Below are 57,671 nucleotides of genomic sequence, written 5' to 3' on the forward strand. Positions count from 1 at the left end.
CGGGATTGGCTGGCCGGTCCGCCCCCGAGCACGGGCTTTTGTGGCCCCGTCCGCCCCCCCCGGGTGGTGCTACGGTACAAACAACGGCCGAGGCTTCTCCGCCAGGGCGGCCAGGCGGCGTCAGCGCACCTCCACGAGCCGGTTCATCTCGAAGTGCATCGGGTCGGTGTAGCCCCAGTCGCCTCCCCAGGCGAAGCCCCACTTCTTGAAGATCTCCACGACGTCGCGGTCCATCTCCCCGACGGTGCCGCGCTGGTTGCCGGGCACGTTGAGGTCGAGCGCGATGCCGAAGGAGTGCAGGGACAGCTGCGTGGTGTTGGCGATGAAGCGCGGGTAGAAGCACCCGGCGTACTCGCCCGGGTGGATCTTGTCGGCGAGCCCCTCGGTCTGCACCTCCCGCAGCGCGGCCCGCAGCTGCGGGATCATCACCGTGTGGCAGGTGACGCTGCCCAGGATGGGCACCGGCTCGGTGCGGATGTGCGAGCTGACCCAGGCCGGGTCGGGCGCGATCCGGCCACCGCCGATGACCCGGTAGGAGAAGGTGCCGACGGCCTGCGCCACCGAGCCACCGGTCAGGAACGCGGTCTGCACGGCATCGGGGTCGAGGTCCGGCCCGAGGATCTGCACCGACAAGTCCTTGCCGACGATGTCCTGGATCCGGTCCTGCACGACCTGCGGGGAGTCGAAGCCGGTCGAGATCAGCAGCGCGTTGCCGAGCCGCATGCCGAGGGCCTCGCCCCACTTCTCGTTGACGACGGCGTCCACCCGGGGCACCTGGAAGGTGTAGGCGCCGATGTGCACCTGCTCGGCGTCCTCGTCGTTGCCGAGCTTCAGGTAGCCCTGGTCGTCCTGCAGCTTCTTGCCCAGTGCGGGGTCGATGGCCAGCTCACCGCCGGCCACGCGCTCCCACGCCTCCTGGAGGGTGGCGCTCTCCAGCCGGGTGAAGCGGCGGTACGACGCCGGGTCGACCGCCCCGACGGTGATGACGCGGTTCTCGATGCCGACCTGGGCGAGCGAGAGTCGCTCGGTGTCGGTCACGCCCTTGGCCTTGCGGATCCGCTCGGTCAGCTTGTCGGGGAGCGCCTGCTGGCTGTAGACGAGGATGTCGGGCGGCACCAGCGTCTTCGTCAGCCTGCCCGGCGGCGGCACGGAGTGGTCGGGATCGGCCACGGTCGGCTGCGCGGACCCCTCGGGCGACGGCTGTGCCGAGGAGTCGGAGCTCGAGTCGGACGGCACGGGACCGGAGGTGGATGCGGTCTCGGGCGGTGCGGCGGGGACGGGCTCGCCGCACGCCGCCAGCGCGAGCAGGGCCGCCACCAGCCCCGTCGCGACCCCCACAGCGCGCATCCGCATCACGTCATCCTCCCCACGGCCCTCCCGACGACAGGGTAGGCGCGATGACACGCGAACCCGACACGGTGCGATGACGGTGCGATGACGAATTCGGAGGGCACGCCGGCCCGCGATACCCTCGCGTGGCGAAATCCTCGGACGAGCGGCTGAGCCATCGGCGCCGTCGTGGGGCATCGGGGTGGCAGCTCGCGAAGCCCGCGCACGCCTCTCCAGCACGCAGCCGGCAGCACGCAGATGAAGGAGCCCGTATGACGCAGGTCGACGCCGCCCCCAGTGCCACGAGTCCCGCAGACCGGTCGGTCGCCGGCCAGGTGGTGACCATCACCGGGGGAACGGGGTCGTTCGGGTCGGTCATGGCGCGGCACCTGATCGAGGAGGGCGCCGCGCGGGTCAACATCTTCAGCCGCGACGAGGCCAAGCAGGACCTGATGCGGCGCGCGTTCAACGACGAGCGGATGCGCTTCTTCCTCGGCGACGTGCGGGACGCCGACAGCGTCCGCGCCGCGGTCACCGGCGCCGACTACGTGTTCCACGCCGCCGCGCTCAAGCAGGTGCCCTCGTGCGAGTTCTTCCCGCAGCAGGCCGTGAAGACCAACATCGTCGGCAGCCACAACGTCATCGAGACGGCGGCCGCGGCCGGGGTCCGCTCGGTGGTGTGCCTGAGCACCGACAAGGCCGTCTACCCGGTCAACGCGATGGGCATGTCCAAGGCGCTCATGGAGAAGACCGCGCAGGCCTACGCCCGCAACAACCCCGACTCCGACATGACCGTGTCGGTGACGCGCTACGGCAACGTGATGTACTCCCGCGGCTCGGTCATCCCGGCCTTCATCGGCCAGCTCCGCGCCGGCCAGCCGCTGACGCTCACCGAGCCCCGGATGACCCGGTTCCTGATGTCGCTGGGCGAATCCGTCGACCTGGTCAAGCACGCGTTCTTCCACGCCCAGCCCGGTGACCTCTTCGTCAAGAAGGCTCCCGCCTCGACGGTGGGGGTGCTCGCCCGCGCCGTCTCCGGCCTCTTCTCCGACGCCGAGCCGGACCTGCGCGTCATCGGCATGCGGCACGGCGAGAAGCTGCACGAGACGCTGCTCTCCCGCGAGGAGTTCGCGAAGGCCGAGGACCAGGGCGACTTCTTCCGGGTCCCCCTCGACACCCGCGGCCTCCAGTACGAGAAGTACTTCACCGAGGGCGAGGACGAGATCTCCCACGTCGAGGACTACGCCTCCGACAACACCCACCAGCTCGACGTCGCCAGCACCCAGGACCTGCTGCGCAAGATCCCCGAGGTCCAAGAGGAGCTGGCGCGCCGATGAAGGTGGTCCTCACCGGTGCCGAGGGCTTCCTCGGCTGGCACACCCGCTGCCTGCTGCACGCCACCACCGACCACACCGTGGTCGCGGTCGGGCGGGACACCTGGTCGCGACTGCCCGAGCTGGTCTCCGACGCCGACGCGGTCATCCACGTCGCCGGCATCAACCGGGCCGCCGACACCGACCTGGTCGACGGCAATGTCGCACTCGCGCACGACGTCGCGACCGCCGTGCGCGGTGCCCGCCGGCCGGTCGCCGTCGTCTTCGCCAACTCGATCCAGGTCGGCAACGGGTCGCCGTACGCCGTGGGGAAGGCAGGCGCCGCCGACGTGCTGCGTGCGAGCGCTGCCGAGACCGGCGGCGCCTTCACCGACGTGCTGCTGCCCAACCTGTTCGGCGAGCACGGCCGGCCCGGCTACAACTCCTTCGTAGCGTCGTTCGTCGACGCGGTGATCCGGGGCGAGGAGCCGTCGATCGCAGACCGGCCGATCGGGCTGCTGCACGCGCAGGATGCGGCCCGGGCGCTCGTCGCCGCGCTCGACACCCCAACACCCGAGCTGCGCCCCGACGCCACCGAGACGTCGGTGCTGCACGTGTGGGAGACGCTGCGGCGCTTCCACACGACGTACGCCGTCACGGGTGACGTCCCCGCGCTGGACGGTCCGCTCGTGGTCGACCTCTTCAACACCTACCGGGCGGCGCTCTTCCCGACGGGCTACCCGATCGTCCTGGAGCCACGCGTCGACAACCGTGGCCGGCTCGTCGAGACGGTGCGCAGCCACGGCAACGGTGGTCAGACGTTCGTGTCGACCACGGTGCCGGGGGTGACCCGTGGCGAGCACTACCACCTGAGGAAGATCGAGCGGTTCGTGGTGCTGAGCGGTCAGGCGACCATCTCGCTGCGCAGGATGTTCACCACCGAGGTGCTCGACTTCCCGGTGAACGGCTCGGCGCCGACGCTCATCGACATGCCGACGATGTGGGTGCACAACATCACCAACACCGGCCGCGACGAGCTCACCACGCTGTTCTGGACCCACACCCTCTTCGACCCCGACAACCCCGACACCTTCCCCGTGCCCGTGGCGGGCGCGAAAGAGCTGGAGACGCAGGCATGACCGCGACCGACCGCAAGACGAAGGTCATGACCATCGTTGGCACCCGGCCCGAGATCATCCGGCTCTCGGAGGTCATCAAGCGCCTCGACCGCACCGTCGACCACGTGCTGGTGCACACCGGCCAGAACTACGACTACACCCTCAACGAGATCTTCTTCAGCGAGCTCGGGCTCCGCGCGCCCGACCACTACCTGGGCGTCGACACCTCGAGCCTCGGCCAGGTCCTGGGCGGGGTGCTCATCAAGACCGAGGAGGTGCTGCTGGCCGAGCAGCCGGACGCGCTGCTCGTGCTGGGCGACACCAACAGCTGCATCGCTGCGGTCATCGCGAAGCGGATGCGGATCCCCGTCTACCACATGGAGGCAGGCAACCGCTGCTTCGACGAGAACGTGCCCGAGGAGACCAACCGCCGGCTGGTCGACCACGTCGCCGACTTCAACCTCGTCTACACCGAGCACGCCCGTCGCAACCTCCTCGCTGAGGGCCTGCACCCGCGCCGCATCCTCAAGACCGGCTCGCCGATGAAGGAGGTGCTTACCGCGCACGCCGACCAGATCGCCGAGTCCGACGCGCTCTCCCGCCTCTCGCTCTCCGAGGGTGACTACGTCCTGGTCAGCGCCCACCGCGAGGAGAACGTCGACGACCCGGCCCGCCTCGGCCAGCTGCTCGACTGCCTCGAGGCCGTGCACGCGGCGTACGGCAGGCAGATCCTGGTCTCCACCCACCCCCGCACCCGCAAGCGGCTGGACGCCCTCGGCCGCACGGTGGAGGGCATCACGTTCCACGAGCCGCTGGGCTTCCTCGACTACAACCACCTGCAGTCGAAGTCGTTCTGCGTGCTATCGGACTCCGGCACCATCTCGGAGGAGTCGTCTCTGCTCGGCTTCCCGGCCGTGACGCTGCGGGACTCGATCGAGCGCCCCGAGGCCCTCGACACCGGCGCCATCGTGATGACCGGACTCGACCCCCGCAACGTCGTGGAGGCCGTGGGCGTGGTGACCACGACCGACCGGGGCGACTGGCTGGTGCCCGACGACTACGCGATCGGCAACTGCTCGGAGCGCGCGGTCAACTTCATCGTGTCGACGGTGGGTCGCCATCACCAGTGGGCGGGGATCCGCACCCGCTGACGCGTCACCAGAACCGGGAGCGCGGGTGCGCGTGCCTGCCCTGCGATCTGAGGTAGGGGCGGCCCACTTCGAGGAGCGCGACCAGGACGAACCACCCCAGCGGCGTGCTCGTCAGCGGCTCGGTCAGGCCGAAGATCAGCAGGCCGGTCATGCTGAGCAGGATCACCCGTGACGCGACCAGGCCTTCTCGGGTGTTGACCTCGTTCATCCGGATGCCGATCGCCGGCCACAGGGCCGCGAGGTGCATGGCCACCAGGAACAGCACGCCCAGGATGCCCAGCTGGGGCAGCACGTCGATGAACGAGTTGTGGCCGTGAGACAGCAGGATGCCGGCGCCGGCGTAGATCTTCTGGGCGAGCGTGTTGTCGGGAGCCGGCAGCCACGGGTGCTGCCACACAGCGCCGAAGCCGTAGCCGAACCACAGCTCGGGCTCGCTCTGCTGGATGGTCGCCTCCCACAGCGGCACCCGGCCCGACAGCGTGGTCGAGTCTCGGCCCAGGAAGCCTCCGAGCAGGCTCGGGACGGCCAGGAACAGGAGCGTCAGCACGGCCAGCACCCCGGAGATCACCACCGTGGTCCGGCGGCGGGTACGACGGCTCCGCCGCTCCATGAAGCCGAGCATCGTGGCCCCGGCCAGGATGAACCCGCTCGCCAGGAAGCCGGACACGGACTGGGCGAGGAACACCCCGACGAGCAGCGTCGCGACCGAGAGGAACCACACGACCCGCGCCCACCACCGCGTGGGGAAGTAGGCCGCGGCGAAGCCGATGGCGATCACCATGCAGTAGCTGAGGATGTTGCGGTTGCCGCCCACGCCCGCCAGGTAGCCGTCGAGCCCGGCAGGCGCCATCGCCCCCACCAGGCCCGTCTCCACGGCGTACCACGACGACAGCAGGATCACGATGCCGCCCAGCGTGCAGCCCTGGGCCAGCACCTTCGGAGTCGTGTTGGCAGCCACCATCAGGGCGATGATCGCGATGCTGCCGTAGAGCCACAGGGTCTTCCACGTGTAGTCGGGCTGGATCGACCAGAACGCCGAGTCCGCGGCGTACGCGATAAAAACGAGCAGGGTCCACGGCACGGGGGGCAGCCGCAGCTTGGGCAACTGCACCACGAGCATGATCACCGCGAGGCTCGTCGCCTTCTGGAGCGACGCCTCGAACGGGTAGATGTAGACCAGCGGGTTGGAGAAGAGGTAGAACTCCGTGGCGATGAAGAGGATCCACAAGACGCCCCGGACGGAGTTCTCTCGGGCCGGCTCTCGCGATGCGTGGTAGGTCTTCACCCGCAGCCGGGCCTCCGCCAGGCGGTCGACCATCCCGCGGGCCGGAGCCGGGGCGGGTGCCGCCGCGACGGACGTGTTCACGCGTAGGCTCCCCGGTTCAACGTGAGCCGCACGGTCGCGACTGTGGTCGCTGGATTCTAGGCCAGCCCTGCTGGCAGACCCCGCACCCCACGACGTCAGGACGCGCGGGCCACCGGCGCGCCGGCCGCTGGCTATCATTCGCGACGACCAGCAGCCCGACCGAGCAGGAGGCGCGGTGACCGGCCAGGACGCCTCAGGCGTGACGATCCTGCTCTCCGACGACGCCGACCCGGCGTACGCCGCGGCGTGGGCAGGTCTCGGAACCGTGCGCGACGTCGCGGTGCTCGACTCGCTGCCGGCCGACGAGCTCGTGCTGCGCCCACTGCCCGGCGCGCTGCCCGGTCCGCAGGTGCTGGCCCGGCTGTCGAGGGCTCGGGCCGACGACCGGCCCGTTGCCGCACGCACCGTGCCGATCGAGCCGGGCGAGCCCGCGTGCCTGCTCGGCACCGCGGCCCAGCTCCGCGACGGGGCCGAGCCCCTGCTCGCGCCGACGGCCGTCGTGCACACGGATGTGCGCGTGGCCGCTGCCGGTGACCGGGCCGAGCCGCGGCGCGGCCCGGCACCCGGCGCGCCGGTCGACGACGGGTGCTTCCTCAGTGTCGTGATGCGCACCCAGGGCACCCGGCCCCAGTGCCTGGAGGAGGCGCTGCTGTCACTGGCCGGCCAGACGGTGCGGTCCTTCGAGGTCGTGCTGACCGGGCACCGTCTCACCCCCGCCGCGCGAGCCGTCGTCGAGGAGGTCGTCGCCTCCCAGCCGGAGTGGCTGCGCGATCGGATCCGCCTCGTCCCGGTCGAACACGGCGGGCGCAGCACCCCGCTGAACGCCGGCTTCGAGGAGGCCCGCGGGGAGTACGTCGCCGTCCTCGACGACGACGACGTGGTGCTCGCGCACTGGGTGGAGACGTTCCGAGAGCTGGCCTCGCGCGGACCGGGCACCACCCTGCGGGCCGCGCCGATGCAGCTGCAGGTCCGGGCCGCTGACGCCGACGGCCGGATGTGGCCCGAGCCGGTGGCTCCCCTCTTGCTGCCGTGGCCGCTGCGGTTCGAGCTGGTCGACCACCTGGTCGCCAACCAGACACCGTGCCTGGCCGTGGCGTTCCCGACGGCGGCCGTCGCGGAGCACGGCCTGCGCTTCGACGAGGAGCTGGACACCACCGAGGACTGGGACTTCCTCGTGCGGGCCGCCGCGGTCACCGGCGTCACCGACTCCCCCGAGATCACCTCGGTCTACCGCTGGTGGGTGGATACCGGGTCGTCGCGCCACGAGCACGCCTCGAGCGACTGGGACGCCAACCGCGACCGGGTGGTCGCCGGGTTCGACGCGCTGGAGCTGCGGCTCCCGCCGGGCGGCGTACGACGCCTGCAGGAGCAGGCCCGTGAGCGTGAGCGGGCAGCCTCCGCGCTGGCGGCCGAGCACGACGAGCAGGTGGCCGGGCTGACTCAGCAGGTGACCGCGCTGAGGGAGCAGGTGGCCCGGCTGAGCAACCGGGTGCGGAAGCTGAGGCGGCGGGTGCGGAAGCTCAGGGTCGAGCCCAGCGAGCCACCGACCGCGGGCCGCCGGCGGGGGCCGTCGCTGCGGCGTCGCTCCGACTGAGCCCTTTCCGCCGCTCGGCGTGGCAGTCTGGTCGCATGCCCGGAGCCATGTCGACGTCGCGTCTGGTGGTCGGCCCAGTGATCGGTCTGGTGCTCGCGGTGCTGGCCAGCGTCGCGTGCCAGGCCACCGGTGGTGACGAGCCCGTCGCGCAGGCGGCCCCGGTCTCGCCGGTCGACACCGGGCCCGTGCGCGCACAGGTCCCCGCGACCGAGGCCGGCGGCCCCGGCTGCAAGGCCCGGCGGAAGATCGAGGTGTGCTTCTCCTCCCCGGGCACCCACGGCGGCACCCATCCCGTGGTGATCAACCGGATGCGGCGACTGTTCAAGAAGGCGAGGGCGGGTGACTCGCTGCGGGTCGCGATGTTCCGCTGGGACATCCCCGGTGCCGCCGACGACCTGGTGGCCGCGCAGGCCCGCGGGGTGCACGTCGAGCTGGTCGCCGACGGGGACGTCCTCGCCAACCCGGTCGGGGCGAGCCTCGTCCAGCGCATCGAGGCCGGCGACCCGGCGCCAGGGAACGCGGTCGTGTGCGACGGCGCCTGCCTGCCGTGGACCGGCGCGGGTCCCGCACCGGCGGGGCAGGACATCAACCACCTCAAGCTGATCGTGGCCGACGTCCGCGGCGAGCGCTCGGTCGTGACGAGCTCGAGCAACCTGGCCGGCCTGCAGTACCAGCAGTACAACTCGCTGCTGCGGATCGTCAGCCCGAGGTACTACAAGTTCGCCGACGCCTGGTTCGACGCGCTCGAGGCGCAGAGGTGGGGCGCCACCAGGACGACGCTGGCCTCTCCTCCGGCGATGCTCTACCCGCGCCGGGGCGACATCCTGGCCGACACGCTGCGCCGGGTGCGCTGCACTCCGAAGCTCGACCGGGTCGACGTGCACCTCGCGGTGATCCAGCGCGCCGACATCCGCGCCCGCCTGGTGCAGCTGCACGAGAGCGGGTGCCGGGTGCGCGTCGTCGTCGACCGGCCGCCCGTCGAGAAGTGGCTCGAGCAGCCGGTGCACGGCGGCCGGCTGCCCAAGGCGCTGGTGCGGCAGGTCAGCACGCACGACAAGGAGGTCGTCATCCACGCGCTCGTCGGCGGCCGGCCACAGCACGTCGTGGTGACGGGCACGAGCAACGCGACGTGCGGCGGCCTCCACTACAACGACGAGATCATGCTGCGGCTGAAGGGCAAGTGGATCCACGACCGCTACCTGCGGCACTTCGAGGACGCCTTCAAGCACGGCCGGAACAGTGCGCGCGGAGTGCCCACGCCGGACTACGACGCCTGCAGGTGACTCTCACCGGCCGGGTTGCGGATGGTCAGCCAGCTGAGGACCCCGCCGACGGCCAGCAGCACGGCGCACACGATCGTGGCCCGGTGGTACGCCGAGTCGAAGGCCGACGCGACGGCGTACTCGTCCCCGGAGAGCCCCACCGCCACCGGCAGGGCGGCGACAGCGAGGAGTGAGCCGGCGCGGGCGACGGCGTTGTTCACCCCGCTGGCGATGCCGGCGTGCTCGTCGGGTGCCGCGGCGAGGACGGTGCCGGTCAGCGGGGCGACCATCAGCGCGAGGCCGAGGCCGAACACCGTGATGCCCGGGAAGACGTCGCGCCAGTAGTGCGTGTCGCTGTCGACGGCGAGCAGGAGCAGCGTGCCGACGGCCATCACCAGTGGTCCGACGGTCATCGGGAGGCGCGGTCCGATGCGGGTGCCGAGCGCGCCGGCACGGGACGCGAGGAACAGCATGCAGACGGTGATGGGCAGGGTGGCGACGCCGGCCCTGAGGGCGCCGTACCCGCTGACCGTCTGGAGCTGGATGACCAGGAAGAAGAGCACGGCACCGAGAGCCGCGTAGACGGCGAACGTCATCGCGTTGGCGGCGCTGAACGTGCGGTTCGCGAAGAGGCCGAGAGGCATCATCGGCTCCTTGCCGCGCGCCTCGACCACGAGGAACCCGGCCCCGCAGAGCAGGCCGAAGAGCCCGGCGTACGGCGAGGACGGCTCGCCCCACTCGATGAGCGACCACGTCACGCCACCCAGCGCGACGCAGGCCAGCGCCGCCCCGGGCACGTCGAAGCGGCCGCTGACGTGCGGGTCCCTGCTCTCGGGCACGCAGCGCCGGGCGATGAGGACGGTGATGACCGCGAGCGGCAGGTTGATGAGGAAGATCCAGCGCCACGAGACGTACTGCACGAGCGCGCCGCCCAGGAACGGACCGACGGCGGCCGCGATGCCGCCGAGCCCTGACCAGGCGCCGATGGCCCGGCCCCGGTCGGCCGGCACGAAGACCGACTGGATGATCGCCAGGCTGCCCGGCGTGAGCAGGGCGGCACCCACCCCTTGGAGCAGCCGCGCGAGGATCAGCACCAGAGGAGTCGGCGCGAGACCGCACAGCAGGGACGCGAGGGCGAACCACATCGTGCCGATGACGAAGACCCGGCGCCGGCCGAACCGGTCGCCCAGTGCCCCGCCCAGCAGGATGAGCGACGCCATCGAGAGCAGGTACCCGTTGGTGATCCACTGCACCTGGGCCAGCGAGGCGTCGAGGTCCTCGCCGATCGTCTTGAGGGCCACGTTGACGACGGTGCCGTCGAGCATCGTGAGGCCGGAGCCCAGCGTGGCGGCGGCGACCACCATCCGGCCCGTGGAGGAGTCGAGGGAGATCAGTCCGGGTTCGCTCACCCGCCCACGGTAGGCCAGCGCATGACGCGGTGCGGGGCCGCTGTCTAGGATCCCGGGATGGTGGACCTCGGGAGCATGCGCAGGCACGAGCTGCGCCTGTCGGAGTACGTCGACCGGCTGGGCGCCGACCACCCGCCCATCGACCTCGCGTCGGTGGACTTCACGGTCCGCGACCCCCAGGCGTTGGAGCGGCGGTTCGGCCACGTCCTGGACTACATGGCCCGCGTCGAGCTCGAGGTCGACCGCAACGTCCTGGAGCTCACGGCGATGCTGCCCGACCCGCCCGAGGTGGACCGGCACTTCTACGCCGACGTGTGGCAGCCGCAGGAGATCCGGCACGGCCAGATCCTCGACGAGCTGCAGGTGCGGCTAGGCCGCGAGCACGCGGTCACCGACCTGACGAGCGTGTCGGCCAAGCTCCGCATCCTCGGCCTGCTGGCGCACCTGGAGCCCATGAAGGACGTCGTACGCATGCTCTACTACCTCACCGGGATGTCGACCGAGCGCTCGGCGGTGCTGGCCTACAACCTGCTGCGCGACGGGCTCACCGAGCTGGGCGAGCACGCCATCGCCCAGACGGTGGTGGGCCAGATCAAGCGCCAGGAGCCGGGTCACCACGCGTTCTACACGATGTCGGCGCGTGGCCTGGCCGCACAGCTCTCGCGGTGGCAGCTGTGGCTGGTCCGGCGGATGCGGGCGCTCTCCTACGCGCCCGTGGGCGCCAACAACCCCGAGCAGCGCGCCGACTTCGGCGACGTGATGCACGCCCTGGAGATCGACGACGACCTGGTCGGGTTCACCAGCCAGATCGCCAAGGTCGAGGCCGAGCTGCTCGATGCCGCCGGCGCCGGGCTCGACGTGCCGGCGTACGTCATGAAGGCCTTCCGGGAGGCCGTGGAGCTGTCGCGGGTGCGGGCGAGTGGTGGGTCTCGGGAGTCACCGGATATCCGGTGACTCCCGGGGTTCGAGGCGTTTGCATCGCCCACGAACCCCACGACTCGCCCACAAACCCCTGCGTACGACGCCCCGACGCTGGCTGTCGTTGGGGTCACCGGATATCCGGTGACTCCCGGGGTTCGAGCCCTTTGCATCGCCCACGAACCCCACGACTCGCCCACAAACCCCTGCATGCGACGACGAGAGCGGCCACACGCGGCGAGAGAGCCACGCCGCTGCGCGGCCGTACGTGAAGCTGCCTCAGGACGTGGTCGGCCGTGGGTCAGGCGTTCTCCTTGCGGAAGGTGGACGTGCCCCACCAGACGGCGAGCGCGAACAGGACCACTGCCCACCCGGTGCCCCACATCACCTCGGAGCTCGCCAGGTCGCCCGCGAAGGAGTCGCGCACCGCGTCGACGATCCAGCGGAACGGCATGAAGTCGCTGACCCGCTTGAGCCACTCGGGCCCCAGCGTCATCGGCAGCAGAATGCCGCTGAGCAGCAGCACCGGCATCATCACCATGTTGATGAGCGGGGCCATCACGTCCTCGGACTTGGTGGTCAGGGCGAGCGCGTTGGACGCGGCCGCGCACGCCCCGCCGACGAGCAGGGTGAGCACCACTCCGAAGACGATGCCTCCGGCCCCTCCGCGCATGCCCATCAGCAGACCGAGCCCGATCAGGATGATGGCCTGGACGAGCAGCTGGAGGAGGTCCCGCATCAGGCGGCCGACGAGCAGCGCGGTGCGCGAGGCCGGCGTCACCCGCTCGGCCTCGACCACGCCCTCACGCCACTCGGCGATGAGTCCGAAGCCGGCGAAGAACGCGCCGAACATGCCCAGCTGCACGAGCAGTCCGGGCACCAGGAAGGTGAACTCGTTGTCCGCCGCCCCCGGGAACGTCGACACGATCGGCTTGAGCAGCGGACCGAACAGCAGCAGGTAGAGGACCGGCTGCAGCGCCCCGATGACCACCCACGCAGGGTTGCGCAGGTTCATCCGGATCTGGCGCCTGAAGACGATGAAGCTCTCGCGCATGAACCGGTTCATCGGTCTGCTCCTTCCAGGGCGGTGGTGGACTCGTCGGCGTCGGTCGCGGCCTGGTCGGCCTCCGCCTCGGCGTCGCGCAGCGAGCGGCCGGTGAGGGTGAGGAAGACGTCGTCGAGCGTCGGCCGCATGATCTCGATCGACTCCAGCTGGACGCCGGCGCCCTCGAGCTCGCGGAGCAGCCCGGGTACGGCGCGGCCGGCGCGAGCCACCCGGCCCCGCACGTGCTGGCCCTCGACCGAGACCGAGTCGGAGATGGAGCCGAGTCGGTCGGCCGCGGTCGCGACCTGGTCGGGTCGCACCTCGAGGATCACCAGGTCCCCCGCGACCTGCGACTTGAGGTTGTCACTCGTGTCGGAGGCGACGATGCGGCCCTGGTCGATGATCACGATCCGGTCGGACAGCGCGTCGGCCTCGTCGAGGTAGTGGGTGGTGAGGAAGACGGTCGCTCCGCGGTCGGTGCGCAGCTTGGCGATGTGCTCCCAGAGGTTGGCCCGCGCCTGGGGGTCCAGGCCGGTGGTCGGCTCGTCGAGGAACACCAGCGTGGGGTCGTGGATCAGCCCCATGCAGATGTCGAGGCGGCGCTTCTGGCCTCCGGACATGTTCTTGGGCATCCGCTCCCACAGCCCGTCGAGCTGGAACTGGCTGAACAGCTCGCGTCCCCTCGCCTCGACGTGCTGCCTGGAGAGGCCGTAGAGCATGCCGTGGTCCATGACCTCCTCGCCCGCTCGAGCGCTGGAGAACACCCCGCCCGCCTGGGAGACGTAGCCGATGCTGTTGCGGACCTGCTGGCTCTGCGTCACCACGTCGTAGCCCGCGACCGTGGCGGTGCCCGCCGTCGGCCTGAGCAGCGTGGTGAGCATCCGCAGCGTCGTGGTCTTGCCGGCGCCGTTAGGGCCGAGGAACCCGACCACCTCGCCCTCGGCGACGTCGAGGTCGACGCCCTCGACGGCGTGCACCTCCTTCTTCTTCTTGCCCTGCCCCGTGTGGAACGTCTGCACGAGTCCCCGTGCGGTGATCATCGTCTCTCCCTCATGCCTTCGTCGGTCCGGCCGTGCGGACCCGAGCCGCTATGTTCAACGTTGAACATACGGTTTGTCAACAGGGTTCCCGACGACCTCAGACCCGCATCCCGGCGCGCCAAGCGTCCCAGTCGCCACCGACACCCGCGTGCTCGTCGCTGCGGTTCCACAGGGTCAGGTAGAGCTCCACCGAGCCACCCGCGAGCACGACGTCGTACGCCGGCAGTCCCTCCGACGGGTCCAGCCGCGTGGTCGTCGGCGGCTGCTCGGAGACCTCGACCAGCCAGCCCGGGCCGCGGCTGCCGTCATCGTCGTCGGCCCGAACGACGAGCCGCGTCGCCTCCTCCGCGCGCAGGCGCGACCTCGGCTGGGGCAGGAAGCCGGTCAGCAGCTCGTCGATGCCGTCACGTGCCACCGCCGCGTCGATCCAGGTCTCGGCCGCCGTGGGGAAGCGGCCCAGCGCGGCCGACAGCGCGTCGACGGCGTGGATCGTCGTCTCGTGGCACTGCCGCCGGGCCCAGAACTCGCGCGGGCGACCGGGGTCGGCGCCGGCCAGGAACACCAGCGGCCGGGCTCCCGCCGGCGTCTCGTCACTCACCGCCCGAGCGAACTCCACCGTCCCGTCGCGCAGCCACTGCAGCGGGTCCGGGGCGGACCGGCCGGCCCGCCGCCCGGCCTCGCGGTCGTGCTCGTCCGCGCGCCCGCGCAGGTGCGCGACCGCCCACCGGTGGACGTCGCCCTGGTGAGCGACCAGGTCCCGGACCGACCAGCCCGGGCACGTCGGCACCGGCGCGTCGAGGCCCGCCCGGTCGGCGTACCTCGCGAAGGCCATCGCCGCGGTGCGCAGTCCCTCGAGGTGCTCGGCGGTCTGCATGGGAGCAGCCTGCCGTCAACGGCCCAGCATCGCCCGGTATTTATCGCGGTCGACGTTCATCTGCCAGCCCGGGTCGTCGTCGGGCGGCACCCAGTCCCAGTCCTCGTCGGGTGCGAACCGGAGCTCTCCCGAGGTGATCTGGCGCAGCGTCTCATCGAGCCAGGCAGCCTCCGCGCGGGCCAGGTCCAGCCACAGCGTCCAGCCGCGGCGGGCGTGCGGCGGGCCGTTGGCCGGGTCGTCCTGGCCGGCCACGAACAGCTCGATCTGCGTCGCCAGCGCCGTACGACGACGCTCGAGGGCCGCGACCGCGAGGCCGCGCTCGAGCCGCGGCAGCATGCCGAACGCCGCCTGGAAGGCCACTCGGTCGTGCAGGTCGACCTCCTCCAGCGCCTGCACGAGCTCCCGGTGGAACTCCGCCCGGCCGGCCTCGGTGAGCTCGTAGACCGCGACGGCGCGGCGGCCGTCGACCAGGTCGTGCCTCTGCAGGAGCCCGTGCCGGGTCAGGGTCGCGAGGCCGGCATAGATGGACCCGGGATTGACATGCGCCCATTCGTCGACGCGCCACGAGATGAGCTCCCGGCGGATCTGGTAGCCGTTGACCGGCTCGAACAACGCCACCGCGCCCAGCAGCAGCATGCGAGTGGTCGGGACGGTCATGCGCGTCAGTCTAGGAGCGGCTTGCGGCGGCGGGCCGATCCGGGACAGGGTGCTCGCATGACTCCGGACCACAAGGGTGACGAGACCTCAGGCGGCATGCCCCTCGGCATCGACTTCGGCGGCAGCGGCATCAAGGGCGCCGCCGTCGACCTCACCCGCGGCGACTTCGCCGGCGACCGGGTGAAGATCAAGACGCCGAGCAAGTCGACGCCCGACGCGGTGGCGGCGGTGGTGGCCGAGCTGATCGGCCAGATCATGGAGCGGCACCCCGACGCGACCGGCCCGGTCGGCGTCACCGTGCCTGCCGTCGTACAGCACGGCATCGCTCGCAGCGCCGCCAACATCGACAAGTCGTGGATCGACGTCGACGCCGACGCGGTCTTCACCGCGGCCTCCGACCGCGACGTGCACGTGATGAACGACGCCGACGCGGCCGGCCTGGCCGAGACGAGGTACGGCGCGGCGCGCGACCACACGCGCGGCCTGGTCATCCTGACCACCCTCGGCACCGGCATCGGCTCGGCGCTCATCCACGACGGCGTGCTCGTGCCGAACAGCGAGCTCGGCCACCTCGAGATCGACGGCCACGTCGCCGAGAAGCGAGCGGCCAGCAGCATCCGCGAGGAGGAGGATCTGACGTGGGAGGAGTGGGGTGAGCGGCTCACGGTCTACTACCGGACCGTCGAGCGGCTCTTCACCCCCGACCTCTTCGTGGTCGGTGGCGGGGTCAGCCGCGACGCCGACCGGTTCCTGCACCTCATCGACATCCGCACGCCCATCGTGGCCGCGCAGCTGCAGAACCGCGCCGGCATCATCGGCGCCGCACTGGTCGCTCAGGAGGCGCTGGACTCCTAGGAGCCCGCCTCGGTCCCGCGGATCGCGGCCGCGACCGCCTTGGGCACCTCGGGGTTGAAGACCGACGGGATGATGAAGCTGGGGTTGAGCTCCTCGTCGCTGACCACGGCGGCGATCGCCGTGGCGGCCCGGAGCAGCATCTCCATCGTGATCTCGGAGGCGCGGGCGTCGAGAAGCCCGCGGAACACCCCGGGGAAGGCGAGCACGTTGTTGATCTGGTTGGGGTAGTCGCTGCGGCCGCTCGCCACGACGGCCGCCCGCTTGCCGGCCTCGGTGGGGTCGACCTCGGGGTCGGGGTTGGCGAGCGCGAAGATGACCGGGTCCGCCGCCATGTCGTCGATCCACTCCGGCTGCAGCACGCCCGGCCCGCTCACCCCCACGAAGACGTCGGCCCCGGTGAGCGCGGTGTGCAGGTCACCGCGCACCTTGCGCGGGTTGGTGCGCGAGGCCAGCTCGGCCTTCGCCGGCGGCAGCGAGTCGTCGTCGCGCGACAGGGCACCCTCGCGGTCCCACACGACGACGTCGCCGGCGCCACCGGCCAGCAGCAGGCTGACGATCGCCGAGCCGGCCGCGCCGGCCCCGGCGACCACGATGCGCACGTCGGGCAGCTGCTTGCGGACCACCCGGAGCGCGTTGGTCAGTGCGGCGAGCACCACGATCGCGGTGCCGTGCTGGTCGTCGTGGAAGACCGGGATGTCGAGCGACTCGCGCAGCCGCGCCTCGATCTCGAAGCAGCGGGGGGCCGCGATGTCCTCGAGGTTGATGCCGCCGAAGCCGGGGGCGATCATCTCGACGGCCTTGACGATCTCGTCGGTGTCCTGGGTGGCCAGGCAGATCGGCCAGGCGTCGATGTTGGCGAAGCGCTTGAAGAGCGCGGCCTTGCCCTCCATCACCGGCAGCGCGGCGCCGGGGCCGATGTTGCCGAGACCGAGCACTGCCGAGCCGTCGGTGACGACCGCGACGCTGTTGCCCTTGACCGTCAGCCGTGAGACGTCGGCGGGGTTGTTGTAGATCGCCATGCTCACGCGGCCCACGCCGGGCGTGTAGGCCATCGACAGGTCGTCGCGGGTGCGCAGGGGGACCTTGGAGTTGACCTCGATCTTGCCGCCGATGTGCAGCAGGAAGGTGCGGTCGCTGACCTTGTAGACCACGACCCCGTCGAGCTCGCCGACCGCGGCCACGAGCTCCTCGGAGTGGGTCGAGTCGGAGGCGCTGCAGGTGACGTCGACGACCAGCCGGTCGTGGCGGGACTCCGCCACGTCGATCGCGGTGACGATTCCGCCATGCTCGGCGATGGTGGTGGCGACGGTGCCGACCACCCCGTGGTCGGGGGCGGTGTGCAGCCGCATGGTGATCGAGTACGACGAGGTGGTGGCGGCCATGTCGGCAAGCCTCCACTGCCCGTGCGGTTACCAGCAAGTCGCCCCGGGATCTGCCCCTGGCTCAGTCGGCCAGAGCCTCGGTCGCCAGCGCCTTCTCGATGTCGCCGTCGAGGTCCTCGGGCACGGTGGTGGGTGCGAAGCGGCGGATCACGGCGCCGTCGCGGCCGACGAGGAACTTGGTGAAGTTCCACTTGATCTGGTCGCCGAGCAGGCCGCCCTTCTCCTGCCGCAGCCACGTGTAGAGCGGGTGCGCGCCGTCGCCGTTGACGTCGATCTTGGCGAACATCGGGAAGGTGACCCCGAAGCTGCCCGTGCAGAAGGTGGCGATCTCCTCCTCGGTCCCGGGCTCCTGGTGGCCGAACTGGTCGCAGGGGAACCCGAGCACGGTGAACCCCTGGTCGGCGTAGGTGTCCTGGAGCCTCTGCAGGCCGGCGTACTGCGGGGTCAGGCCGCACTGCGACGCCGTGTTGACCACCAGGACCACCTGGCCTGCGTAGTCGGCGAGCTCGACCTGGCGGCCGTCGATGGAGGTGGCGCTGAAGCTGGAGAGGGAGGTCATGCACTCGATTGTGGCACCGGGTCGGAATCGGACCCCGGCGCGGACCTCCGGCGCAGCCACCAGACCAGCCCGAGCAGGAGCACGACGGCGTCGGTTCCGAGAGTGAGGAGCAGCCCCAGCCGCCGTGGCTCCGCGCCCTCCACCCGGTGGACCGCCGGGTCACCGGGCACGACCTCGACGCTCAGCTCGCGCGTCTCCCTCGCCCGGGTGTACGTCGCGCGGTCGACCTCCGCCGAGAACGCCTCGCGATCGACGTCGACGTCGGCGTCGAAGCGGTAGGAGAGCCAGTACTCCGGGTCGTCGGCGTCGCCGTACACACGTCCGCCGATCACCTCGGCGACCACGTCGGTGCCGCTGCTCGCCACCCGTGCGCTGGTCGCGAGGGACAGCAGCAGGGGCATGTTGAGCAGCACCACCACGAGGGCGAGGGACCACAGCGTCCTGCGGCTGCGACGGATTGCCATCGGCCCAGTATCCGGGACGCCCGGACAGCGCCGGCGGCCCCCGGTCGGGCTCTGCCCAAACCCCTTCGACCGGCGTACTCTCGTCGAGGGGATCGAGCCCCCCGGCGCCCGCCGCTCACCGGTCTACCCCCCCGGAACCGGTGGCGGCACGCGGCCCGGGGCCCCGCTCCCAAGGATGGCGGTGCGGCTCGGTCCCTCGGGACGCGACCGGGCCGCCATCCGCACGCTCGCGTACTCTGCCCCCTGAGGTTTAGACCACCCCACGGGTGGCACATCTCACCTGTCAGTGTCTTTCATCAAGGGGGATCCTTGTCCAGCCACCGCTCGCGGCATGCGCTCATCGCGCTGCTGACCATGTTCCTGGCGGTGTCGATGACCGCCGCGCCCGCCGACGCCAAGCCCGGCAAGCACCGCACCAAGGGCAAGATCACCTGGGTCACCGACACCTGGGTGTCCGGCTCGGGCACCGGCTACGCCCTCTACGGCACCGTCAACGGCACGAAGAAGCGCAAGCTGCTGCTGCAGTACAAGGCCCCCAACGGGTGGAAGAAGCTCGCCAACACCAAGGCTGTCGACCACAACTTCAGCTTCACCGGGACCTGGGACTGGTACGGCCAGCACAAGGTCCGCGTCCTGGCCCCCGCGACGAAGAAGCACAGCAAGCGCGCGTTCAAGCCGCACAAGGTCAACGTGGTGCCGAGCTACACCGCTCGGGGCATGGCGGCCGACCACAACCTGCTGAAGTTCCACGGCTGGCGCGAGCGGATCAACCCGTGCCAGACGATCCGCTACAAGCTCAACCTCGACGACATCGGCGACGGTGTGCTCCCGATCATCGACTCCGTGCTGTTCCAGTTCACCCAGGCCACCGGCGTGAAGTTCAAGTACACCGGCCGCACGCACACGATCCCGCAGGGCAAGCGCCGCATGGACCGCGGCACCGACCTGGTCATCGCCTGGGCGACCCAGGCCGAGCGTCCCGCCATCGCCGGCGCCGTGGCCGTCAGCCAGGTCGTCAGGTTCGACCCGGGCCGAGACCGCAAGGGCAAGCTGTGGAGCATCAAGCAGACCGGTGTCACGGTCAACTCCGACCTCACCGTGCCGGGCACCCCCAACCAGGCCGTCGACATCGCGCTCGACTCCCCGAGCCGGGCGACGCTGGGCATGACCCTGCTGCACGAGCTCGGTCACGGCTTCGGACTGGCCCACACCGACCGGAACGAAGCCGGCCGCAGCCAGCTGATGTACTACTCGACCGACAACCTGCCCTGGAGCGACGGCTGGTTCCGCTCGCTCTTCGGAGCCGGTGACCTGGCCGGGCTCAAGAAGGTCGGCCTGGCGGCCGGCTGCGTGCGCGGCTGATCCGCTCGCGCATCCCGCACCACACCTGAGCACCCCCAGCAGCCCCGGTCTCCGACCGGGGCTGCTGTACGTCGCGAACCAGCCCCTAGCCGAGCCTCCGATGCCCCGGTGGCACGCCCTAGGCTGCGGGGCATGCGGATCTACGGCTTCACCTCCTACGGCGGCCCCGACGTGCAGGCGCACCTGGACGTTCCCGAGCCGGAGGTCGGCTCCGGCCAGCTCCTGGTCGAGATGACCGCGGCAGGGGTGAACCCCGCCGACATCAAGGTCCGGTCCGGCCTCCGCAAGGAGGTGGCAGTGGCGTTCCCCATGCCGATGGGTCGCGAGGCCGCCGGCGTCGTGACGGCCGTCGGCGAGGGGGTGACCGGCTTCGTGCCCGGTCAGCGCGTCTTCGGGCAGACGGCCACCGGCACGGGCGCCCTGGCGGAGCGGGTGCTCCTGGCCGCCGGTTCGAGCGCCGTCGTACCCGATGGTGTGGAGGACGCCCAGGCCACCTGCATCCCGGTCTCGATCGGCACGGCCTACGACGCGCTCGACCAGCTCGGCCTGGCCGCGGGCGAGACGCTGCTGGTGATGGGCGCCGGAGGCGGGGTCGGTACGGCGACGTGCGCCCTCGCCCGGCTGCGCGGTGTGCGCGTCGTCGGAGTCGCCTCCGTGGCCAAGGCTGAGCTGGTCACCGAGCTGGGGGCCACCCACGTGGTCTCGGGCGACGGCTGGCCCGACCGGGTCCGAGCGGTCGCCCCCGGCGGGGTGGACGCGGTCTTCGACCTCGTCGGGACCCCGGTGCTGGCCGATGCCTTCGAGCTGGCCGCGGTGCCCTCGCGGGTGATCAGCATCGCTGCGGCGAGCGAGGCGACCGAGGCCGGTGGGTCGGGGGTCGAGCGGCGGCGTACGACCGAGGTGTTCACCCTCCTGGTCGGGCTGGTCGCCGCGGGCGAGCTCAGCCCGGTGGTGTCGGCGACGTACCCGTTCGACCAGGCCGCCGACGCGGTGGCCCAGGTCGAGACGGGCCACACGGCCGGCAACGTGGTCGTGGTGCGCTCACGCCAGGCGTCGGCCCCGGCGGGTCAGCGCGAGGCCGAGCCCGAGGACCAGCAGGCCGAGTAGGCCCACCCACAGAGGCGGACCGCCGGCGTCGGGCAGACCGCCGGCCGGCCCCGCGTCCCCGGGGTCGCCGTCGCCCTGACCGCCGTCGTCGCCCGACGCCGGCACCCTGAACGACGCGCCGTCCTTGTCGCCGGTGACGGTGGGGCCGCCGTTGACCGAGGCGACGTTGACGATCTTCGCGCCGGGGTCGGCCACCACGTCGGCGACGAGGCGCACCGAGGCCTTCTCACCGACCGGGAGCGGGTCGGCGTAGACGCAGTCCAGCTGCCGCGGGGACGTCGTGCAGGACCAGCCCTGGCCCTTCGCGGATTTGAGCCTGAGCGCGGCCGGCAGCGGGTCGCGCAGCCGGATCGGGTCGACGCTGGCGCTCGGGCCGTCGTCGGTGACGGCGAGCAGGTAGACGACCTTGGTCGGGCTGTCCGACTCGACGGTCTTGGCGAGCTTGAGGTCGACCGTGGGGGTGACCGGGGCGGTGTCGGTGCTGGTGTTGTCGGCCTTCCCGGTCTCCTCCGCGGGGCTCGTCACGGTCGCGGTGTTGACGACCGTGGGGTACGCGCCCGGCAGCACGTCGACGTCGAGCCCGAGGGCCGTCGTCTCCCCGGCGCCCAGGGCGTCGGGGCGGGAGCAGGTGACGAGCTGTCCGTCGGCGGCGCAGGTCCAGCCCTGGCCGGTGGCTCCGGCGTACGAGAGTCCGGCCGGCAGTGCGTCGGTGACGACGATCGGGCCGGGCGCCGCGGTGGGGCCGTCGTTGGCGACGGTGAGGTCGTAGGTCGCCTGCTCGCCCACGACCAGCTCGCCGCGGTGCTTCTTGGTGATGGCCAGGTCGACCAGGGCCGGGACGGCGACGCGATCCGGGTCGACGTTGTCGGTCGGGTCCAGATCGGTGGTCGACGAGATGACCGACGCGACGTTATCGACCGTCGGGTAGGCCGCCGGCGCGACGGTGGTGACCACGGTGATCGGTGCCGCCGAGGTCAGCGGAGCCAGCCCCCCGGCCAGCGTGCACGTCACCCCGGCCTGCGTCGGACCGCAGGTCCAGTCGGTGCCGGCGGCGGACACGAAGGTCAGCCCGTTCGGCAGTGCGTCGGTGACCACGACGTCGCGAGCCTGCGACGGTCCGGCGTTGGCGACGTCGAGGGTGAACCTCAGCTCGTCACCCACCCGCACCGGCCCGGTGTGCGACTTCACGACCGACAGGTCGGCCGCCTGGACGACCTCCACCTCGGCGGTGTCGGTGTCGTTGGCCGGCACCGGGTCGGGCGTGCCGCCGTCGACGGTGGCCGTGTTGGTCACCGGGCCCGGCTCGGCATCCGCGGCGACCAGGACCTGGAGGTCCAGGGCGGGCGCCGTGGCACCGGCGATCAGGCCGCCCGGCAGCGTGCACGTGACGTCCGCACCCGCCCCCGGCAGGCACGTCCAGGGAGCGCCGGCCGAGAGGAGGCTGAGCCCCGCGGGCAGCGTGTCGGTGATCGTGAGCGGACCAACCGCGTCGGAGGGGCCGTCGTTGGTCACGGAGATCGTGTACGTCGTCGGCAGGCCGGCCGTCACGACGGCGGAGTCGCGCGTCTTGGTCAGCGCCAGGTCTGCCTGCGCGACGACGTCGACCTCGGCGTCGTCGCTGTTGCCGGCCGGGGTGTCGCCCGGCGTGATCGTCGAGACGGTCGCCTGGTTGACCAGCGTCGCCCCGTCGGCCACGCCCGAGGCCACCCGAGCGACCACCGTGATCGTGGGTGCCGTATCACCGGCGACGATGCGGTCGCGGGTGCAGACGCCCGCGGTGCAGGTCCAGCCGGCGCCGCCGGCGGAGACGAGCGCCAGGCCCGCGGGCAGCACGTCGACCACCTCGACCGCCCGGGCGTCGGACGGCCCGGCGTTGCTGACGGCGATCTCGAACGTCGCGTTCTCGCCGGCTCGCACCGGGTCGACGCCGGTGGTCGTCTTGACCAGGGATATCTCGGCGTCCTCGGCGACGGTCGTGCCGGCGTCGGAGGTGTTGACGCCCGGCCCGGGGTCGGTGGCCGGCCCATCGACGTTGGCGACGTTGGTGAGCGTCGTCGTACCTGCATCGGAGGCCACCGCGGCGACCAGCGTGATCACGCCGGCCGAGTTGCCCGCAGGCAGCGCCGCCAAACGCGTGCAGGTGACGTCCTGCCCCACGGCACCGCACGACCACCCGGTGCCTGAGGCGCTGACGAAGGTCAGGGCGGCGGGCAGGGCGTCGGTGACGTCGATGGGTCCGGGCGAGGTGGCCGGCCCGTCGTTGCGCACGGCGATCTCGTAGGTGACGTTCTCGCCGGCGACGACGGGGTTCGTCACCAGGGTCTTGGCGACCACCAGGTCGGCCTCGACGGAGATGCCCGTGTCGTCGGTGTCCTGGTCGTTCCCCGGGTTGGGGTCCGGCGTGGGGCCGTCGACTGAGGCGGTGTTGACCACGTCGGTCGCTAGCGTCTCGTCGATGTCGACGGTCAGTCGCAGGGTCGAGGACGCCCCGTCGACGAGTCCGCCGGCGAGCGTGCAGGTGACGTCCTGGCCGGCGGCCGAGCAGCTCCAGGCCTCGGATGAGGCCGACGACACGTAGGTCAGCTCGTCGGGCAGTGTGTCGGTGACGGTGATCGGGCCGGCGGCGTCGGAGGGCCCGGAGTTGTGGACCACGAGCTCGTAGACGCCCTGCGCTCCGGCGTCGAAGTCACCCGGGCTGTCCTTGGTGATGCCCAGGTCGGCGCTCGGCGAGGGTGACGTCGTGTCGCCGTCGGAGTCGGGTGACTCCGGCCCGGAGGTCGGGTCCGTCGGCTCGGTCACGGAGGCGGTGTTCGTGATCGCGGCGGTCACGTCGGTGGCCACCTGCACGGTCACGGTGATCTGCGGCAGCGCGCCCAGGGGCACCGGCGACGCGCCCCCGTAGGTGAACTGGAGCTCGGGATTGTTCTGGGCCAGGGTCCAGCCGGTGCCGGTGAACGACTCGTACGTCAGGCCTGCAGGCAGGGTGTCGGTGACGATGATCGCGCCGCGGGAGACCGAGGGACCGTCGTTGCGCACCGCGAGCGTGTACGTCGCCGAGGACCCGGGCTCCAGCCCACCGACGAGCGTCTTCGCGATGCCGAGGTCGGACTCCGTGACGACGTCGACGGACACCTCGTCGTCGTTGTCGGCGAGGGTGGGCTCGTAGGTGCGCCCCTCGACGGCCGCGGCGTTGATCAGGGTCGTGCCGGACGTCGTGGTGGCGGGCACCTGCGCGGTCACGGTGATCACGGGCAGGGACGTCCCGGAGGCCAGGGTCGCGGCCGGGTTGGTGCGCTGGCAGCTGATCGTCGTGGTCGCCGGAGAGCAGGTCCAGCCGGTGCCGGTCGCGGTGGCGCCGGTGACCTGGGTCGGCAGGTCGTCGGTGACGACGAACGGACCCACGGCCGTGTCGGGCCCTGTGTTGGCGACGGTGAGGGTCCAGGTGAACGCCTCACCGGCGACCGGGGTGCCGACGGCGGCCTTGGTCAGGGTCAGGTTCGCGGCGTCGATGCGCGTCTGGGCCGTGGCACCCTCGGTGTCGACGACGGACCCGGCCGGGCCGTCGAGGTCCAAGATGGTCGCGGTGACGGCGTTCTGGTGCACCACGGAGCTGCCGACGCGCGTCGGTGCCAGCGCGGCACCCGGGGTCGCCGTCAGATCGATGGTAATGAGCTCGCCGGGGGCGAGGTCGCCGAGGTCGTCCCACTGAAGGGTCTGGACCGGCGAGCCGGTCACCGAGTCGGGGTCCACCTGGGTGGGCGTCACTCCTGCGACCGAGACCTGCGCAGATCCGCCGTCGTAGGTCCAGCCGGTCGGGAGGGTGTCCGCGACTTCGACGTCGAAGCCCGGGGCGTCTCCGACGTTCTCGACGGTGATCCTCCACCGCGCGGGCTCACCCAGGTAGGCCGGCACGTCGAGCGCGGCCTTGCTGACCGCGAGCTCGGGCACGGCCGGGGTGACCACCGCGTCGTCCGACGGGGTGTTCGGGTAGATCCGGCCGCCGCCGTCGAGGGAGGTGTACTCCGTGACGTCGGCGATGTTCTGCTGAGGCGTCGTCGGGGCCGGGCTGACCAGGCGGGCGGTGTAGGTGAGCGTGAGGGTGGCACCCGGTGCGATCGGCCCGAGGTCGCTCCAGGTGATCGTGCCGCCGCCCGGCGAGCCCCCGGCTGCGACGCCGCTGTTGCTGGGCGAGCCCGCGACGACGCGAACACCGGCGGGGAGGGTGTCGACGACGTCGACGTCCTGCGCGGCGGAGCGGTTGGCACCGGAGGCGTTGGTCACCCGGACGGTGTAGACGAAGTCCTCACCGGGCGCGGGCGTCGCGTCGCTGACCACCTTGGTGATGCTCAGCGAGGGCTCGGTGACCAGCACGGTCGCGGTGCCCGGGTCGGTCTCGGAGTCGAAGGTGCCGCCGACGGGTGGCGTGGTGGTCTTGTCCGACTGGTTCCACTTGAGCGTGGCGCTGTTGACGAGGCTCTTGCCGGCAGTGTTGCCGGCGACCACGCCGACGACCGCGGTGTAGGTCAGGGTCACGGTGCGAGGGCGAAGGTCCGCTGCCACGTCGCCGAGCAGCCAGCCGTGCAGCTGGCCGGCCGCCGCGAGCGCGGTCGGCGTGGCCATGGAGCACGGTTCCTCAGGGTCGACGTCGGTGTAGGCGCAGGTGAAGCCGGTCCGCACCACTGAGGACGGCGCGATGCCGGCCGGGAGGGTGTCGATGATCGAGGCGTCGTAGAAGTTCACCGACGCCGGCAGGTCGACCTCGAGCTCGTAGGTCACCGTGCCGCCGACCGGAGAGCTGGTGGGAGTCACCGACTTCCGGAGCTCGCCACCCGGGACGGTGACCGTCGCCGAGACCGGCGTCGAGTAGGTCTTCTCGTCGGCGTCGGCATCGTTCATCGAGGTGCCCTCGAGAGTGGCGGTGTTCACGTACGCGACGTCACCGCCGGCCTGTGGGCTCACCTGGACGACGTAGGTCAGCGTCGGCCAGGGGTCGGCGCCGTTCGTGGCCCCGTCGGCCGCTGAGCGCCAGGCCAGGTCGCCGACGTCCCACACGACGGGGGTGGCCCCGCTGCAGCCGTTGGCGCCGAGGGCCCCGACGGTCGCCGTGCCGGTGGCGGTGGCGAGCGAGCCCGGGACGACGGTGAGCCCGGTGGGGACGCAGTCGACCAGCTGGGAGTCGAAGAGCGTGGGCCGCATCTGGTCGAGGTCGGCGGCGTTCGCGTTGCGCGCCGTCACCGTGTAGGTCACCTGCTGGCCCGCGACCGGCTTCGGGTCGTCGGCGACCTTGAGCGGTGCCGGCGACGGCTCGACGACCGTGATGCTCGAGCTCGCGCTGGGGGTGGGCGTGACGGGCACGGGCGGCACTGGCGTGCCGGTCTGCGTCGTGGAGCCCAGCTGCGCCGTGTTGACGCGGTCCTCGCCGTGCACGTTGAGGGCGTCGATGAGCACGGTGGCGGTGATCGTCATCTGCACCTCGTCGGCCGCGGTGCCCGCAGCCAACGGGGTCGGGAGCTCGACCTGCGGCCCCGTGGCGGTCTGGCTGCCGGTGAACCCGGCCGGCAGCGGCGCGAACGCGTCGCCGGGGGCCGCGCGGTAGGCGTAGTCGACCGAGTCGACGCGGATGCCCGCAGGGGTGGCGTCCGCGAGCACGCCGTTGTAGATCGTCGTGTTGGCCGGGACGGTGCCCGTCACCGTGTAGGTCACGGTCTCGCCGACAGCCGCGTAGTTGGCCAGGTCGCCGGGGTCGTCGGCCTGGGTCGCGTCGCCGACCTGCGTCGCGTTGGTCTTGGTGACACCGGACGCCGGGGTCAGCAGGGTGTGGTCGTCGTGCGCCCGGGGCACGTCCTCCTGGTCCGGGGGGACGGCGGTGTCGACGTTGTTGCCCGGGTAGTGCTGCGCGACGGTGTTGATGTTGGAGCTCGCGCCGTACGACGCGACGTCGACGTTGTTGGTGTAGGTCGCGCCGGCCGCGACGGTGGACGGGTAAGTGACCTCGTAGGTGAAGGCGAGGGTCGCACCCGGCGCGATCGTGACGGCGTCGGGGCGGTCCCAGCGGATCGCCGAGAGGGCCGTGCTGCCGTCGAAGGCCGGATGGCCGCCGACACCGGGGTCGGTGCAGACGCCGCCGTTGTCGATGGCCGTGACGTCGGCGCAGCGGATGCCGAGTGGCAGCACGTCCCACACGTCGGGCCCGACGACCGGCACGTCGGTGAGGTCGGCGGAGGTGCCGTCGTTGGTGGTGGCGACGGTGAACCGCACCACCTCGCCGGCCCGGATCCGGCCGGCGGCGCCGGGGTTGCCACCGTCGGCGAGCGGGCCGTCGGTGCCCGGCGCGACGGAGGTGGTCCGCGTGGCCGACTTGGCGACCGAGACGGGCGGCGGCGCGGCGATGGAGAAGTCCTCGCGGTCCCGCAGGAACCCGACCTCACCCTCCGTGTCGACCCAGGTGAGCTTGGCGAGGTTTCCGGTGACGTCCGGCGTCGCGGTCGCCGAGTCGTTCACGATGCCGGAGATCCGGTACTGGAACACACTGCCGCCGGGCACGAAGCGGGTAGCCCCACCCAGCGGGCTGCCCAGGTTGAAGGTCAGGCTGGACTCGTCGACCTGGGCCACCACGTTGTTGCCGGGGATGGCCGTGGCCGAGCCGGCCTCGTAGTCGACGTAGTCGGGGAGGAAGTCGGTCAGGACGGGGTTCTTGGTCTCGTTGCCGGCGGGGAACTGGATCCGCAGCAGGAAGCAGACCCGTGAGCCTTCGGTGAAGGTCGTCTCTGCCGGTGTCAGCGTCGAGGAGTCGGCATAGTCGTCGACGTCCGTGCCGCACACGTAGGGAGTGGGTCCGGTGTTGGGCTGGATCTCCTTGTCGAGGACGACCGCCTCGCTCTCGAGCGTCGCGGACGAGTCGTCCTCGACCGTCTCCGTGGAGACGCCGCCGGGCGGCTCGACCGCGGCCAGGGTGGTGGTCTGGGCGGTGAGCGCGACGGTGTTGACGTAGGAGTCGCCGACCACGGTCGGGTCCCCGCTCGGACCGCGGTAGTCGGCCAGCATCCGCGCCTGGTAGGTGATGGTCCGCGACTGGTTGGCCGCCAGGTCGATGGGCTGGAAGACGACCGTGAACCCGCCCTCGACCAGGTCCTCGGCAACGCTCGCGTAGGCGAGGCTGGGCGCGAAGGCGGGGTCAGGCGCACAGCTGGTCAGGTTGTCGCCGGTGCGGTTGTCCACATTGTCGAGGGGGCAGAGCCCGTTGGGGATCTCGTCGGTGATGACGATGTCGTCGGCGTCGGCGTACTCGCTCGTCTGCAGCTCGAGGGTGTACGTCGCGATGCCGTCCTGCGTGAACACCGTGGGGCTCACCGACTTCTGCATCGCCAGGTCCTCGGCGGTGACCGTCAGCGAGTCGCTGTCGGTGACCGCTGTCGAGCCACCGCTCACCGGGCCGGTGTAGACGGCGGTCACCGTCGCGCGGTTGGTGAGTGCCTGCTCGGTCACCTCGCGCGTCGACGCGCCGGTGTTGTTGTCGAGGTTGGCCACCTGCCCCAGGGAGGCGCCGCCGGGAGTCCCCGCGGGGAACGTCGCGGTGTTCGCCCGCTGCGGGATGCCGGCGCGGTAGACCACCTGGACGACGTCGTCCGCAGCGAGGGTGCCGAGGTTCCACTCGACGCGCGTGTAGACCCCCGCGGGGACGCCGGCCGGGTCGGTGACGGTGGTGACGGAGACGGGGGCGCGGCAGCCGGGCACGTCCGGGGTGGAGACGTCCAGCCGAGGTGCGCCGGCGTACTCCCGGCCGTCGGCCGGCGTGTTGTCCACGGTGCCGCACCCGAGGTACTCCAGCTGGGCGGGCAGCAGGTCGACGAGGACGACGTCACCGTCGGGGTTCTCGCCGTTGTTGGTGACCGTGAGCGTGTACGGCGTCGAGTGGTCGTGCACGCCGCGGAGCAGCTCGTGCTCGGGACTGGGCTCGGTCTTCTCGACCGTGATGGCGGTGATGGACGTGACGACCGATCCCGACGCGTCCTGGGCGGTGGCACCGCTCGTGTAGAGACCGGCCGCGTCGAACCTCGGGAGGGTGCGCGCGTCACTGTTGGCGTAGCCCTCGCCGACGTTGCTGAACGTGGAGCCCACGGGGTAGTCGTCCGGGTCGGGCAGGGCCTGGAAGCGCACGCTCTGCACGCCACCGAGGGGCAGGTCGCTGACGTTCTCCCACAGCAGCGTCTGCCGGCCGTCGCCGGCCGTGATGACACGTGGCTCGCCCGCGGCGGCCGGCACGGTGCTGCCGGGCTGGTAGGTCACGCCGGGCGGCAGCTCGTCTCGGAAGGTGAGGTTGAACTCCGGCGCGTCGCCGTCGTTGGTCGCGGTGAGCTCGATGGACACCGGAGTGCCGATCAGGATGCTGTCCGACGCCGACTTGGTGACGGTGAGCGACTCGGCAGCGAACGCCGGGCTCGCCGGCGCCAGCACTGCCAGGGTGCTGGCCACCACGAGGGTCGCCAGGGTGCCGGACCAGCTACGACGGGTGCGGGCGGACGCCGGATGGGTGTTGCGCATTCTCGTGCTCCTGTTTCGGGGCAGCCCCCGCACCCGGCCACGACCGGGTGCACTGCCTCGGCGCGCCACGACGGGCTACACCCGTCGACGGTGACTCCCCGGGAGTCCCATGCATCACCGCTTCTCTCGGACATAGTGGCTCAGCATGGCCGGCCGTCCTGCGAAATCGCAGAAAAAATGGACGATCGTTCATCGCAGCTCTCAACGGGGCGGCAGCTCGCGGGGCAGCGCCTCGACCTGCTCGCGGCACCACGGGCTCACGTCGCGCCCGCCCTCGACCACGTCGTCGCGGAACTCCGTCCAGGAGATCCAGGCGTGCTCCGCCACCTCGGAGGCGTCCGGCCGCAGGGCGGCCGGGTCGTCGCAGACGGCGGTGAACACCGGGCACACCTCGTTCTCGACCGTCCCGTCGGGCATCACCGCCCGGTAGCGGAAGTCGGGCAGGACCATCCTCAGGTCGTGCGCCTGCACGCCGAGCTCCTGCTCCACCCGGCGCTGGACGGCCTGGTCGACCGGCTCGCCCGGCCCGGGGTGGCCGCAGCAGCTGTTGGTCCACGCCCCCGGCCACGTCTTCTTCGACCAGGCCCGTCGCGTGAGCAGCAACCGCCCGTCCGGGTCGAAGAGGTAGCAGGAGAACGCCAGGTGCAGCGGAGTGTCGCGGTGGTGGACCTCCGACTTGGGCGCGGTGCCGATGGGGGTGCCGTCCTCGGCGAGCAGGACCACCAGCTCGGGCCGCTCCTGCCCTGGCGCGCTCATGCCGGCCTCGCGAGCTGGTCGACGGCCGCCCCGAAGACCCGGGGCATCCGCTGCGCGGCCGCCACGATGCGGTGCCTGACCAGCGGGATGCTGGTCGCACCGAGCAGGGAGCGGGTGAGCAGGTCGTGGCGGCGGCCGAGTCGGCGCCACTGCCCCTCGTACTCCGCCGGCAGGTCGTCGCGCACCGCGGCGACCGCTGCCTGGGCCTGGGCGAGGCCGAGCGCGATCCCCTCGCCGGTGAGCGCGTCGACGTAGCCCGCGGCGTCGCCCACGAGCAGGACCCGGCCGGCCACCCGGCGCCGGGACCGCTGCCGCAGCGGGCCGGCCCCGCGGACGCGCGACGGCACACGGCCCGAGAGCCGGTCCACCAGCTCGGGGAACTCGCGCACGAGGTCGGAGAAGGGCCGCCGCGCGGCGCTGAGCACGGCGATCCCGACGAGGCCGTCACCCACCGGCGTGACGTAGGCCTCCGCGGAGTCGCTCCAGTGCACCTCGACGTACGGCGTCCAGGGGGCCATCTCCACGTGGGACCTGAGCCCGTACCGGGGCTGCCCCCTCGTGGGGCGGTCGAGTCCGAGCAGCCGGCGGACCGGGGAGTGCAGGCCGTCGGCCGCCACGAGGTAGCGGGTGGGCTGCCCGTCGACCAGGAGGTGGTCGCCGCGGTCGACGATCTCGCGGACGGCGGTGTGGGTGGTGGTGATGCCGGCCCCGGCGACCCGCTCGCGCAGGGCCTCGTGGAGGGTGGTGCGCCGTACCCCCAGGCCGGGTCCGTGCCGGAACGTCGCCTCGGCGGTCCGGGAGCCCTGCACGTAGCGGATCCCGGCGATGCGATGCCCGTGGAGCGTGACTCCCAGCGCCGCGAGATGGGCGACGGCGCTGGGCATCAGGCCCTCCCCGCAGGCCTTGTCGATGATGCCCGCACGAGGTTCGTGGACGGCCACGTCGAGCCCGGCCCGGGCGGCGTGCAGCGCCGTCGCCAGGCCCGTCGGCCCTCCGCCGGCCACGAGCAGGTCACGCATCGGCGAGCCTGCCGTCAGGGTGGGCCAGTGAGGCCAGCGCGTCGTTCTCGACCCTGATCCGCACGGTGAGGAGCACGGCGTTGGCGAGGGTGAAGACCAGGGCGGTGATCCAGCAGCCGTGCACGAGAGGCAGCGCGATGCCCTCGAGCACCACGGCCACGTAGTTGGGGTGGGTGAGGAGCCGGTAGGGGCCTGAGCGCACTGGCGGCAGGCCGGGTACGACGATGACCCGGGTGTTCCAGCGCCGACCCAGCGTGGCGATGCACCACCAGCGCAGGGCCTGTGCCGCCACCACGACGCCGAGCATCGACCAGGCCAGGGCGGTGCCGACCTCGGGGCGCCTGGCCCACGCCTCGATGAGCATCGCCACCAGGAAGCCGGAGTGCAGCACGACCATGACGGGGTAGTGGCCCCGGCCGGTCTCGCGTCCGCCGCGCTCGAGGCTCCACGCGGCGTTGCGCTTCGACACCACGAGCTCGGCCAGCCGCTCGACCGCGACCAGCGCGACCACTACCACGAACGCCGTCAGGGACGTCATGACGCACCCGGCGACGGTGCCCTCAGCAGCACCAGCTCGGAGCAGAATCCCGGTCCCATGGCCATCAGCATCCCGTGGGAGCCGGGTGGCGGGGGTCGATCGCTCAACGTGTCGGCCAGCACGTGGAGGACCGAGGCGGAGGAGAGGTTCCCGATCTTGGAGAGCGACCTCCGGGTGAGCGCCAGGTCGTGCTCGGTCAGCTCGAGTGCCTCACGCAGCGCGTCGATCACCTTCGGCCCGCCCGGGTGGCAGACCCACCAGCCGATGTCGTCACGGGTCAGGCCGTGGTCGGTGAGGAACGAGTCGACGTCGTCGCGGATGTAGCGACCAACGATCGCCGGCACCTGGGCGTCCAGCACGATCCGCAGCCCGCTGCCCCCGATGTCGAAGCCCATCGTCCGCTCGGAGTCCGGGTAGAGCCGGCTCCTGCTGGCGAGCACCTCGACCTGGCCGCCGTCCTCATCGGGTCTGCCCGTCGCCACCACCGCCGCCGCGCCGTCGCCGAAGAGCCCGCTGGCCACCAGGTTGGGCATCGACACGTCGTCGCGCTGCACGGTCAGGGAGCACAGCTCGACCGCCACCAGCGCGGCCACGTGGTCGGGGTGGCCGGCCAGGTAGTCGTGCAGTCGAGCGACCCCCGCCGCTCCGGCGACGCAGCCGAGCCCGAACATCGGCACCCGCTTGACGTCGGGACGCAGCCCCACCACCGCGGCGATCCGCGCGTCCAGGGAAGGCACGGCGAGCCCGGTGACGGTCGTCGAGACGATCAGGTCCACGTCGCTGGGCGTCAGGTCGGCGGCCTTCAGCGCATCCGTCAGCGCGCGGGCGCCCAGGGTGACCGCGTGCTCGAGGAAGAGGTCGTTCGCCTGGTCGAAGCTGCCCAGCTCGGCGTACTCCTCGAGCGGCAGCGCGAGGTGGCGGTGGGCGACCCCGGCGTTGCCGTGCAGGGCCCGGAGCACGCGCTCGTTGAGGGCGCCGCTGGCGCCGACCACGCGGGTGAAGGTCTCGGTGATCTCCGCCTGGGGGTGGCGATGGGGCGGCAGGGCGCCGTGGACGGACAGGATGCGCATGCTGCTAGCCCTCTCTCTTCGTGGCTCGTGCGGGCAGGAGCGCGCGCCCGAGCCCGGCGACCAGCCTCGGGGTGAGCCGTCCGTCCCCGAGCCCGAGCTCGACCAGGTCGTCGAACACCCTCCGGTCGCGGGCGGACGCCACGATCCCCGCCTCCACCACCCGCGGGCTGCGGGACAGCCTGGCGGCCGCCCAGGTGTGCTTCAGGTGCCGGCCGAGCAGGGCGGCGGCCGCCGCGCGATGGCGGGCGCCGGCGCGGTCGGGTGCTCCGTCGCTGACGGCGTCGGCGGCGACCCGGCCGGCCGCTGCGCCGGTGGCCACGGCGTAGTAGATGCCCTCTCCGGTCATCGGGTTGACCAGCCCGGCGGCGTCACCCACCAGGAGCACCGGTCCGTCAGGCTGGCCGGCCCCGCGGCCCCACCCGGACAGCGGGAGGTGGTGCGCGCGCCAGGCGGTGCCCGACTCACCAGCCCCCGGGACCAGCCGCTCGAGCTGGTCGAGCATGAGTGCCTTCGACAGGCCGTCGCCGGAGCCGGCCAGCTCGCCGTAGCCGACGTTGGACTGCCCGTCGCCCCGGTCGAAGGCCCAGGCGTACGACGGCTGCCGCCGCTCGCCGTACCGGATGACCTGCAGCCCGCGCCTCACGTCGGGCGTGGGCGCGTAGCCGCGGATGGCGACGGCGCTGGGGCCGCGCAGCCGCGAGCCCACGGCGCCGCGCACGATCGACCGTGCGCCGTCGGCGCCGATCACGACCCGGGCGGTGATCGAGCCGTCGATGACCACACCGTGCCGGGTGCTCTCCAGGTGCCGCACGCGGTGACGCAGCAGCGTCGCGCCCGCGTCGACGGCGCGGCGCACCAGCCGGGCGTCGAACACGGCGCGCGGCACCACCCACACCGGCCGGGCGAGGTGGCCGGCGACCCGGGCGCTGCCGCGGGAGAGATCGAGGCGGCGTACGGGCTCCCAGCCCTCGACGACGTCGTGAGCGCCTAGGCGGCTGAGCACGTCGAGCGCATGCGGGGCGATGCCGTCGCCGCAGCTCTTGTCACGCGGGAAGTCGTCGCGGTCCAGGAGCAGGACCCGGGCGCCGGGGCTCCGCACCAGGGCGGCGAGAGCCGCTGTCGCACCCGCTGGCCCGGCACCGACGACCGCGACGTCCCACACCTGGTCGGCGGTCATCGCGACACCACGAGCAGCGCCACGTCGACCAGCGCGATCGCGATCACCGCCCGGAACGGGGTGCGGCCGCGGGTGACCAGGGCCGTGACGGAGAGTGCCGCGACAACCAGGAGCGCGGGCACCGAGACCGCCGGCGACACCGGCGACGTGCCTGCTGCGATCACGGCAGTGGCCGCCGCCAGCACGGCCACGGCCACGGCGGGTGTCCACCGTGCGCCGATGCGGTGCGGCAGGCCACGGACGCCGGTCGCCTCGTCGTCGGCCAGGTCGGGCAGCGCGTTGACGAGGTGTGCCCCTACGCCGAGCAGGGCGCCGGCGATCGGGACCCAGACGGGCGGCGGCCCGGCGCCGGGCTCCACGAGCGCGACGAACACCGGCAGGCCGCCGAACGCCACGGCGTACGGGAGCCAGGAGAGCGCGGTGCTCTTGACCCCGAGGTTGTAGACCCAGCCGGCGGCCACCAGGGCCAGGTGGAGCAGGCCGGCGCCCACGCCGCACCCGAGCGAGAGGACGACGGTCGCGGCGAGTGAGAGTCCGCACGCGAGCCGCACGGTCGCGGCAGCGAGCTCGCCGCTCGCCAGTGGCTTGTCGCGGCGCCCCACCCGGCGGTCGCGCTCCCGGTCGATCAGGTCGTTGCTCCAGCCGATGCTGAGCTGGCCGGTGAGCACCGCAGCGACGACGAGCGCCGTACGCCCCGCATCGAGCTGGCCGGCGACGCCCAGCGCACCGGCCATCGCGCTGACGGCGATGGACGGTCCGGGGTGCGCGGCGCGCAGGAGCGCCGCGGCCGAGCCGGGCCCCCGGGTCGTCCGGGTCGTCACTGAGGCACTCATCGCACCTCCAGGACGACGTCGGTCGTCGAGCGGCCCGTCACCGTCGACTTCCGCGGCGGTACCCAGCGAGACCTGGCGTCATGCCGTCAGGGTCGCACGGGACGGTGTCCAACGGCGGAGACGTCAGCTCGCCTCCGCGTCCTCCCGGGCCTGCTCCTCGCGGATCTCGCGGAAGTTCAGGTAGCTGTAGACGATCGTGGCGGCGGCGATGGCGGCTGACACCAGGAGCGAGATGCCCGTCCCCCACCCGCCGGGGAGCCACCAGAAGTCCGAGAGCGGCCACCACTCCGGTACGTCGGGACGGATGCCCCAGACGATGCCCACCGCCACGAGCCCGGCCACCCCGAGGGCCGACATCACGATGCGGGGCCAGGTCGCGACACCGTCCGCGGCCGCCCGCAGGGCTGCGTCCTTGACCGGCTCGAGCCGCTTCTCCGCCCATTCGTACTGCGTCGCCAGCAGGGCCAGCCCGGCGAACAATGCGAGCAGTCCGGGGCCGGGGAGGACCAGGGCCGCGATGCCGAGCACGACCAGGAGCCAGCCGGCACCCTCGACCAGGACGCGCTTGAGCCGTCGCGTCGCATCCAGCTTCATGGACGCCAGCCTGCCATGCATACCCTGGCGCTCGCCGCCCCCCGGGCCACACCGGAAGCGGATCTGGGACACTCACCGTTGACCCTGAGTGGTCCGGGTGCGTTCCGGCTCGCGCTGCGTGAGGCCCTCCGGGCGACCTCCCCGCCAGGCGCCCTACCCGGGCGGGAGCGACAAGCCCAGGTCTCGTGTGACCGTGCGCGTGGCTCGACCGACGCCCAGACGGAGGGCCGCGTACAGGTCCGTCATCGTGTCCACATCGCGCGTGACCGACGGGAACCTGGCGGCATCCAGTGGGTGTGCGCCCGTTGAGAGGTGCTGGCGCGCCGAGGATCGACCGTACTGAGGAGACAGCAGGGTGTTGTCACGTGCCGCGAGCACAGTCGTGCCCGCACCATGGGCATCGCGAAGAAATGACCGCGCCACCTGCGCCACCTGCGCCACCAGCTCGTCCATCTGGACCGAGCTACATGCCGGCAGGTCCCCCGGAACGACCAGACGGCCGCTCTGGGGGACCTCGGCTGCCACCTGTTCTTCCACCGTCGAGATGGCTCCATTGAGGTCGCTGCCCGGAACCACGTGGTGCACGACTCTTGGCATGACTGGCATCCAGGACACGTCATCGGGGTCCTCCCACGCGATGATCACGCGGTCGAGACCCTTGACCTGGCCCAGCGCGAAGACCGTGTCCACGAGCATGGCCCTTGCGACGCGCCACCGCGCCACATCCGGCAGGTCGAGTCTGGACTTCGCGCGCGAGAGGCTCTTCTGCGGGACGATCGCCATCCAGGGCTGGGCCGGTCGCCGACTCGATGCACGCGCCTCCTCAGCGCGGCAGGGGTAGACCGAAGTGATCGGCAGCATGCCGCGTGTCTCCCACATAAGCGAACACATGGCTCATGCACAGCAAAGCAGCGTCTTGACGCTCAGGAGACGTGGCGTCCACTGCATCGCTCAGCACGTAGCAGCGGTAGTCCAGGTTTCGGGCGCTGAACACGGAGTTGATGACACAGATGTCGGTACACACACCAGCCACGAGCAGGTTCTGCACCTTGAGGCCACGCAGCAGCACATCGAGGTCTGTGCCGAGGAACGCGTCGTAACGCCGCTTGGCGCGAATCACGAAGTCGTTCGTCTGCGGCTCCAGCTCTGCGACGATCTCTGCCCCCTCGGTGCCCTCCAGGCAGTGTGGGGGCTCGAAGTGACCCTCGATTCCGAAGTCCTCGAGTCCGGGTCGATGCATCTCCCGGGTGTAGATGACGGGAAATCCGCGTTCGCGGCAGGCGTCTGCGAAGCCCGCGATCGTGGGGATGATCTTCATCGCACCCGGTGTCGACAGAGGGGCGCTCGGCAGGACGAAGTCGTTCTGCATGTCGACGATCAGCAGGGCCGTCGCGTCCTGGTCGACGATGAGCTTGTTCACGTCTGGTGTGGTCACGCCGTCGGCTCCTGCTCCTTGGTCCATAGTGCCCGCGCAGCGGCGGCGCCACGTGCGCTGACCTTCCGCTTGATGGAGACAGCCCACGGATAGTAGATGGCGAACGCCACCAGGCCTCCGACGAACAGGCTGAGATCCGCGCCTCCGAAGTGGTCGGTCATCAGGGGCGAGGCGTAGATCGGAGTGTTCGCGAAGGCCCACGAGACTCCGAATCCCACGACCCAGGCGACGATGCCCGGGGCGAAGAGCCTTCCGGCCACACCATCGTGGGTGAACAGGTCTGCGTCTGAATACCGACCTCGGTGGATGAGGAAGAAGTCCGCCATGGTGATGACGAACCACGGCGAGAGCCACATGACCAGGGTCAGCATCCAGCTCTTGAAGGTCGACCCGAACTCCGGCTGGTAGATGCCCACGACCGCGATCGGCAACCCGAAGAGGGCTGTGATGAGGACGCCCTGGAGACGGCTCAGCCGGAAGCCGATGGTGCCCAGCACAGCCGGCCCCACGAACAGGTTCACGAGGTTGGCCGGCAGGAGCCCGAGTGTCATGACGAGCAGGACCGGGATCACCAGCGCCGAAGGCACGGCGGCCTCCACCGTCTTTCCTACATCGAAGCTGGTCGATGCATCGGTTGCGATGACCGCTGAGAGGCCGAAGGTGAAGAAGGTTCCGACGTACATCCCCGCAGTGGACAGGAAGAACGTCTTGCGCTGGGGTGCGTTGCGCCGCACGTACCGACCGAAGTCGTGCGCGAACGGGGTCCAAGAGACTCCCCAACCGACCCCCAGTGCGGTTGCCAGTAGCGCGATGGCACCGAGATGTTCGGCACCGTGGACCGAGGCGGGATGGCCCCAGTCGACACCGCCCGCGAGTGCCCCCACCGCGACAACGGCCAGTGCAACAGCCATGCCGATGAACGCCACGCGTTCGTAGCGCGTGATCAGCTGGTACCCGAAGATGGCGACCGCGATCAGGGCCAGGATGAGGACTGCCAGCAGCACCAGGTCGGTCCCGTTGCCGGAGGGCACACCGAACTGTCCGACCATGCTTCTCGCAGCGGTGACACCGAAGTAGGTATTGACCCCGAACCAGCCTGCGGTGGTCAGGAAGAGGAGCACCGCCAGGATGCGTGCCCCTTGGTAGCCGAAGGCCGGGCGAGCGTTGACCATGACGGACGCACCGGTCCGTTGGCCCTGCACGACGCACAGGCCGACGGCTGCCGAGCCAAGGATCGCACCGATCAGGTACACCAGGAGAACGTCCACCAAGGACAGGCCGAGGATGATCCCGAGGGCACCTACGGCCAGGTTGGTGACAGCTACGTTGACGCCAGCGAAGACGAAGAACATCTCCGACGGCGTGCCGTGCCTCTCGGCCTCGGGCGTGGAGTCGAGTTGGGTGTCCCCGGGTTCGACCCGCAGCTCTCGCGGTTCGTTCATGACGCCTCCCACTGTTGGACTGCGGTTGTGATTTGCCTAACAGGAAGGACGCTAATGTCGTGGCGGTCCAGCGGCACGAGCACGAATTCACATGAGGTGGGCGCTTTGTGAAGAAGGTTCTTCTTGTGCAGGTGCTTCATTCATGGTAATGGAGCGATGCGAGCGCAATCGGTGCTTCGACAGCCTGCCGACCAGCCCTACGCCCGTGGGGGTCGGTGAGCCCGTCAGCGACCCATTCAGCCCTGTGGAGCATCTGGCTCCGAGCGCCTGACCGCCGCCAGGGCGTCCTCGAGATCCATCTCGAGAGCAGAGCGCAGGAGCAGATCGGCTGCGTGGAAGCGGAAGGGCGGGACGAAGGCATTGGGTATCGCGATGGCACGGAGCCCCGCGGCCTGGGCGGCGGCCACACCGTGGGGAGTGTCCTCCACGGCGACTGCCGCAGTCGGTGACAGACCCAGCCGGTGCAGCGCGAGGAGATAGACGTCCGGCGCGGGCTTGTGAGCATCTACCTCATCACCGCACGCCAACGCCGTGAAGCATCCGAGCACACCGACTCGATCGAGATGGGACATCACCCACCCACGTGGGGAGGAGCTGGCCACGGCCAACACCCTGCTGTCGGCGACGGCCTGGTCGATCCAGTCGGCCATCCCCGGGTTCAGGTCCAGGTCCGCATGCAGCTCGTCGCGGAACGCGACCCGCCGGGCATGGCTCAGCGCGCGGTCGTAGGCCGGCCCGACAGCGGCCGCCAACGCCGCGTACTTCTCCTCGGCGATGTCACCACCGTGGTCGGCGAAGAACGTCGCTACGTCGATCTCGAGGCCCCATTGGGACCACTCGTACTCCCAGCTCGCGAACAGCGTCGTCTCGGTGTCCATCAGCAGCCCGTCGAAGTCGAACACCACGGCGATCTCCTGCTCAGCGACAGTCACAGTGGTGCCTCGCCGTCAGGGCCCGCCACGTTCCTGGCAGCGCTTCGCCGAGCAGCATCGACCCTGGGCCCCTGCGTCACTCAGGGCCGCAGCTTCTCGCTCCATCGGAGGAACAGAGCAGACAAGCGCTCACGCGTGACGCTGAGCACGAGCCTGCTCATCTTGATCTCGCCACCGGCGACCGGGGCCCGCCGCTCGCCGGCCGCCTGCCCGGCCGCGACGCGAGGCCGCGATGCATCCGAGAGATCGTTGACGTCGGGGGCCTCGGAGGCGGCTGCACCGGATCCCGGTGCCGGTTCCTCCTCCGACCCCGTGACCCGCTCGGCGAGCCGACGGGAGAAGTCCGCGAACATCGTGTTCGAGACATCCTGGACGCCGCGGCCGAGGGCCGCGATCCGACCGGTGAGCTGGAGGTCCGTCGTCGACTCGAGCGTGCTGGCGCCGTCGCCTGCCCCGGTGACGCTGACCCTCACGTCCGCGCGGACCGAGCCGCCACCGCGGCGGTCCCGTGCAGCCGCCGAGAGCTCGAGGCAGCGGGCATCGGCGTCGCGCCGGGTGACGTCGACCTGACCGTTGTAGTTGAGCTTCAGCGGTCCGATGGAGACACGGAGCACCCCGCCGTACTGATCGTCACCCTTGTCGTCGGTCAGCTCGGCGCCCGGCAGACAGGCGACGACCGCCCTCGTGTCCTGCAGGAACGTCCAGACCTGATCCGGAGGAGCCTGCACCTGCGTGGAGTGTTGGAGCTTCATGATCCCTGCACCTTCTGGTCACGTGACGTTTCATGGCGGGCGCGGTCGTCGAGCAGCGCGAGCACGCGCTCTGGCGTGATGGGCAGCGTCGTCGGTCGACACCCGATGGCGTTCTCGATGGCGCTGGCGAGTGCTGCGGCGGGCGGCCCGATCGGCGGCTCACCGATTCCCCGCGCGCCGAGGGGCCCGCGGCCTTCGCCGCTCTCGACGACATCCACCATGATGTCGGGGGCATCCATCGAGCTGGGGATCAGGTAGTTCGCGAAGAGTGTCGAGCTGGGGTTCCCCTCGACCATCGGGCATTCCTCGCTCAGTGCGTACCCGATGCCCTGCATCGCGCCGCCCTGGATCTGGCCACGGACACGCACCGGGTTGATGGCGACACCCACGTCATGGCAGGCCGCGTACTTGGTGAGCTTGACCGACCCGGTCTCGAGGTCGACCTCGACCTCCGCGGCATGCGTCCCGAACGTGTAGTCCGGGAAGGTTCCGCCCTGACCGAGCTCGGGATCGAACTTCCCCGAGACGGCACGCCAGGTGTACAGCACCGACGTGTCGACGGCGGAGTCGTGGGCGGCCTTCGCGACGTCGGCCAAGGTGACGGCACCGGAGCCGGAGCGCCGCCCCACTCGACCGTCCTTCCACTCGAGGTCGTCCTCCTCTGTATCGACGAGGACGGCCGCGACAGGTGCGAGCTGGTCTCGCAGTGCCCTGCTCGCACGCAGGATGGCGTTGCCGGACATGTAGAGCTGCCGGGTGGCGAACGTGCCGCCGGCAGGCGGATTCAACGCGGTGTCGCCGATGTAGACGCTGATGTCGTCTAGCGGAACACCGAGGATCTCCGACGCGATCTGGCACAGGCTGGCGGCCTGACCGGCGCCGAGATCGGTGACGCCGCTGCGAATGAGCAGCGTGCCGTCCGACTGCAGCGTGACCCATGCCGAGGCATGGTCGCGGAACCAGATCGTCCGGCCGTACGGCTGCATGCTGTTGCCGAAGCCTTGCCCGACGACCTTTCCCGGCCCGGAAGGAGGACTGGGCGGTCCGAGACGAGCCAGAGCCTTGTCGCGCGTCTCAGTGACGGCGACAGCTGTGGTGATGGGCTCGCCGGAAGTGACGACGTCTCCCTTCTCGACGTAGTTGAGGTCGCGAATGGCCGTTCGGCTGACGCCGACAGCATCCGCGAGCGCATCCATCTGCGACTCGTAGCCGAGAACCACCTGCATGGCTCCGAAACCGCGGAACGCACTGGTCGGGACGTTGTTGGTGAAGACCGCCCGGGAGCGCGCCCGGAGCGCCGGGACCTTGTAGGGCCCGGTCGAGAGCGCAGCTCCCGCGAAGAGCACACGGGCGCTCAGGCACGGGTACGCTCCGGCGTCTCCCACGATGTCCGCCTCCATCGCCAGGATGCGGCCCTCCTTGGTGGCAGCGGTGCGGTAGCGCATGGTGAAGGGGTGCCGTTTCGTGCTCGCCAGGATCGACTCCTGCCGAGTCCACACCATCCGCACGGGTTTGCGGGTTCGCCAGACGAGCAGCGCGAGGTAGGGCTCGACTGTCATGTCCTCCTTGCCGCCGAAGCCGCCACCCATGTAGGAGGCGATGACTCGAACCCGGCTCTCCGGAAGCTCGAGGATCTCGGCGATCTCCGTCGCATGCTCGATCACCTGGGTGGAGATGCGCAGGGTGACGACGTCGTTCTCGATCCAGCCGACACCGGCTTCGGTCTCGAGGTACGCGTGCTCGACGTGGGGAGTCTGGTACTCGTCCTCCACGACCACGTCAGCTTCAGCGAACGCCTGGGCGACGTCGCCACGGGCCAGGAACCAGTTGACCAGCACGTTCCCTGCCTCGTGCACGAGCGGGGCGTCGTCGGCGAGCGCATCAGCCGGCGAGTACACGCCGGGGAGCTGCTCGTACTCGATGTGGACCAGGTCCGCTGCCTCGTCGGCCGTCTCCTGATCGACGGCGGCGATGACCGCGATCGGCTCCCCGACGTAGCGAACCCGATCCTGGGCGAGGACTGGCTGAGCGACGGTGAGCTCGCCCAGCCCACCGCTGGCGTGCTCGACGATCGCGTTGTTCGGCACGTCTTCTGCCGTCAGCACCGTGATGACGCCGTCCAGCTTCCGGGCCTCGCTCACGTCGACGCTCTTGATGCGCGCAGACGCCATCTCCGAGCGAACGATCTTCCCGTACAGCATGCCCGGCAGCTGCCAGTCCGCGGCGTACAGCAGCGTTCCTCGTACCTTGTCGACGAAGTCATGGTGGCCCGGAGAGGTCCCGACGATGTTGTAGCCGCTCTGCTCGGTCGGAACGCTCGCGTCCTTGGTCGCCTCGCTCATGCCCCATCCTCCCCAGCAGGCTGCCCGCTCGTGGAGGCGTGCTTGCCCCGGGCATCGAGGGCGTCGCAGTCTTCGCCGTGTATCCAGGCCTCCACCGAGTCGACGATCGCCGTGTAGCCGGTGCATCGGCACAGATTTCCGACAAGCTCGTAGCGGATCTCGTCGCGGGTGGCATCGGGGTTCCGCTCCGCCAGCTTCGCGGCGGTCAGGAGCATGCCGGGGGTGCAGAAGCCACACTGTGCGCCGCCCCGCTCGAGGAAGCACTTCTGCAACGGGTGCAACTCCTCGGTGGGATCGGCGAACCCGTGCAGGGTGGTCACCTCGTGCCCCTCGGCCTGGACCGCGTACATCAGGCAGGCGCTTGTCGGCGCTCCGTCGACCAGGACGGTGCACGTGCCACAGACGCCCTCGTTGCAGCCGTACCGGACGTCGGGGAGACCGACGTCGTCATGCAAGGCGTTCAGGAGGGTGCGGTCGTTGCGGATCCACAGTTCGTGTTCGACGCCGTTGACCTGCAGTCGGACCTGGGTTCGCATCATGAGGGGGCTCCATTTCCATCGTCGAGGCCCAAGGCCCGGACCAGTGCTCGCCGAACCAGGACGCGCACCAGCCGACGGCGATGCTCGGCACTGGCGTGGACGTCGGACTCCGGCTCTGTCGAACGGGCAGCCAGGTCTGCGACCGCCGTCACCGTCGTCCGTTCCTGATTGCGCAACGGGCCGACGACGTCCGCGGTCACGAGTACGGGCCTGTCGGCCACCCCTCCGAGGACGATGGACGGAATCCGACCGGGGCGGGCCTGCAGCGCCACCGAGACCGTCGCGAAGTCGGAGAACCGCCTGACCTCCTCCTCGAACGCCCACGCGGCGCCGGCCGCACTCGGGATGCGCACCTCGGTCACGAGCTCGTCGGGCTCGGCTGCCGTCGTCAGGTAGGTGCGGAACCACTCGCTGGCCGGCACGGTCCGGGTACCGAGGGGTCCTTGGAGGGTGATGGTGCCGCCCATGGCCAGCACGCAGCACGGGATCTCGCCCGTGGGGTCGGCGTGCGCGACACTCCCGCCGAAGGTCCCCCGGTTGCGCACGCGCACGTTGCCCACGAGACCCACGGCCGCGCGGAGCATGGGGCAGTGCTCGGCGATCACACTGGAGGCCAGCACGGTCGAGTGCCTGGTGAGCGCCGGGATCACCACGACCTGGCCCTCGGTGCTGGTCTCCAGCCGCGGACCGCCCTCGTCACCGATGTCGTTGATGTCGATGAGCGCAGCGGGCATGGTCAACCGCAGATTCAGCATCGGGACCAGGCTTTGACCCCCTGCGAGGATCTTCGCCTCGCCCTCCCAGATCCGGAGGAGCTCGGCTGCCTCGTCCCAGGAGTCTGCGCGCTGGTACTCGAAGGCTGTCGGCTCGGTCCGTGCGCCGCGGTCCGTTGCCACGGCAGGTTCATTCGACACGACGGTCTCCACTCTGGTCGGGTTCCTGCTCACCGTTGAGCGCACGCATAAGCCGGAGCTCCGACTCGGTCACGGGATCGAGGACGGTGACGTCCTCGGCGATCGCCAGCTCGAAGCCGGTGGCTGCGATGACCTGCTCGACCGTGACGCCGGGCTGGAGGGATCGCAGTCGCATCCTGTGCGTCCCGTCCTCGAAGTCGAGGATGGCGAGGTCTGTGACAACCATGCTGGGGCCTCCGTGCCGCAGACCCGATTGCCGGCGGCTGTCGCCCCCTGTGAGGTATCCGGGGCTCGTGACCCAGTCAACCCGCTCCACGAATCGTCGGCGCTCGTGGTTGGTCACGATCACCGTCTGGTTGCACATCGAGATGATGTCGTTCCCCCCACCGGGTCCGGGCAGCCGGACGGTCGGGTGCTGGGGGTCGCCGATCATGCTGGTGTTGACGTTGCCGAACATGTCGATCTGGGCGACGCCCAAGAAGCCGTAGTCGAAGAATCCGCGCTGCGCCATCAAGAAGATGTCCGTCGCGGAGGTGAGCATCTCGGCGCCGACCGCGGCACGCATCTCGTTCGTCGAGGCGGGCAGCTCGCCCGGCTGCAAGTGGATGCCCACCATGCCGCCCTCGAGGATCACGGTGAGGTTGGGCGCCTGGCGGCGCCGCGCCAGCGCGGCCGCGACCAGGGGCTGTCCGATTCCGGCGAACATCACCTTGCCATCCGCGAGCAGTCTGCTCGCGGAGATCGTCATGATCTCGTCGGGCCGGGCGGCGGCCCCCTTGTCGATCAATGCTCGACCCTCCTCCACAGTAGTCATCGCGGCGTCATCGCGATCGCGTCGTCGACCAGGCGCTCCAGCTGCTCCTGGGGCACCGACGCCAGGTACGCGTCGTGGTCCGGGTGAGCCACGAGCTCGGCGACGTAGTCGCGGGCGCCTTGCGATCCGTTCGCGTGCACTCGTTCCACGTAGTTGCGGAACGCCAGGTCATCCGCGAGGTAGTGCCCGTAGCACTCGTGGGGATAGGCGCCGAACGGTTGCAGCACGACGGCGTCGACAGCGAAGCCGGGAATCGTCGTGCGAGCGGGATCTTGGCGCAGGTTGTCGGTGTCGACGATCTCCTCGGCGGAGATCACCAGGCGCCGTGCTGCGCGTGACACGTCCGCGTCCATGAGCTCGTAGCCGTCGATCTGGGCGTTGCCGTAGACGTCGGCGCGCTGGACGTGGATCAGCGCCACGTCAGGGTTGAGGCTGGGTACGGCGTTCAGGGTCTGGCCGGTGTAGGGACAATCCACGGTCTGGATGTCCAGCCGCTGCCCTAGATCCGAGCCCATCATCGTGTAGGACGGGAGGAAGGGGACACCCATTGCACCGGCCTTGAGGCGCAGCCCGAGACCGAGGTGACTCCACTCCTCATACGTGGCCCGTCCACTCTCGACGTACTCGCGAAGCACCCTTGCCAGACCCCAGCCGTGGCCGATGCCAACCCAGCTGGTGATCACCGTCGAGGCCATCCCGGTCGCGATGAACAGCTCCGCCTCGAAGCAGGTGAGCGGACGAGCGAGGGACAGGCCACGGCGTCCTTGGCGCAGCACCTCTCCAAGGAGGGCCATGGGCGTGCGGGCGTGGTTGGTGCCACCCACCGCGATGGTGTCCCCGTCGGCCACGAACCGGCGCACGGCCTCGGCCGCCGACATCAGCTTGTCGACGCGGGGGCGCCGATCGCCCTCCAGCTCGAGCCTGGCGTCCACGGTGTCCGCCCCGGGGAAGGCCAGTGCGGTCATCGCCACGCGCCTTCCGCCGCGGGAACCACCGGCTCTCCCGCACCGAGGAGGGGCATCACCTCGGCCGCGAAGCGCTCGACCTGCTCCTGCTCGTAGCCATGCGGCACGAGGCAGATCTCCTGGACGCCTGCATCGATGTGGGCCTGGAGCTGCTCGGCGCACTGCTCGGGCGTCCCAGTGATGGCGCTGTCGGGTGTCGCGTCGCTCCAGTCGGGGGTGTCGAAGTACGACGCCAGCCACGGTCCGGTCCGTGCCTGGGCCTCTTCCTTGGATGCACCGATGCAGATTGGGAGCTGCGAGACGTTGCGCAGCTCGGCGGGGTCCCGGTCGGCCTCTTCGGCGTAGTTGCAGATCTTGGTCCAGGACTCCGTGAACGCGTCGGCGGTGTAGAAGTACGTCAGCCAGCCGTCAGCCAGGGTGGCGGCACGCCGCAGCACGCGGTCGACATAGCCGCCGATGAGCACTGCCGGGCGCGGCTCGGGGCGGGGCAACATCCTGACCCGTCGGAAGGACAGGTCGTCCCATTCGCCCGTGACCTCGTCGTCCTGCCAGAGCCGCAGGCAGATCTCGAGGTTCTTCTCGAAGACCTTGCCCCGACCGCTGAACGGCGTTCCCGTCGCCGCGAACTCACGCTCGTACCATCCAGCCGCTACTCCGAGGCACAGCCGCCCTCCCGAGAAGTCCTGGATCGTCGCGGCGGTCTTGGCGAGCAGGGCGGGATCACGGATGGGGAGCACCAGGATCCCCGTGCCCAGCGTCACCGTCTCGGTGTGCGCCGAGAGCACCGCGAGCGTCGTGAGCGCTTCGAGTTGGGGGAAGGGCTGCTTGCTGCCCAGGAACAGGTGGTCCCAGGCCCACAGTGAGGTGTAGCCGAGTTCCTCAGCCCGCGTCGCGTAGCGGATCAGGTCCCGCATGTCCGGCGTCGCCTCAGCTGATGTGAAGTTCTCGATGGCGAGTCCGAACTTGGCGCTCATGGGGTAATCCCTCTCGTGTCTGTCGCGGTGCTTCAGGAAACGATCTGCGGGGGTTCGTCGCTGATATGGGCCGGGTTGGGCCTCTTCCAAATGAGCGTATGAGTGCGTCGATGACCTTGGACACGTCAAAAGGGCACACTCAGCAGCTCATTCGATGTGAAGAATCAATTGGTGCGGAACCGGACTCCTTGCCCGGGTCGCAGCTGGGCCACCAAACTGAGTGCGCGAGAGTCCACGACGGCGATGACCGGGTAGCCACCGGTCACCGGATGGTCAGGCCCGAACAACGTCAGCCGGCCGTCTGGCGGCGCTTGCACAGAGCCCTCGACAACGCCCTCACTCGCCAGTTCGTCGTCATTGCGCCTTGGCAGGGTCGGTCCGCCGAGCCGCACACCGATGCGGTTCGAGTCAGCAGTCACCTCGAAGCGCTCGGCGAGCAGCAGGTCCACCGCTCCGGGCTCGAACCAGTCGGCCCGGGGACCCAGCCGCACCGGAAGGAAGACGTCTTCGTCCGCTGCGGCCGGGAGTACGGGGGCTACGACGTCGACCGCCGGGACCGGCCCGACTGGAGGCCCCAGCGTCAGCACATCCCCCGGAGCCAAGGGTGCCGGCCCCAGGCCAGACAGCAAGTCCGTCGACCGTGAGCCGAGCACCGGCTCGACCAAGAGGCCGCCACGCACCGCGAGATAGCTTCGTAGGCCACGTGCGGGCATCTCAAGGCGCACTGCCTCATCGGCCGAGACCGGGATTGCCTCGTGCGTCCACCGGGCGCGAGTGCCCACCCGGACGAGGAGTGGCGCGCCGGTGACCGCGAACCAGGTGGACGCATCGAACCGCAGCTCCAGGCCGCCGTTGGTGACCTCGATGACCGCGGCATGCTCCTCGTTGCCGACCAGGCGGTTTGCAAGCTCCATCGCGGGACGATCCGCGGCTCCTGATCGCCCGACCCCGAGGTAGGCCCAGCCGTCTCTACCCGCGTCCTGCACCAGTGCGCGCATTCCCGGCGTGGTGATGGTGAGGGTTGCCACGCGGGGCGCGGCCGCGCTCATGCGGCCGACTGCCTGAACCGGACCTCATACCCGGGCAACAAGAGGGCAGGCGGGTCGGCGGAGGTGTCCCACATCGACTCCGTGGTGTGGCCCAAGAGCTGCCATCCCCCGGGCGATCGGCGCGGGTAGACGGCCGAGAACTGCCCGGCAAGCGCGACCGCGCCGGCCGGCACGACGACCCGGGACTCGCCTCGGCGAGGCACTCTCAGCCGCGGGTCGCCACCGACCAGATAGGCGAACCCCGGGGCGAACCCGCAGAACGCCACACGCCACGGCGTCCCGGTGTGCGCGCGTACTACCTCTCGTTCGTCGAGGCCACAGTGCGTGGCCACCCAACCCAAGTCCTCGCCGTCATAGATCACCGGGATCTCGACGGTGCGCGCTTGGGCGGGGTCGATCGGTGGGACCTCGATGTCGCGCAGACGTGCCTCGATGTCGGCTGCTTCGGTCCGCTCGGGATCGAAGACCAGAAGCAGGGTGTTCAGTGCCGGCACCAAGTCCTTGAGACCTTCGACGCCGGCCGCCCGGACCGCTGCAGCAAGAGCCAGGACGCGACTGTTGTCGTCCAGTTCGACAAGCACGCCGGTGTCGCCGCACCGACGGGTGGTCAGCTCGGTGGCAGTCAGCCAGTGCGTGCGCGCATCAGTTGATCGGGATGAGCTCAACACCGGCCGCCTCCAGCGCCTTGCGGGTGTCTCGGGCGATGTCCACCGCGCCCGCCGTGTCGCAGTGCACCAGGATGGCTTCTGCCTTGATCTTGATCCTGCTGCCGTCGATGGCAGTGATCTCGCCGTCTGTCACCATCTCGACGGCCCGCGCAGCGGCTGCCGCCGGGTCGGCCAACATGGCGTCGGGCTCCGTGCGCGGCACGAGCAATCCCTGCGGGGTGTAGGCACGATCTACGAATGCCTCCGCGACAACGCGCAGCCCGGCCTCCTGGCCGAGACGCCACGTCTCGGTCCCGACCTGACACAGCAGCGGGAGGTCGGCGTTGTACTCCTTGGTGGCGTCGACGATGGCCTGTGCGTGCTCGGTGACGGTGGCCGAGGCGTTGTAGAGCGCACCGTGTGCCCTGACGTAGTCGATCCGGCCGCCGGCCAGATGGGCGAAGACATCGAGGGCACCCATCTGGTACAGCAGATCGTCCGTGAGGTCCTGACGGGTGTAGGCGATGAACCGGCGGCCGAACCCGTGCAGGTCGCGGTAGCTGACCTGGGCTCCGATCGACACGCCGTTCGCGACCGACACCCCGCAGGTGTGTCGCATGATGGAGGGGTCTCCGGCGTGGAAGCCGCAGGCGATGTTCGCGGCCGTGACGACGTCGAGCAGCGCCTCGTCGTCTGCCAGCGTCCATCGGCCGTACCCTTCGCCGATGTCGGTTGTGAGCGCTACCTGAGGCATTCGTGTTCTCCTGTCGTCAATCGGCTGTCGATGCGTGACGGCCCCGGATGCCCTACGTCCGCGGTACGGATGACAGGGCCGCGGGTCGACGCGATCGGGGGACTCGCAGACTGGTCCTGCAGCGAGTATGCGCGTGTGTCTCCTGTGTGAACAGGACGACTCAGTGCGCCCTATTCAGCAGCTCGAATGCCGAATCGACACTGCGCATCGCAGCGAGAAGGGCGTCACGGACCACCCTCACGGCCGGGCTGTGCTCACTGCCGACGCGGCTGAGGGTGAGCAACGTCCTGGCTGAGCCCGCTGGGGTCAGATGAAGTCCCGGTGCCCCGCGCACCACCGCCAGGGCGGGCAGCAGGCCAGCCGCTCGACCGTGCTGGATCAGTTCGAGGTGGACGAGCAGGTCGTCGCTCTCGTATCGCACATCGGGCTCGAAGCCGAGGCGGCGACAGGTGAGCTCCGCCCACTCGCGGGCGGCGCTGCCGCGCGCCTCCATGACCCAGGGAATCCTGCCTCCCGCCACGGAGAGGGCACGCCCCTGGAGCAGCCGCTCGGCGACGACGATGAAGAGTGGGTCGACACCAAGGTCCTCACGGTGCGTCTCGACCGGTATCCACGGATGCACACCGGGGTACTCCTCGGCGATGACCAGGTCGAAGTCCCCGGCCAGCAGTGCCGGGACGGCGACTTCGGGCTCCACTTGCACGAGCTCCACGCGCAGGCCGGGGTGCGTCTCCTCACAGGCAAGTGCGTGAGGGACGAGTAGCAGGGCGGCACTCTGGAACGAGGCGAGACGCACCGTTCCAGCGACCTCGCCCGACAGCTGGCGCAGCTCTGACTCCGCCGCCTCCATCGCGGCCAGGAGCCCGCGTCCGTTCTCGGCAAGCCGATGGCCCGCCTCGGTCAACCTCAGGCCGCGTCCGGACCGGGCCACAAGGTTCGCGCCGACCTCCCGTTCGAGCCGTGCGATCTGTGCCGAGATGCCGGATGCACTCAGGTGCAGCGCCTCGGCGACCGAGGCCAGGCTGCCGCGCCGCTCCAACTCCACAAGCAGTCGGACCCGCCGCATCTCCAGCACGCGGCCATCGTAGGTGCCGAGCCGACCAATCGGCACCCTCCATGCCGAATCGGCGGCAACGATTCGGGCTTATCGTGCTTCGCCACGGATGCCTATGGTGATGCCGTGAACAAGACGCTCGCCTCTTCCACCCAGGCGCCCATCGCACTGTGGTCCCCCGGAGCACCGGCGCCGGCCGGGGGGCTCGCGCGCTGGACCCCCAACGTGTTCCGGGACGCCAGCGATGCTCGACGGACCTTCCACAGGAGCCTGCCCGGGTACGCGGTGACGCCGCTGATCGATCTGCCCGACCTGGCAGCCGATCTCGGGCTGACCAGACTCGTCGTCAAGGACGAGTCGTCCCGGCTGGGACTTCCCGCGTTCAAGATGCTGGGTGCGTCGTGGGCCGTCTACCGGAGCCTGGCCGCCCTGTGCGAGGAGACCCCCGAACCAACCCTCGAGGCGTTGCGCGAGAAGGTCGTCGAGCTGGGCCCGATGACGTTGGTCACCGCCACCGACGGCAACCACGGTCGCGCCGTGGCACGCATGGCTACCTACCTCGGCCTGTCTTCGCTCGTGCTGATTCCGAGCGCGGTGTCCAACGAGGCCATCGACCTGGTCCGTAGTGAAGGGGCCGACGTCGAGGTCCTCGACCTCTCCTACGACGAGACGGTCGCCGAGGCCGCGCGTCGATCCGAAGCCCGGTCGGACGGAGTCCGGCTGCTGGTGCAGGACACGTCCTGGCCCGGCTACGAGACTGTGCCCACGTGGATCGTCGACGGATACGGGACACTCTTCGACGAGGCGACAGCTCAGCTCAACGGTGACCCCGCACTCGTGGTCGTGCCGGCCGGCGTGGGCTCCTTGGCGCACGCTGCCGTACTGCACTGCCGTAGCCATCCAGGATGGCGCGCTGTGACGGTGGAGCCTGAGGTCGCACCCTGCATCGCAGCCAGTCTCGCCGCCGGCGCGGCGGTGTCCACCGGGACGGGCGAGACGTCCATGGCCGGCCTCAACTGCGGAACCCCGTCGTCGCTGGCATTTCCCGACCTCCTCTCGACCCTGGACGGAGCCCTGTGGGTGACCGACGGAGAGGCCGAGGAGGCGTCCGCGAGCCTGGCAGGTCATGGCATCGACGCCGGCGCGTGCGGCGCCGCCTCACTGGCCGCCCTCCGACAGCTGTGTGCGAGCGAGGGCGGAGACAGGCTCCTGTCGGATCTCACCGTGCTGCTCCTCAACACCGAGGCCTCCCGCTGAGGTCGCACCCCGGGAACGAGTTGCACCGGCCGCCAGCCGATCGGTGCACCTTCGCTCTCGCGTCTGGAGGGAACGGCTCCGGGCGAGGCGGGGCGGGCATCCGCTACAGCGGCCGCCCACCTTGCATGCGCATGATCTCCAGTGCCACTCCGATGCGCCGCGCAGTCACTGCGTCGGTACTGAAACCACCGAGCAGCTTCTCCAGCTTGATCATCCGGGACCGCAACGTGTTGTAGTGGTAGTGCATCTCGCGGGCGGACTGCGCGATGTTGAGATGGTTGGCCAACAGCACATCGAGTGTCTGCACCAGGTCGGTCCGCTCTGGTTCCGGCAGGTCGAGGACGGGGCCCAGGGTGTCTGCGACGAACATCTCGAGCTCCCCCTCGTCCAGTTGCGCCAGCAGCCGGAACAAGCCGAGCCCGTCGTACTGAGTGATCGCGTGCGGGCCGTTGACCCTCGCCCCCAACCGCAGCGCCCGCAACGCCTCCTCGTAGGCACCTCGAATACCCGCCAGCCCGTGGTGGCACCGGCTGACCCCCATCGCGAACTCTCGCCGGGTGCTCGTCGACATCTCGGCCTGAAGAGCGGCGATCGCCCCGGGCTTCGCCAGCTCGCCACCCAGCACGGCGACAAGCTGCGCACCCAGCACTCCGGCAGCCCCGTGCGGATCGATCCGGCGGGATGCGATGGCCCAGCGCTCGGACGTTCGCTGTTCCCGCACCTGGGCCTGCTCGATGACCGGAGCCGATACAGGTCGTCCGTCATCGGGCCGGGCCGCGACGACCACGATGTCCCGGTTCAGCGCCCAGTCCAATGCCGCCGCCCGGGCAGAGATGCCCTCCAGGTCGTCGCCGGTCATCAGCTCGTGCAGCAGGTTGGAGGCGAATCGGCCGCTCACCGCACGGACCGCCTGTCCCCGAATCATCTCCAACGTGGAAACGATGGCCGCCTGCTCCGCGGCGGTCATGGCGTACGGGCCGAGCTCACCCTCGCCTCCCACCACGACGACGTGCCCGTACTCGGTCGCCGCCGCTGCTATCGGGACGACGACCCAGCTGTGGCCGTCCTCGGAATGGTGCCCCTTGTGGAGGCTGCTTGGGTCCACGGCGACGGGCTCGGCGGGAAGGTCCGCGCTGAGGCACCGCAGCGCGTCCAGGGTTCCCGCGTGCGCGAGAACGGTGCCTTGGCTGTCGACGACAGCGGCGAGCCGCGCCCCCAGCAACCGAGCCAGCTCCTCCATGAGGGCCGGCATGCCGCCCCCGGAGAAGGTCAGGCCCAAGAAGGTGTAGTGAAGTCGATGGGAGCGGCTGAGCTCCGCTGCTTGACGATTGATGATCGTCTCGAAGGCTTCGCTGAGGATGTCGTCGAATCGGACATCGACGGGGATGGCCACGATCGGGAACGCGAGCTCATCGGCCGCTGCCAGGACATCGGCGTCGAAGGACGGGAGATAGGTGTCGAACTTCACGGCAAGCCCGGCGAGCTTCAACTCGCTGAGGTCACGGATGAGGCTGACGGGATCGCCATGCGCGCGCAGCGGGAACCCCGTGGTCAGGAGGAACTCATTGCGTTCGACCCAGCGCACGATCTCGGGCAGGGTCATCACGTTCATGCGCCCGATCGGGGTGTCCTGCCCGCTGGCTCCCGCCAGGATCGACGCCGTCTCCATGCAGGGCTGCTCAAGCAGCTCTCGCACGGTCAGGTGGTCCGGCCCGGGCGAGCCCTGCTCCTCGACCGAGGCTTCCCGAGAGGACTGCCCGTCGTCGCTCATGGGTCCACCGACCGTCCCTGACTGTTGACGCAACCATAGGTCGTGTCCCGCTGGCGGACCGGGCGACCGATGCCGGCCCCGATCGCGGCCAGCTCCGCCACCGTCTTCGCCGACCCGTGCTCGGAGCCGGCCATGCGAGAGATCGTCTCCTCCATCAGGGTCCCACCCACGTCGTTGGCGCCTGCCTGCAGCATCGCGCGCGTGCCGTCCACTCCCAGTTTGACCCAGCTGGTCTGGATGTTGGGGATGCGCCCGTGCAGCATGATCCTGGCCATTGCGTGGACGGCGAGGTTGTCTCGCATCGTCGGACCCGGACGGGCTACACCCGCCAGGTAGATAGGCGCGGAGGTGTGCACGAAGGGCAGCGGCACGAACTCCGTGAAGCCGCCGGTCTCATCCTGGATCCGGCTCAGCACTCGCAGGTGCTGAACCCAGTGCCTCGGGTTGTCGACGTGGCCGTACATCATCGTCGAGGTGGACCGGATCCCGAGGCGGTGCGCCGTGGTGATCACGTCGATCCAGGTCCGGGTGGGCAGCTTGCCCTTGGTGAGCACCCAGCGAACCTCGTCATCGAGGATCTCCGCCGCAGTGCCTGGGATGCTGTCGAGGCCGGACTCGCGAGCCCTGATGAGGAAGTCCTGGAACGACAGACCGGTGCGGTGCGATCCGTTGACGATCTCCATCGGAGAGAACGCGTGCACGTGCATGCCGGGCACCCGCTGCTTGACCGCGGCGGCCAGGTCGAAGTACGCGGTGCCGGGCAGCTCGGGATCGATGCCGCCCTGCATGCAGACCTCGGTGGCACCCACCTGCCAGGCCTCTTCGGCGCGGTCCGCCACTTGCGTCATCGAGAGGGAGTAGGCGTCTGCATCGGTACGCCGCTGCGCGAAGGCACAGAACCGACATCCGACGTAGCAGACATTGGTGAAGTTGATGTTGCGGTTGACGACGTAGGTGACCTCGTCACCCACCGTCTCCCTGCGGAGGTCGTCCGCGAGCCGACATACCTGGCGCAGCAAGTCGCCGTCTGCTGCCATCAGGGTCAGCGCCTGGGCGTCGGAGAGCTTCGAGGGGTCATCCTCGGCGGCCCTGAGCGCAGCGGCTCCCTCGGTCGTGCCGGTGCGGCCATTCGTTGCCGCTCTCCGCCTGTGGGCGGCGAGCTGTCGGCTGTCTGCCTCCACCTGGTCGGCCACGACCTTGACCGCCTCCCAGTCCCCGTAGACGGAGTCGAAGTCACTGCGGCGATCCTCGCTTCGGCCTTCGCTGTCGACCGACAGGTGCAGATCGGTGCGACCGGAACCTGCGCCGGCGACCGCGAAGCCACCGTCGGGTTCCTGCCAGGCGAGCCCGACCGGGATGGCGCCCTCGCGAGCGAGCCCGTCATCGCCCGCCAAGGCAGCGACGTGGGCAGAGACGCGTGGGTCGATCCAGGGCTCGCCCGTCAGGACGTACTCGGGGTGCACGGTCAACCGAGCACGCAGGGCGAAGCCAGCCTTCGCCGTGACCGTCCGCAGGCCCTCGATGGAGGGCCACGGGCGCTCGGGATTCACATGGTCGGGGGTGAGCGGCGAGACACCACCCCAGTCGTCCACCCCAGCGCCGAGCAGCGCCTCGCACTCCGCGAGGTCGACGAGGTTGGGAGGCGCCTGGATACGGACCTTCGGGCCGAGCACCATCCGTGAGACGGCGATCGCCGCGAGGTACTCCTCCAATCCCAGATCGTCGACATGACGCATCGCGGTGGCCGGCTTGGCGCGGAAGTTCTGGATGATCACCTCCTGCACGTGTCCGTACTGTCGAGCCACGCGGCGCAGGGCGAACACCGACTCAGCCCGCTCCATCAGAGTCTCCCCGATGCCGATCAGCAGTCCGGTGGTGAAGGGGACCGACAGCCTCCCGGCGTCCTCCAGCACGCGCAGGCGCACGTCGGGGTCCTTGTCAGGAGAGCCGAAGTGAGCCTCGCCCTTCTCTTCGAACAGGCGCCGGGACGTCGTCTCCAGCATCATTCCCAACGACGGCGCGACCGGCTTGAGCCGGTTCATCTCCTCCCACGACATCACACCGGGGTTGATGTGCGGCAGCAGCCCGGTCTCCTCGAGCACACGCACCGCCATCGCCCGCACGTACGTGAGGGTGGAGTCATAGCCCTGCTCGTCCAGCCACACCCGTGCCTCGGGCCAGCGGTCCTCCGGACGGTCCCCCAGCGTGAACAGGGCCTCGCTGCATCCCAGCTCGGCCCCCTGCGAAGCCGTCTCCAGGATCTCGTCCGGAGACATGTACGGCGCCTCGCCCGAGCGGCTGAGGTGGCTCGGCGTCGTCACGAACGTGCAGTAGTGGCATCTGTCTCTGCAGAGTCGGGTGATCGGCAAGAAGACCTTCGGCGAGTACGTGATCGTGTCGGGGCGACCGGCGTGAACGAGCCCGGCGTTGCGCACCTGCACTGCGGCGGCACTCAGCCGAGCCAGGTCCTGGCCTCGCGCGGCGAGCAGGACCGCAGCCTCTTCGACGTCCAGCGTCGCGCCGCGCTCGGCCCGCGCCAGAGCCCTGCGCAGCTGCTGAGGTGTGGGGGGTCTCATCGCCGTAGAGGAGGTCCGTCGGGGACACCCACGAGAGCCACGCCCGAGTGGGTTCGGTATCGGCGGTTGGTGCTGATCAGGACCGCCGTCAGTGGTTCCAGGTGACGGTTCAGCCGGAGAGGACCGATGCAGACGCCCAGGTTCCCGGTGACGGCCCTGGCGAGCTCGGCGACCTGGTCCGCTGCGTCCTCATCGTCGGAGGCGACCATGACGGTGTGACCTGAGAGGTCCGCGTCCGGATCGTTGAGCGACACGGCTGACAGGTGGTGGAACGCCCCGACGACCGTGGCGTGGGGCAGCAGCTCGGCCGCAGCCTCGGCGGCCGAGGAGTTCCCGGCGAGAAGGCCGACAGGACCGCGCTTGTCGAACCGCATCGGATTGACGCAGGTGATGACGATCTTGCCTGTCAGGTGCGGGGCCAGGGTGGCGATGAGCTCATCGTGTCCGTCGTACGGCACCGCGACGACGACGACGTCAGCCGCCTCGCAGGCGTCGGGGTTCGTGGTCCCGGTCACTCCCGTCAGCCCCGCGGCACGCAGCTCCCCGGCCTTGACCTCGGCCCGCTCTGCGGTGCGCGAGCCCAGGACGACCTGATAGCCGGCTCGCGCGAGGCGAAGAGCCAACCCGGAGCCCTGAGGCCCGGTGCCCCCGAGTACGGCGATGGTGGCGTCGGGCCGTGCGGCGTTCGTGGTCATCATTCGACTCCTGCTCTGCCGTTTCCAGCACCGCGGTTCGACCTCTTGTCGCAGAGCCCTGCACCCAGCAGGACGAGGCCTCGATCCTTCGGACGATATCCGCACCGTCGCGCCGCAGGCGATGTGAACTGTCGACGTTCACGGCCGGGTCCAATGTAGAAATGACCCACTCCTACAGATGGCCCTCGATCGAGCGAGGCAGGCCGCAGGCACCGTAAGAAGCCCACACCCGAGGTGCCGTACGACGGCAAGTCTCGACGGTCCTCAATGGCTCTCCCGGCTCTACGTTGAGCTACCACGCCACTACCGAGGAGGTCCCGCGTGCGTATCGGAATCCCACAGGAGACCGCCGGCCAGGCCCTGGTCGCCGCGACTGCTCGCACGGCCGGGCAGCTGCAGGAACTGGGCTACGACGTGGTCGTCGAGAGCGGGGCCGGCCTCGGGGCGGGCCAACCGGACGGGGCCTTCGCCAGGGCCGGCGTACGTGTCGGTGACGCCGCCGAGGTCTGGAGCAGCGAGATCGTCATCAAGGTCCGGCAGCCGTCCGGGCACGAGATCGCCCGCTTGGCGCCCGACGCAACGTTGATCTCGCTCCTGGCCCCCGCAACCTCGCCGGAGCTGGTCGAGCAGCTGCGAGAGGCCGGGATCACCGCCATGGCGATGGACGCCATGCCGCGGATCTCCCGGGCTCAGTCCATGGACGTGCTCTCGAGCATGGCCAACGTCGCCGGCTACCGCGCAGTGATCGAGGCGGCGCACGAGTTCGGGCGGCAGTTCACCGGGCAGGTCACCGCGGCCGGAAAGATCCCGCCCGCCAAGGTCTTCGTGGTGGGCGCCGGGGTGGCTGGGCTCTCGGCCATCGGAGTCGCTGGTGCGATGGGCGCCGTCGTCCGCGCCTTCGACGTCCGACCAGAAGTGGGCGAACAGGTCGAGTCCATGGGCGCCACCTTCGTCACCGTCGACATGGAGGCGGAGGTCAGCGCGGACGGCTACGCCCGCGAGATGACCGAGCAGCAGCACGCTGCCACGGCCGCGATGTACGCCGAAGAGGCGCGCAATGCCGACATCGTCATCACGACCGCACTCATCCCAGGCCGTCCAGCGCCACGCATCATCACCGCCGACGCCGTATCCCAGATGCGCAACGGCTCCGTGATCGTCGACATGGCGGCGACCAACGGCGGCAACTGCGAGCTCACTCGGGCGGACGAGAAGGTGGTGACCGACAACCTCGTCACCATCGTGGGCTACACCGACCTCGCGGGCCGTCTTGCCGCACAGACCAGCCAGCTCTACGGCACCAACATCGTGAACCTGCTCAAGCTGCTGACGCCGGAGAAGGACGGGCGGCTGACCCTCGACCTCGACGACGTGGTGCAACGCAGCATCACCGTCACCCGGCACGGGGAGACCCTGTGGCCACCGC

Annotated in this window: 47 protein-coding genes (1 of these 47 only partly in view); 11 read left to right on the forward strand and 36 right to left on the reverse strand. The window is 70.5% G+C overall.

Features of this window, described 5'->3' with window-relative positions:
* Positions 1–120: 120 nt before the first annotated feature.
* Positions 121–1,353, reverse strand: coding sequence for a M15 family metallopeptidase (locus ACP7BP_RS05575; protein WP_426243270.1), 1,233 nt, complete (start codon positions 1,351–1,353; stop codon positions 121–123).
* A gap of 248 nt (positions 1,354–1,601) precedes the next feature.
* Between ACP7BP_RS05575 and ACP7BP_RS05580 the strand changes: the two genes are divergently transcribed.
* Genes ACP7BP_RS05580 through wecB form a run of 3 tightly spaced genes read left to right on the forward strand, consistent with a single transcriptional unit; the run spans position 1,602 to position 4,911 of the window.
* On the forward strand, positions 1,602–2,666 hold the full coding sequence (locus tag ACP7BP_RS05580) for an SDR family NAD(P)-dependent oxidoreductase (protein WP_426243272.1): 1,065 nt from the start codon (positions 1,602–1,604) through the stop codon (positions 2,664–2,666).
* Positions 2,663–3,781, forward strand: coding sequence for an NAD-dependent epimerase/dehydratase family protein (locus ACP7BP_RS05585; RefSeq protein ID WP_426243274.1), 1,119 nt, complete (start codon positions 2,663–2,665; stop codon positions 3,779–3,781). Before ACP7BP_RS05580 ends, ACP7BP_RS05585 begins: the two co-directional genes overlap by 4 nt.
* Positions 3,778–4,911, forward strand: coding sequence for a non-hydrolyzing UDP-N-acetylglucosamine 2-epimerase (wecB, locus tag ACP7BP_RS05590; protein WP_426243276.1), 1,134 nt, complete (start codon positions 3,778–3,780; stop codon positions 4,909–4,911). The genes ACP7BP_RS05585 and wecB overlap by 4 nt, the downstream gene beginning before the upstream one ends.
* 4 nt (positions 4,912–4,915) lie before the next feature.
* Here the strand turns inward: wecB and ACP7BP_RS05595 are convergent, their stop codons facing one another.
* Positions 4,916–6,277: an O-antigen ligase family protein gene (locus tag ACP7BP_RS05595; protein ID WP_426243278.1), complete on the reverse strand. Its 1,362-nt coding sequence runs from the start codon at positions 6,275–6,277 to the stop codon at positions 4,916–4,918.
* A gap of 175 nt (positions 6,278–6,452) precedes the next feature.
* On the opposite strand from ACP7BP_RS05595, the gene ACP7BP_RS05600 reads away from it, so the two are divergent.
* A complete protein-coding gene (locus ACP7BP_RS05600) occupies positions 6,453–7,871 on the forward strand; it encodes a glycosyltransferase (RefSeq protein ID WP_426243280.1) in 1,419 nt (472 codons plus the stop codon).
* Positions 7,872–7,906: 35 nt separating this feature from the next.
* A complete protein-coding gene (locus ACP7BP_RS05605; protein ID WP_426243282.1) occupies positions 7,907–9,154 on the forward strand; it encodes a phospholipase D-like domain-containing protein in 1,248 nt (415 codons plus the stop codon).
* On the opposite strand, the gene ACP7BP_RS05610 is transcribed toward ACP7BP_RS05605, so the two are convergent.
* Entirely contained in the window at positions 9,136–10,542 is a 1,407-nt protein-coding gene (locus ACP7BP_RS05610) for an MFS transporter (RefSeq protein ID WP_426243284.1), read from the reverse strand. The two genes, ACP7BP_RS05605 and ACP7BP_RS05610, sit on opposite strands and share 19 nt — an antisense overlap.
* A gap of 57 nt (positions 10,543–10,599) precedes the next feature.
* Here ACP7BP_RS05610 and ACP7BP_RS05615 point away from each other — a divergent pair, with 57 nt between their 5' ends.
* Positions 10,600–11,496, forward strand: coding sequence for a GTP-binding protein LepA (locus tag ACP7BP_RS05615; protein WP_426243286.1), 897 nt, complete (start codon positions 10,600–10,602; stop codon positions 11,494–11,496).
* 265 nt (positions 11,497–11,761) lie between these two features.
* On the opposite strand, the gene ACP7BP_RS05620 is transcribed toward ACP7BP_RS05615, so the two are convergent.
* The 4 genes from ACP7BP_RS05620 to ACP7BP_RS05635 all read right to left on the reverse strand — a co-directional run bounded on the left by ACP7BP_RS05620 (position 11,762) and on the right by ACP7BP_RS05635 (position 15,076).
* A complete protein-coding gene (locus ACP7BP_RS05620) occupies positions 11,762–12,526 on the reverse strand; it encodes an ABC transporter permease (protein WP_426243288.1) in 765 nt (254 codons plus the stop codon).
* A complete protein-coding gene (locus tag ACP7BP_RS05625; RefSeq protein WP_426243290.1) occupies positions 12,523–13,545 on the reverse strand; it encodes an ATP-binding cassette domain-containing protein in 1,023 nt (340 codons plus the stop codon). The genes ACP7BP_RS05620 and ACP7BP_RS05625 overlap by 4 nt, the downstream gene beginning before the upstream one ends.
* A 97-nt stretch (positions 13,546–13,642) precedes the next feature.
* Positions 13,643–14,419 (reverse strand): maleylpyruvate isomerase family mycothiol-dependent enzyme, encoded by a 777-nt coding sequence (locus ACP7BP_RS05630; RefSeq protein ID WP_426243292.1) that lies wholly within the window; start codon positions 14,417–14,419, stop codon positions 13,643–13,645.
* 15 nt (positions 14,420–14,434) lie between these two features.
* Positions 14,435–15,076 (reverse strand): PadR family transcriptional regulator, encoded by a 642-nt coding sequence (locus ACP7BP_RS05635; protein WP_426243294.1) that lies wholly within the window; start codon positions 15,074–15,076, stop codon positions 14,435–14,437.
* Between the two features lie 57 nt (positions 15,077–15,133).
* On the opposite strand from ACP7BP_RS05635, the gene ppgK reads away from it, so the two are divergent.
* The gene (ppgK, locus tag ACP7BP_RS05640; protein WP_426243296.1) at positions 15,134–15,931 is read left to right on the forward strand and encodes a polyphosphate--glucose phosphotransferase; all 798 of its coding nucleotides are present in this window, start codon (positions 15,134–15,136) and stop codon (positions 15,929–15,931) included.
* Here the strand turns inward: ppgK and ACP7BP_RS05645 are convergent.
* The 3 genes from ACP7BP_RS05645 to ACP7BP_RS05655 all read right to left on the reverse strand — a co-directional run bounded on the left by ACP7BP_RS05645 (position 15,928) and on the right by ACP7BP_RS05655 (position 18,336).
* On the reverse strand, positions 15,928–17,313 hold the full coding sequence (locus ACP7BP_RS05645; protein ID WP_426243298.1) for an NAD-dependent malic enzyme: 1,386 nt from the start codon (positions 17,311–17,313) through the stop codon (positions 15,928–15,930). The genes ppgK and ACP7BP_RS05645 overlap by 4 nt on opposite strands.
* A gap of 61 nt (positions 17,314–17,374) precedes the next feature.
* Positions 17,375–17,872 (reverse strand): glutathione peroxidase, encoded by a 498-nt coding sequence (locus ACP7BP_RS05650; protein WP_426243300.1) that lies wholly within the window; start codon positions 17,870–17,872, stop codon positions 17,375–17,377.
* Complete coding sequence (locus ACP7BP_RS05655; RefSeq protein WP_426243302.1) at positions 17,869–18,336, reverse strand: hypothetical protein; 468 nt, start codon at positions 18,334–18,336, stop codon at positions 17,869–17,871. Before ACP7BP_RS05655 ends, ACP7BP_RS05650 begins: the two co-directional genes overlap by 4 nt.
* A 309-nt stretch (positions 18,337–18,645) precedes the next feature.
* Here ACP7BP_RS05655 and ACP7BP_RS05660 point away from each other — a divergent pair, with 309 nt between their 5' ends.
* Together ACP7BP_RS05660 and ACP7BP_RS05665 are read left to right on the forward strand one after the other, a co-directional pair.
* Positions 18,646–19,698 carry a hypothetical protein gene (locus tag ACP7BP_RS05660; protein ID WP_426243303.1) on the forward strand — a complete coding sequence of 351 codons (1,053 nt, stop codon included), beginning with the start codon at positions 18,646–18,648 and terminating at the stop codon, positions 19,696–19,698.
* Positions 19,699–19,830: 132 nt separating this feature from the next.
* A complete protein-coding gene (locus tag ACP7BP_RS05665; protein WP_426243305.1) occupies positions 19,831–20,805 on the forward strand; it encodes an NADP-dependent oxidoreductase in 975 nt (324 codons plus the stop codon).
* On the opposite strand, the gene ACP7BP_RS05670 is transcribed toward ACP7BP_RS05665, so the two are convergent.
* The 23 genes from ACP7BP_RS05670 to ACP7BP_RS05780 form a co-directional block, all read right to left on the reverse strand.
* Positions 20,740–29,346: a hypothetical protein gene (locus ACP7BP_RS05670; RefSeq protein ID WP_426243307.1), complete on the reverse strand. Its 8,607-nt coding sequence runs from the start codon at positions 29,344–29,346 to the stop codon at positions 20,740–20,742. The two genes, ACP7BP_RS05665 and ACP7BP_RS05670, sit on opposite strands and share 66 nt — an antisense overlap.
* Before the next feature lie 201 nt (positions 29,347–29,547).
* Entirely contained in the window at positions 29,548–30,102 is a 555-nt protein-coding gene (gene idi, locus ACP7BP_RS05675) for an isopentenyl-diphosphate Delta-isomerase (protein ID WP_426243309.1), read from the reverse strand.
* The gene (locus ACP7BP_RS05680) at positions 30,099–31,121 is read right to left on the reverse strand and encodes an NAD(P)/FAD-dependent oxidoreductase (RefSeq protein WP_426243311.1); all 1,023 of its coding nucleotides are present in this window, start codon (positions 31,119–31,121) and stop codon (positions 30,099–30,101) included. The genes idi and ACP7BP_RS05680 overlap by 4 nt, the downstream gene beginning before the upstream one ends.
* Positions 31,114–31,659: an isoprenylcysteine carboxyl methyltransferase family protein gene (locus tag ACP7BP_RS05685; RefSeq protein WP_426243313.1), complete on the reverse strand. Its 546-nt coding sequence runs from the start codon at positions 31,657–31,659 to the stop codon at positions 31,114–31,116. The genes ACP7BP_RS05680 and ACP7BP_RS05685 overlap by 8 nt, the downstream gene beginning before the upstream one ends.
* Positions 31,656–32,729 carry a type III polyketide synthase gene (locus ACP7BP_RS05690; protein WP_426243315.1) on the reverse strand — a complete coding sequence of 358 codons (1,074 nt, stop codon included), beginning with the start codon at positions 32,727–32,729 and terminating at the stop codon, positions 31,656–31,658. The genes ACP7BP_RS05685 and ACP7BP_RS05690 overlap by 4 nt, the downstream gene beginning before the upstream one ends.
* A 4-nt stretch (positions 32,730–32,733) precedes the next feature.
* Complete coding sequence (locus ACP7BP_RS05695) at positions 32,734–33,906, reverse strand: NAD(P)/FAD-dependent oxidoreductase (protein ID WP_426243317.1); 1,173 nt, start codon at positions 33,904–33,906, stop codon at positions 32,734–32,736.
* On the reverse strand, positions 33,903–34,739 hold the full coding sequence (locus tag ACP7BP_RS05700; RefSeq protein WP_426243319.1) for a UbiA family prenyltransferase: 837 nt from the start codon (positions 34,737–34,739) through the stop codon (positions 33,903–33,905). Before ACP7BP_RS05700 ends, ACP7BP_RS05695 begins: the two co-directional genes overlap by 4 nt.
* Before the next feature lie 123 nt (positions 34,740–34,862).
* Positions 34,863–35,333, reverse strand: a complete 471-nt coding sequence (locus ACP7BP_RS05705) for a PGPGW domain-containing protein (protein WP_426243321.1) — start codon at positions 35,331–35,333, stop codon at positions 34,863–34,865.
* A gap of 153 nt (positions 35,334–35,486) precedes the next feature.
* Positions 35,487–36,194: a 2-phospho-L-lactate guanylyltransferase gene (gene cofC, locus ACP7BP_RS05710; protein ID WP_426243323.1), complete on the reverse strand. Its 708-nt coding sequence runs from the start codon at positions 36,192–36,194 to the stop codon at positions 35,487–35,489.
* Positions 36,157–36,768, reverse strand: coding sequence for a cysteine hydrolase family protein (locus tag ACP7BP_RS05715; protein ID WP_426243325.1), 612 nt, complete (start codon positions 36,766–36,768; stop codon positions 36,157–36,159). The genes cofC and ACP7BP_RS05715 overlap by 38 nt, the downstream gene beginning before the upstream one ends.
* Positions 36,765–38,210 (reverse strand): purine-cytosine permease family protein, encoded by a 1,446-nt coding sequence (locus tag ACP7BP_RS05720; protein WP_426243326.1) that lies wholly within the window; start codon positions 38,208–38,210, stop codon positions 36,765–36,767. The genes ACP7BP_RS05715 and ACP7BP_RS05720 overlap by 4 nt, the downstream gene beginning before the upstream one ends.
* 236 nt (positions 38,211–38,446) lie before the next feature.
* Positions 38,447–39,142 (reverse strand): HAD-IA family hydrolase, encoded by a 696-nt coding sequence (locus tag ACP7BP_RS05725; protein ID WP_426243328.1) that lies wholly within the window; start codon positions 39,140–39,142, stop codon positions 38,447–38,449.
* An 80-nt stretch (positions 39,143–39,222) separates the two neighbouring features.
* Positions 39,223–39,894 carry an SRPBCC family protein gene (locus tag ACP7BP_RS05730; protein ID WP_426243330.1) on the reverse strand — a complete coding sequence of 224 codons (672 nt, stop codon included), beginning with the start codon at positions 39,892–39,894 and terminating at the stop codon, positions 39,223–39,225.
* Positions 39,891–42,236, reverse strand: coding sequence for a xanthine dehydrogenase family protein molybdopterin-binding subunit (locus ACP7BP_RS05735; RefSeq protein WP_426243332.1), 2,346 nt, complete (start codon positions 42,234–42,236; stop codon positions 39,891–39,893). Before ACP7BP_RS05735 ends, ACP7BP_RS05730 begins: the two co-directional genes overlap by 4 nt.
* Entirely contained in the window at positions 42,233–42,775 is a 543-nt protein-coding gene (locus ACP7BP_RS05740) for a (2Fe-2S)-binding protein (protein ID WP_426243334.1), read from the reverse strand. Before ACP7BP_RS05740 ends, ACP7BP_RS05735 begins: the two co-directional genes overlap by 4 nt.
* Positions 42,772–43,671, reverse strand: a complete 900-nt coding sequence (locus ACP7BP_RS05745) for an FAD binding domain-containing protein (protein WP_426243336.1) — start codon at positions 43,669–43,671, stop codon at positions 42,772–42,774. The genes ACP7BP_RS05740 and ACP7BP_RS05745 overlap by 4 nt, the downstream gene beginning before the upstream one ends.
* Positions 43,672–43,678: 7 nt before the next feature.
* On the reverse strand, positions 43,679–44,503 hold the full coding sequence (locus ACP7BP_RS05750; RefSeq protein ID WP_426243338.1) for a CoA-transferase subunit beta: 825 nt from the start codon (positions 44,501–44,503) through the stop codon (positions 43,679–43,681).
* On the reverse strand, positions 44,500–45,468 hold the full coding sequence (locus ACP7BP_RS05755) for a CoA transferase subunit A (RefSeq protein WP_426243339.1): 969 nt from the start codon (positions 45,466–45,468) through the stop codon (positions 44,500–44,502). The genes ACP7BP_RS05750 and ACP7BP_RS05755 overlap by 4 nt, the downstream gene beginning before the upstream one ends.
* Positions 45,465–46,442 (reverse strand): LLM class flavin-dependent oxidoreductase, encoded by a 978-nt coding sequence (locus ACP7BP_RS05760; RefSeq protein WP_426243341.1) that lies wholly within the window; start codon positions 46,440–46,442, stop codon positions 45,465–45,467. Before ACP7BP_RS05760 ends, ACP7BP_RS05755 begins: the two co-directional genes overlap by 4 nt.
* 164 nt (positions 46,443–46,606) lie before the next feature.
* Positions 46,607–47,491 carry a biotin-dependent carboxyltransferase family protein gene (locus tag ACP7BP_RS05765; RefSeq protein ID WP_426243342.1) on the reverse strand — a complete coding sequence of 295 codons (885 nt, stop codon included), beginning with the start codon at positions 47,489–47,491 and terminating at the stop codon, positions 46,607–46,609.
* Positions 47,488–48,159 (reverse strand): 5-oxoprolinase subunit B family protein, encoded by a 672-nt coding sequence (locus ACP7BP_RS05770; RefSeq protein WP_426243344.1) that lies wholly within the window; start codon positions 48,157–48,159, stop codon positions 47,488–47,490. The genes ACP7BP_RS05765 and ACP7BP_RS05770 overlap by 4 nt, the downstream gene beginning before the upstream one ends.
* On the reverse strand, positions 48,134–48,892 hold the full coding sequence (locus ACP7BP_RS05775) for a LamB/YcsF family protein (protein ID WP_426243346.1): 759 nt from the start codon (positions 48,890–48,892) through the stop codon (positions 48,134–48,136). The genes ACP7BP_RS05770 and ACP7BP_RS05775 overlap by 26 nt, the downstream gene beginning before the upstream one ends.
* A gap of 160 nt (positions 48,893–49,052) precedes the next feature.
* Complete coding sequence (locus ACP7BP_RS05780) at positions 49,053–49,958, reverse strand: LysR family transcriptional regulator (protein WP_426243394.1); 906 nt, start codon at positions 49,956–49,958, stop codon at positions 49,053–49,055.
* A gap of 114 nt (positions 49,959–50,072) precedes the next feature.
* On the opposite strand from ACP7BP_RS05780, the gene ACP7BP_RS05785 reads away from it, so the two are divergent.
* Positions 50,073–51,203 (forward strand): pyridoxal-phosphate dependent enzyme, encoded by a 1,131-nt coding sequence (locus tag ACP7BP_RS05785; protein WP_426243348.1) that lies wholly within the window; start codon positions 50,073–50,075, stop codon positions 51,201–51,203.
* Between the two features lie 103 nt (positions 51,204–51,306).
* Here ACP7BP_RS05785 and ACP7BP_RS05790 read toward each other — a convergent pair whose 3' ends face one another.
* The 3 genes from ACP7BP_RS05790 to npdG are packed head-to-tail and all read right to left on the reverse strand — an operon-like array spanning position 51,307 to position 56,245.
* Complete coding sequence (locus ACP7BP_RS05790) at positions 51,307–52,974, reverse strand: PucR family transcriptional regulator (protein WP_426243350.1); 1,668 nt, start codon at positions 52,972–52,974, stop codon at positions 51,307–51,309.
* Positions 52,971–55,550 carry a bifunctional FO biosynthesis protein CofGH gene (locus tag ACP7BP_RS05795; protein WP_426243352.1) on the reverse strand — a complete coding sequence of 860 codons (2,580 nt, stop codon included), beginning with the start codon at positions 55,548–55,550 and terminating at the stop codon, positions 52,971–52,973. The genes ACP7BP_RS05790 and ACP7BP_RS05795 overlap by 4 nt, the downstream gene beginning before the upstream one ends.
* Entirely contained in the window at positions 55,547–56,245 is a 699-nt protein-coding gene (gene npdG / locus ACP7BP_RS05800) for an NADPH-dependent F420 reductase (protein ID WP_426243354.1), read from the reverse strand. The genes ACP7BP_RS05795 and npdG overlap by 4 nt, the downstream gene beginning before the upstream one ends.
* A 321-nt stretch (positions 56,246–56,566) precedes the next feature.
* Here npdG and ACP7BP_RS05805 point away from each other — a divergent pair, with 321 nt between their 5' ends.
* On the forward strand, positions 56,567–57,671 hold the 5' portion of the coding sequence (locus tag ACP7BP_RS05805) for a Re/Si-specific NAD(P)(+) transhydrogenase subunit alpha (RefSeq protein WP_426243356.1). The gene runs 425 nt beyond the window's last position; only the first 1,105 of its 1,530 coding nucleotides appear in the window; its start codon is at positions 56,567–56,569; its stop codon lies off the right edge, out of view.

Source organism: Nocardioides sp. LHG3406-4 (assembly GCF_049897745.1).
In the GTDB taxonomy this organism is placed as follows: domain Bacteria; phylum Actinomycetota; class Actinomycetes; order Propionibacteriales; family Nocardioidaceae; genus Nocardioides.

Coding starts and splice junctions, on each gene's coding strand:
- ACP7BP_RS05585 (WP_426243274.1), top strand. CDS start 2,663: ATGAAGGTGGTCCTCACCGGTGCCGAGGGCTTCCTCGGCTGGCACACC.
- ACP7BP_RS05790 (WP_426243350.1), bottom strand. CDS start 52,974: ATGAGCGACGACGGGCAGTCCTCTCGGGAAGCCTCGGTCGAGGAGCAG.
- ACP7BP_RS05760 (WP_426243341.1), bottom strand. CDS start 46,442: ATGAGCGCCAAGTTCGGACTCGCCATCGAGAACTTCACATCAGCTGAG.
- ACP7BP_RS05705 (WP_426243321.1), bottom strand. CDS start 35,333: ATGAAGCTGGATGCGACGCGACGGCTCAAGCGCGTCCTGGTCGAGGGT.
- ACP7BP_RS05700 (WP_426243319.1), bottom strand. CDS start 34,739: ATGAGTGCCTCAGTGACGACCCGGACGACCCGGGGGCCCGGCTCGGCC.
- ACP7BP_RS05680 (WP_426243311.1), bottom strand. CDS start 31,121: ATGCGTGACCTGCTCGTGGCCGGCGGAGGGCCGACGGGCCTGGCGACG.
- ACP7BP_RS05645 (WP_426243298.1), bottom strand. CDS start 17,313: ATGGCCGCCACCACCTCGTCGTACTCGATCACCATGCGGCTGCACACC.
- ACP7BP_RS05630 (WP_426243292.1), bottom strand. CDS start 14,419: ATGCAGACCGCCGAGCACCTCGAGGGACTGCGCACCGCGGCGATGGCC.
- wecB (WP_426243276.1), top strand. CDS start 3,778: ATGACCGCGACCGACCGCAAGACGAAGGTCATGACCATCGTTGGCACC.
- ACP7BP_RS05685 (WP_426243313.1), bottom strand. CDS start 31,659: ATGACGTCCCTGACGGCGTTCGTGGTAGTGGTCGCGCTGGTCGCGGTC.
- ACP7BP_RS05625 (WP_426243290.1), bottom strand. CDS start 13,545: ATGATCACCGCACGGGGACTCGTGCAGACGTTCCACACGGGGCAGGGC.
- ACP7BP_RS05635 (WP_426243294.1), bottom strand. CDS start 15,076: ATGACCGTCCCGACCACTCGCATGCTGCTGCTGGGCGCGGTGGCGTTG.
- ACP7BP_RS05695 (WP_426243317.1), bottom strand. CDS start 33,906: ATGACCGCCGACCAGGTGTGGGACGTCGCGGTCGTCGGTGCCGGGCCA.
- ACP7BP_RS05620 (WP_426243288.1), bottom strand. CDS start 12,526: ATGAACCGGTTCATGCGCGAGAGCTTCATCGTCTTCAGGCGCCAGATC.
- ACP7BP_RS05670 (WP_426243307.1), bottom strand. CDS start 29,346: ATGCGCAACACCCATCCGGCGTCCGCCCGCACCCGTCGTAGCTGGTCC.
- ACP7BP_RS05750 (WP_426243338.1), bottom strand. CDS start 44,503: ATGACTACTGTGGAGGAGGGTCGAGCATTGATCGACAAGGGGGCCGCC.
- ACP7BP_RS05605 (WP_426243282.1), top strand. CDS start 7,907: ATGCCCGGAGCCATGTCGACGTCGCGTCTGGTGGTCGGCCCAGTGATC.
- npdG (WP_426243354.1), bottom strand. CDS start 56,245: ATGACCACGAACGCCGCACGGCCCGACGCCACCATCGCCGTACTCGGG.
- cofC (WP_426243323.1), bottom strand. CDS start 36,194: ATGCTGCCGATCACTTCGGTCTACCCCTGCCGCGCTGAGGAGGCGCGT.
- ACP7BP_RS05575 (WP_426243270.1), bottom strand. CDS start 1,353: ATGCGGATGCGCGCTGTGGGGGTCGCGACGGGGCTGGTGGCGGCCCTG.
- ACP7BP_RS05720 (WP_426243326.1), bottom strand. CDS start 38,210: ATGAACGAACCGCGAGAGCTGCGGGTCGAACCCGGGGACACCCAACTC.
- ACP7BP_RS05765 (WP_426243342.1), bottom strand. CDS start 47,491: ATGAGCGCGGCCGCGCCCCGCGTGGCAACCCTCACCATCACCACGCCG.
- ppgK (WP_426243296.1), top strand. CDS start 15,134: ATGACTCCGGACCACAAGGGTGACGAGACCTCAGGCGGCATGCCCCTC.
- ACP7BP_RS05655 (WP_426243302.1), bottom strand. CDS start 18,336: ATGGCAATCCGTCGCAGCCGCAGGACGCTGTGGTCCCTCGCCCTCGTG.
- ACP7BP_RS05735 (WP_426243332.1), bottom strand. CDS start 42,236: ATGAGCGAGGCGACCAAGGACGCGAGCGTTCCGACCGAGCAGAGCGGC.
- ACP7BP_RS05755 (WP_426243339.1), bottom strand. CDS start 45,468: ATGACCGCACTGGCCTTCCCCGGGGCGGACACCGTGGACGCCAGGCTC.
- ACP7BP_RS05665 (WP_426243305.1), top strand. CDS start 19,831: ATGCGGATCTACGGCTTCACCTCCTACGGCGGCCCCGACGTGCAGGCG.
- idi (WP_426243309.1), bottom strand. CDS start 30,102: ATGAGCGCGCCAGGGCAGGAGCGGCCCGAGCTGGTGGTCCTGCTCGCC.
- ACP7BP_RS05580 (WP_426243272.1), top strand. CDS start 1,602: ATGACGCAGGTCGACGCCGCCCCCAGTGCCACGAGTCCCGCAGACCGG.
- ACP7BP_RS05780 (WP_426243394.1), bottom strand. CDS start 49,958: ATGCGGCGGGTCCGACTGCTTGTGGAGTTGGAGCGGCGCGGCAGCCTG.
- ACP7BP_RS05650 (WP_426243300.1), bottom strand. CDS start 17,872: ATGACCTCCCTCTCCAGCTTCAGCGCCACCTCCATCGACGGCCGCCAG.
- ACP7BP_RS05730 (WP_426243330.1), bottom strand. CDS start 39,894: ATGAAGCTCCAACACTCCACGCAGGTGCAGGCTCCTCCGGATCAGGTC.
- ACP7BP_RS05775 (WP_426243346.1), bottom strand. CDS start 48,892: ATGCCTCAGGTAGCGCTCACAACCGACATCGGCGAAGGGTACGGCCGA.
- ACP7BP_RS05690 (WP_426243315.1), bottom strand. CDS start 32,729: ATGCGCATCCTGTCCGTCCACGGCGCCCTGCCGCCCCATCGCCACCCC.
- ACP7BP_RS05615 (WP_426243286.1), top strand. CDS start 10,600: ATGGTGGACCTCGGGAGCATGCGCAGGCACGAGCTGCGCCTGTCGGAG.
- ACP7BP_RS05740 (WP_426243334.1), bottom strand. CDS start 42,775: ATGATGCGAACCCAGGTCCGACTGCAGGTCAACGGCGTCGAACACGAA.
- ACP7BP_RS05795 (WP_426243352.1), bottom strand. CDS start 55,550: ATGAGACCCCCCACACCTCAGCAGCTGCGCAGGGCTCTGGCGCGGGCC.